At 72.5% G+C, this 42,167-nt stretch carries 33 protein-coding genes and 1 riboswitch (1 of these 34 only partly in view); of the genes, 13 read left to right on the forward strand and 20 right to left on the reverse strand.

Annotated elements, in window-relative coordinates; genetic code table 11:
• A protein-coding gene (locus tag AB0412_RS31170) for a hypothetical protein (protein WP_366405942.1) crosses the window boundary here: on the reverse strand, positions 1–139 show its 5' portion. 1,643 nt of this gene lie to the left of the window's left edge; only the first 139 of its 1,782 coding nucleotides appear in the window; it begins with the start codon at positions 137–139; its stop codon lies off the left edge, out of view.
• Between the two features lie 163 nt (positions 140–302).
• On the opposite strand from AB0412_RS31170, the gene AB0412_RS31175 reads away from it, so the two are divergent.
• Positions 303–1,235, forward strand: a complete 933-nt coding sequence (locus AB0412_RS31175; RefSeq protein ID WP_366405943.1) for a helix-turn-helix domain-containing GNAT family N-acetyltransferase — start codon at positions 303–305, stop codon at positions 1,233–1,235.
• A 60-nt stretch (positions 1,236–1,295) separates the two neighbouring features.
• Here AB0412_RS31175 and AB0412_RS31180 read toward each other — a convergent pair whose 3' ends face one another.
• The 4 genes from AB0412_RS31180 to AB0412_RS31195 all read right to left on the reverse strand — a co-directional run bounded on the left by AB0412_RS31180 (position 1,296) and on the right by AB0412_RS31195 (position 5,868).
• Positions 1,296–2,285 carry a malate dehydrogenase gene (locus AB0412_RS31180; RefSeq protein ID WP_366405944.1) on the reverse strand — a complete coding sequence of 330 codons (990 nt, stop codon included), beginning with the start codon at positions 2,283–2,285 and terminating at the stop codon, positions 1,296–1,298.
• 399 nt (positions 2,286–2,684) lie between these two features.
• Complete coding sequence (locus AB0412_RS31185; protein ID WP_366405945.1) at positions 2,685–3,827, reverse strand: DUF2690 domain-containing protein; 1,143 nt, start codon at positions 3,825–3,827, stop codon at positions 2,685–2,687.
• A 561-nt stretch (positions 3,828–4,388) separates the two neighbouring features.
• Positions 4,389–5,024, reverse strand: a complete 636-nt coding sequence (locus tag AB0412_RS31190; protein ID WP_366405946.1) for a DUF3017 domain-containing protein — start codon at positions 5,022–5,024, stop codon at positions 4,389–4,391.
• Positions 5,014–5,868 (reverse strand): bifunctional methylenetetrahydrofolate dehydrogenase/methenyltetrahydrofolate cyclohydrolase, encoded by an 855-nt coding sequence (locus AB0412_RS31195; RefSeq protein WP_366405947.1) that lies wholly within the window; start codon positions 5,866–5,868, stop codon positions 5,014–5,016. Before AB0412_RS31195 ends, AB0412_RS31190 begins: the two co-directional genes overlap by 11 nt.
• 295 nt (positions 5,869–6,163) lie before the next feature.
• Between AB0412_RS31195 and AB0412_RS31200 the strand changes: the two genes are divergently transcribed.
• Complete coding sequence (locus AB0412_RS31200) at positions 6,164–6,760, forward strand: hypothetical protein (RefSeq protein ID WP_366405948.1); 597 nt, start codon at positions 6,164–6,166, stop codon at positions 6,758–6,760.
• A 234-nt stretch (positions 6,761–6,994) separates the two neighbouring features.
• Positions 6,995–8,572, forward strand: a complete 1,578-nt coding sequence (locus tag AB0412_RS31205; RefSeq protein WP_366405949.1) for a protein kinase — start codon at positions 6,995–6,997, stop codon at positions 8,570–8,572.
• A gap of 8 nt (positions 8,573–8,580) precedes the next feature.
• On the opposite strand, the gene purH is transcribed toward AB0412_RS31205, so the two are convergent.
• Entirely contained in the window at positions 8,581–10,143 is a 1,563-nt protein-coding gene (gene purH / locus AB0412_RS31210; protein ID WP_366405950.1) for a bifunctional phosphoribosylaminoimidazolecarboxamide formyltransferase/IMP cyclohydrolase, read from the reverse strand.
• Positions 10,140–10,754, reverse strand: a complete 615-nt coding sequence (gene purN, locus AB0412_RS31215) for a phosphoribosylglycinamide formyltransferase (protein ID WP_366405951.1) — start codon at positions 10,752–10,754, stop codon at positions 10,140–10,142. Before purN ends, purH begins: the two co-directional genes overlap by 4 nt.
• 284 nt (positions 10,755–11,038) lie before the next feature.
• On the opposite strand from purN, the gene AB0412_RS31220 reads away from it, so the two are divergent.
• Positions 11,039–11,815 (forward strand): hypothetical protein, encoded by a 777-nt coding sequence (locus AB0412_RS31220; protein WP_366405952.1) that lies wholly within the window; start codon positions 11,039–11,041, stop codon positions 11,813–11,815.
• 65 nt (positions 11,816–11,880) lie between these two features.
• Here the strand turns inward: AB0412_RS31220 and AB0412_RS31225 are convergent, their stop codons facing one another.
• Positions 11,881–13,722 (reverse strand): DUF6350 family protein, encoded by a 1,842-nt coding sequence (locus AB0412_RS31225; protein WP_366405953.1) that lies wholly within the window; start codon positions 13,720–13,722, stop codon positions 11,881–11,883.
• A gap of 96 nt (positions 13,723–13,818) precedes the next feature.
• On the opposite strand from AB0412_RS31225, the gene AB0412_RS31230 reads away from it, so the two are divergent.
• Entirely contained in the window at positions 13,819–14,973 is a 1,155-nt protein-coding gene (locus AB0412_RS31230; protein WP_366405954.1) for a sigma factor-like helix-turn-helix DNA-binding protein, read from the forward strand.
• 190 nt (positions 14,974–15,163) lie between these two features.
• Here the strand turns inward: AB0412_RS31230 and sucD are convergent, their stop codons facing one another.
• From sucD to AB0412_RS31260, 6 genes are all read right to left on the reverse strand, one after another.
• Positions 15,164–16,048, reverse strand: a complete 885-nt coding sequence (sucD, locus tag AB0412_RS31235; protein ID WP_366405955.1) for a succinate--CoA ligase subunit alpha — start codon at positions 16,046–16,048, stop codon at positions 15,164–15,166.
• Positions 16,049–16,069: 21 nt separating this feature from the next.
• On the reverse strand, positions 16,070–17,251 hold the full coding sequence (gene sucC / locus AB0412_RS31240; protein ID WP_366405956.1) for an ADP-forming succinate--CoA ligase subunit beta: 1,182 nt from the start codon (positions 17,249–17,251) through the stop codon (positions 16,070–16,072).
• A gap of 764 nt (positions 17,252–18,015) precedes the next feature.
• The gene (locus tag AB0412_RS31245) at positions 18,016–19,020 is read right to left on the reverse strand and encodes a hypothetical protein (protein ID WP_366405957.1); all 1,005 of its coding nucleotides are present in this window, start codon (positions 19,018–19,020) and stop codon (positions 18,016–18,018) included.
• Positions 19,021–19,162: 142 nt separating this feature from the next.
• Positions 19,163–20,326 carry a VWA domain-containing protein gene (locus AB0412_RS31250; RefSeq protein ID WP_366405958.1) on the reverse strand — a complete coding sequence of 388 codons (1,164 nt, stop codon included), beginning with the start codon at positions 20,324–20,326 and terminating at the stop codon, positions 19,163–19,165.
• A 35-nt stretch (positions 20,327–20,361) separates the two neighbouring features.
• Positions 20,362–22,794 (reverse strand): DUF5682 family protein, encoded by a 2,433-nt coding sequence (locus AB0412_RS31255; protein WP_366405959.1) that lies wholly within the window; start codon positions 22,792–22,794, stop codon positions 20,362–20,364.
• Positions 22,795–22,860: 66 nt separating this feature from the next.
• Positions 22,861–24,012, reverse strand: coding sequence for an AAA family ATPase (locus tag AB0412_RS31260; RefSeq protein ID WP_366405960.1), 1,152 nt, complete (start codon positions 24,010–24,012; stop codon positions 22,861–22,863).
• A 132-nt stretch (positions 24,013–24,144) separates the two neighbouring features.
• On the opposite strand from AB0412_RS31260, the gene AB0412_RS31265 reads away from it, so the two are divergent.
• Together AB0412_RS31265 and AB0412_RS31270 are read left to right on the forward strand one after the other, a co-directional pair.
• Positions 24,145–25,500 (forward strand): SWIM zinc finger family protein, encoded by a 1,356-nt coding sequence (locus AB0412_RS31265; protein WP_366405961.1) that lies wholly within the window; start codon positions 24,145–24,147, stop codon positions 25,498–25,500.
• Between the two features lie 121 nt (positions 25,501–25,621).
• The gene (locus AB0412_RS31270) at positions 25,622–27,268 is read left to right on the forward strand and encodes a DUF5691 domain-containing protein (RefSeq protein WP_366405962.1); all 1,647 of its coding nucleotides are present in this window, start codon (positions 25,622–25,624) and stop codon (positions 27,266–27,268) included.
• Positions 27,269–27,768: 500 nt separating this feature from the next.
• On the opposite strand, the gene AB0412_RS31275 is transcribed toward AB0412_RS31270, so the two are convergent.
• A complete protein-coding gene (locus AB0412_RS31275; RefSeq protein WP_366405963.1) occupies positions 27,769–28,185 on the reverse strand; it encodes a cobalamin B12-binding domain-containing protein in 417 nt (138 codons plus the stop codon).
• 434 nt (positions 28,186–28,619) lie between these two features.
• Here AB0412_RS31275 and AB0412_RS31280 point away from each other — a divergent pair, with 434 nt between their 5' ends.
• Both AB0412_RS31280 and AB0412_RS31285 read left to right on the forward strand, forming a co-directional pair.
• Positions 28,620–29,486 (forward strand): alpha/beta fold hydrolase, encoded by an 867-nt coding sequence (locus tag AB0412_RS31280; RefSeq protein WP_366405964.1) that lies wholly within the window; start codon positions 28,620–28,622, stop codon positions 29,484–29,486.
• Between the two features lie 179 nt (positions 29,487–29,665).
• A complete protein-coding gene (locus AB0412_RS31285; RefSeq protein ID WP_366405965.1) occupies positions 29,666–31,288 on the forward strand; it encodes a M23 family metallopeptidase in 1,623 nt (540 codons plus the stop codon).
• A gap of 91 nt (positions 31,289–31,379) precedes the next feature.
• On the opposite strand, the gene pcrA is transcribed toward AB0412_RS31285, so the two are convergent.
• Positions 31,380–33,860 (reverse strand): DNA helicase PcrA, encoded by a 2,481-nt coding sequence (pcrA, locus tag AB0412_RS31290; RefSeq protein WP_366405966.1) that lies wholly within the window; start codon positions 33,858–33,860, stop codon positions 31,380–31,382.
• Between the two features lie 252 nt (positions 33,861–34,112).
• Positions 34,113–34,286: riboswitch (cyclic di-AMP (ydaO/yuaA leader) on the forward strand.
• Positions 34,287–34,294: 8 nt separating this feature from the next.
• Here pcrA and AB0412_RS31295 point away from each other — a divergent pair.
• Entirely contained in the window at positions 34,295–35,470 is a 1,176-nt protein-coding gene (locus AB0412_RS31295; RefSeq protein ID WP_366405967.1) for an NlpC/P60 family protein, read from the forward strand.
• A gap of 58 nt (positions 35,471–35,528) precedes the next feature.
• On the opposite strand, the gene AB0412_RS31300 is transcribed toward AB0412_RS31295, so the two are convergent.
• Positions 35,529–35,882, reverse strand: a complete 354-nt coding sequence (locus AB0412_RS31300) for a hypothetical protein (protein ID WP_366405968.1) — start codon at positions 35,880–35,882, stop codon at positions 35,529–35,531.
• 435 nt (positions 35,883–36,317) lie between these two features.
• On the opposite strand from AB0412_RS31300, the gene AB0412_RS31305 reads away from it, so the two are divergent.
• The gene (locus AB0412_RS31305) at positions 36,318–37,379 is read left to right on the forward strand and encodes an NlpC/P60 family protein (RefSeq protein ID WP_366405969.1); all 1,062 of its coding nucleotides are present in this window, start codon (positions 36,318–36,320) and stop codon (positions 37,377–37,379) included.
• A gap of 26 nt (positions 37,380–37,405) precedes the next feature.
• Here AB0412_RS31305 and AB0412_RS31310 read toward each other — a convergent pair whose 3' ends face one another.
• Positions 37,406–38,146, reverse strand: a complete 741-nt coding sequence (locus AB0412_RS31310; RefSeq protein ID WP_366405970.1) for a response regulator transcription factor — start codon at positions 38,144–38,146, stop codon at positions 37,406–37,408.
• Entirely contained in the window at positions 38,143–39,435 is a 1,293-nt protein-coding gene (locus AB0412_RS31315) for a PspC domain-containing protein (protein ID WP_366405971.1), read from the reverse strand. The genes AB0412_RS31310 and AB0412_RS31315 overlap by 4 nt, the downstream gene beginning before the upstream one ends.
• A 179-nt stretch (positions 39,436–39,614) precedes the next feature.
• On the opposite strand from AB0412_RS31315, the gene AB0412_RS31320 reads away from it, so the two are divergent.
• Both AB0412_RS31320 and AB0412_RS31325 read left to right on the forward strand, forming a co-directional pair.
• Positions 39,615–41,081, forward strand: coding sequence for a PspC domain-containing protein (locus AB0412_RS31320; protein WP_366405972.1), 1,467 nt, complete (start codon positions 39,615–39,617; stop codon positions 41,079–41,081).
• Positions 41,068–41,280: a hypothetical protein gene (locus AB0412_RS31325; protein ID WP_366405973.1), complete on the forward strand. Its 213-nt coding sequence runs from the start codon at positions 41,068–41,070 to the stop codon at positions 41,278–41,280. The genes AB0412_RS31320 and AB0412_RS31325 overlap by 14 nt, the downstream gene beginning before the upstream one ends.
• Before the next feature lie 5 nt (positions 41,281–41,285).
• On the opposite strand, the gene AB0412_RS31330 is transcribed toward AB0412_RS31325, so the two are convergent.
• Positions 41,286–41,813 (reverse strand): DoxX family membrane protein, encoded by a 528-nt coding sequence (locus tag AB0412_RS31330; RefSeq protein WP_366405974.1) that lies wholly within the window; start codon positions 41,811–41,813, stop codon positions 41,286–41,288.
• Between the last annotated feature and the right edge of the window lie 354 nt (positions 41,814–42,167).

Raw genomic sequence — 42,167 nt, forward strand, 5'->3', positions numbered from 1 at the left:
AGGCGGGGTTCAGATACGCGCCCGCGCACAGCAGCCGCGTCGCCTCACTGGCGTACGGCGGGGTGGGCGGGGGCTCGCCCGGCGCCTGGGTGGCGTCCGGCAAGTGGTGCGGTTGCTGCGGCACGTGTGCGGTGCTCACTCCGAGTCCCCCGATGCGCAAGCGTCTGCTGTGACAGGCGAATTGATGGCCCATCAGCATAAGGGAGGTGCGAGACCCGGGGAAACCGGAATGTCAAGCGCGGACCCCTGTGATCCCGGTCAACCTCTGGCCATACCTCGAGACCTTTGACTAAAGTCAAAGAATGACGAAGTCAGTGTCGACGGAGCAGGTGGCGGCCTTCCGCCGCTTCAACCGCTCCTTCACCCGCCGCATCGGGGTGCTGAACGATCACTACCTCGGCCAGGACCGCCCGCTCGGCGAGGCACGCCTCCTCTTCGAGATCGCCTCGGCGGACGCACCGGAGGGCGTCTCCCTGCGGGAGCTGCGCACCCGGCTCGGCCTGGACGCCGGGTATCTGAGCCGGATGACCAAGCGGCTCCAGGACCAGGGCATGGTGCGGCTGACCGCGCACCCGCAGGACAACCGGCTGCGCATGGTCTGCCTGACCCCGGCCGGACGCGTGGAGGTCGAGGAACAGAACCGCCGGGCCGACGCCCTCGCCGCCGGCGTCCTGCGGGGCCTGGACCCCGGCCAGCGGACCCGTCTCACCGAGGCGATGACGACGGCGGACCGCCTCCTGCGCCTGGCGGCGATCACGATCGAGCGCGTGGACGGCCACGCCCCGGATGCCCGCACCTGTCTGGACGCCTACGCCGACGAGCTCGCCGCCCGCTTCCCGGAGGGCTTCGACCGCGCGGACCTGGTCACCCCGGACGAGGTCTCGGGCGAGGCGGGCGCCTTGTTCGTCGCGTACGAGGAGGACCGCCCGGTCGGCTGCGGGGCACTGCGCCGCCTGGCGCCCGGCGTGGGCGAGATCAAGCACGTCTGGGTCCACCCCGTGGCCCGTCGCCTGGGCCTGGCCCGCCGCATCCTCGAAGCGCTGGAACACGAGGCCCTGCACCGCGACTGGCCGGTCGTCCGCCTCGACACCCACGCGAGCCTCACGGAGGCGCAGGAGATGTACCGGTCGTGCGGCTACACGGAGATCCCGGCCTACGCGGAACACGTCTACGCCAGCCACTGGTTCGAGAAACGGCTCACGCCCCGGAACGGCATCGAGCGGAAGCAGGGGTAGAAACGACGGGCCCCGCACCGGCCGGAACCGGTGCGGGGCCCATGCCCGAGCGGGGTGGGATCAGATGAGGCCGAGGCCGCGGACCGCCTCGCGCTCCTCCGCGAGCTCCTGCACGGACGCGTCGATGCGCGCACGCGAGAACTCGTTGATCTCCAGGCCCTGGACGATCTCGTACTTGCCGTCCTTGCAGGTGACCGGGAAGGACGAGATCAGGCCCTCGGGGACGCCGTAGGAGCCGTCCGACGGGATGCCCATGGAGACCCAGTCGCCCTCGGGGGTGCCGTTGACCCACGAGTAGATGTGGTCGATGGCGGCGTTCGCGGCGGACGCCGCCGAGGACGCCCCGCGGGCCTCGATGATCGCGGCGCCGCGCTTGGCGACGGTCGGGATGAAGTCCTCGGCCAGCCACTTCTCGTCGTTGACGACCTCGGCCGCGTTCTTCCCGGCGACCGTGGCGTGGAAGATGTCCGGGTACTGGGTCGCGGAGTGGTTGCCCCAGATCGTGAGCTTCTTGATCTCGGAGACCGGGACGCCGGTCTTCTTCGACAGCTGGGTCAGCGCGCGGTTGTGGTCCAGGCGGGTCATCGCGGTGAAGCGCTCCGCCGGTACGTCCGGGGCGGCGGCCTGGGCGATCAGCGCGTTGGTGTTGGCCGGGTTGCCGACGACCAGGACACGGATGTCGTCCGCGGCGTGGGCGTTGATGGCCTGGCCCTGCGGCTTGAAGATGCCGCCGTTGGCCTCGAGGAGGTCGCCGCGCTCCATGCCCTTGGTGCGCGGGCGGGCGCCCACGAGGAGGGCGACGTTGGCGCCGTCGAAGGCCACGTTGGGGTCGTCCGTGATGTCGATGCCCTGGAGCAGCGGGAACGCGCAGTCGTCCAGCTCCATGGCCGTGCCCTCGGCCGCCTTCAGCGCCGGGGTGATCTCCAGCAGGCGCAGCTTGACCGGCACGTCCGCGCCGAGCAGCTGGCCGGAGGCGATGCGGAAGAGCAGGGCGTAACCGATCTGGCCGGCCGCGCCGGTGACGGTGACGTTCACGGGAGTGCGGGTCATGGCGTTCTCCGTATGACAGCTGGCGGTGGGGCGTCCCTGCCCCGCTACGTTTGATCGATCTCTTGGTATCAAGAGATCCATCCAGCGGTCAGGCTATCGCGCATCCGGCATGTGGGACGGCCGGGCTCCCTGTGGCCCGCCCCACAGAGTGACCGGGACGTACCCGGCCGGACGCACGAAAAGGCGGCCGCCCGTCCGGGAGAGGGGGGACTGAGGCGGCCGCCGTCGGGGACCGACCGTGCCGGACTCCCGTGGGGGTACGTTTCGCGTGCCCGTCTTCCGGCCGGTCATGCCTGTCCTCACGGATCCCGCACGAATTGGTCCCGGGTACCGGTCGCGGACCGGGCCCGGGACAGGGAACGGGGGCGTGAAAGGCCGGGGACCGCGCCCCGGCCCGCCTCACTCCGTGCAGCCCTCCTCGCCGGAGGCGAGCACCGCGCAGGCCTTCGCGCCGGACTCGCTCTCGACCGCCACCATCGCGGTGTACGTCACCGTGTCACCGGTCTCGGTGATGGTGTCGCTCTCCTTCGCCTTGCCCGCGGTGATCTCGACCTTGTCCCCCTCCGCGGCCTGCGTGATACGGCCCCACGCGGCGCCGCAGGTCTCGCTGTAGCGGACCTCCACGGTGGCGGTGCCGACGGTCGCCGTCTGCGCCGTGGTCACCAGGTCGCCGCTGCAGCCCATGGCCTCGGCGTCCTTGCCGGTGCAGCTGTCGCCGCTGCACTTGACCCCGGCGGGCAGGTTGGCGTCGGTGGTGACGGTCGGCGACGGGGACCGGTCGGTGCCGGTCGTCTTCTTGTCGTCGCCCCCCGTGACGTAGAACGCGGCGGCGATCACCACCAGGACGCCCACGGCACCCGCGAGGAACGTCCCCGTCCGCCGCTTGCCCTTGCCGCCCGAGCCGCCGGAGCGGTTCTGGTTCGCCGAGCCCCGGGGCGGCACGGCGGCCGCGCGTCCGTCGGGCCTGGGCGGGGTGGCGGGGCCGGCGGCACCGGGGCGGGCCTGCGGCGAGGATCCCGCGTAGCCGCCGGAGACACCCCAGGAGTTCGCCCCGGAGGAGCCCTCCTGCCGGGTCTTGCCGGAGGCGCTGACGTCCGAGGCGCTCGGCTGCGGCGGCACGCTCGGTGCGACCCCGGCCGGCCCGGCGACCCCCGGTCTCGGCGCGGCGCCCTTGCGCGCCTTGCTCCCGGTCGACGGCCCGGCGAGCTCGCTGAGCGCGGCGCGCGCCTGCGAGATCCGGATCGCCTCCATCGTCATGTCGTGGCGCATCTCCGAGCGGCTCCAGGCGCGCTCGGCGAGCTCCCACATCGTCGTCAGGTGCACCGGGTTGGTCCCGGTGACCTCGGCCAGGGCCACGATCGCGCCCTTCGGTGCGAGCAGCCGGCCGTTGAGATACCGCTCCCAGGACGTCTTGCTGTAGCCCGTGCGGTCCGAAACGGACGCGACGCTCAGGCCACTGCGGTCCACGACCCGCCTGAGCTGGCTCGTGAACTCCCTGATCTGCGGATCGAGCTCATCCGGCAAGGCCTTCCAACGAGGCATTGCTTCCCCCCTCTTCCCCCCGGTTCGTGCTGTTTCGTTCCTCGCGCATGGTGCCCTTGGCCGAGTCCTCGTTCTGGTTACCCACAGGGATGCCGCCAGTAAGGATCTCAGTTCCCGGGGTGGGGGCGCACGGGAGCATCAGGGCCGCGGGCGTGCACCGTCGCACGCCCCCTCGCTTGCGGTCCAGTGTCCCACCGCTCTCCCCCTCCGCCGAACACAACCCGGCACATGTGCGTGGGACACCCCGGACCGTCCCGAATGTCCACGCTAGCCCCGCCGACGAACCACTTCCGGGCAAATCCGCGAACTTGTCAATACATCGACACACAGCAACCACATGTACGAACACGTAAAAAACTGCCGTCACGCTCATCCCACCGAAGGAAGATCCCGGCTCTGTCCGAGGATTCCGGGGGACGTAGCGGAACGGTCACTTCCGTGCCACAGCGGCCGGACAGGCGTTGAACAGGCACTTCACCGTGCAGGAGGGTTGTTCCCGGCGGCGGCCCGTCCTTCCACGGGGGTGAGGACGGGCCGCCGTTCGTCCACGGAGGACCCGGTCTAGCCGCTGACCGTGAAGTGGAGCGTGTCCTTCAGGAACGGAAGCTCGAGCAGCGGGTCCGGCTGCATCATCAGCGCGAGCAGCACGATCGCCGAGCCCAGGACGCCGTACGTGACGATGTCGGTGAAGCGGGAGCGCACCGCGAGCATGCCCACGTCCGGCACCAGCCAGCGCAGTGCCGCGCCGGTCAGCAGGGCCGCGCCGATCAGCAGGGTGCCCCAGCGGAACACGTCCAGCGCGGTCAGCAGCAGCCCGAGACCGACCGTGAGCAGCACGGCGAGGATCGGCCACTGGCGGGCGGGCGCGGGGGCGTCACCGGGCGCCGCCCGGCCACCGCCCTCGGGGCGCGCGGTGTCCCGGGTGAACAGCGGGAACCGACGCGTCGTACGTCGCGGCGTGCCCTCGGCATCAGGCGCACTGACGGGGTCCCGGACGGTGATGCCCTCGCCGGCTTCGTCACCACCGGCGCCCTCACCGCCGGCCCGCGTCTCGGAGACCTCGGTGGACTCGGTGGCGTCGGCCTGCGCCTCGGTGCCGGGCCGGGGGGCTTCCTCGGACCGTGTGGCCTCCTCGCCAGTCGGCTGTGCCGGGCCGGGCCGCTGCCGCGTGCGCGGGGTGTCCTGCTCAGCCGGCACTGCGCTCCGCCGCCTCGACCACGTTGACCAGCAGCTGGGCCCGGGTCATCGGGCCGACACCGCCGGGGTTCGGGGAGATCCAGCCGGCCACCTCGGCCACGTCGGGGTGGACGTCGCCCACGATCTTGCCCTCGGCGCTGCGCGAGACGCCGACGTCCAGCACGGCGGCACCCGGCTTGACGTCCTCCGCGCGGATCAGGTGAGCGCTGCCCGCCGCGGCGACGATGATGTCCGCGCGCTTGAGGTGGGCGGACAGATCACGCGTGCCGGTGTGGCACTGGGTCACGGTGGCGTTCTCGCTGCGCCGCGTCAGCAGCAGCGGCATCGGGCGGCCGATGGTCACCCCGCGGCCGACGACCACGACCTCCGCGCCCTTGATCTCGACGCCGTAGCGGCGCAGCAGGGTGAGGACGCCGTTCGGGGTGCAGGGCAGCGGGGCCGGCTCGTTCAGGACCAGGCGGCCCAGGTTCATGGGGTGGAGCCCGTCGGCGTCCTTGTCCGGGTCCATCAGTTCGAGGATCCGGTTCTCGTCGATGCCCTTCGGCAGCGGCAGCTGGACGATGTAACCGGTGCAGGCGGGGTCCTCGTTGAGTTCCCGCACCACCGCCTCGATCTCCTCCTGCGTGGCCGTGGCCGGAAGTTCGCGCTGGATGGAGGCGATGCCGACCTGGGCGCAGTCGCGGTGCTTGCCGGCGACGTACTTCTGGCTGCCGGGGTCGTCCCCGACGAGGATCGTGCCGAGGCCGGGCGTGACGCCCTTCTCCTTCAGCGCCGCCACGCGGGCGGTCAGATCGGACTTGATCGCGGCTGCGGTGGCCTTGCCATCGAGAATCTGGGCGGTCATGGCCCCCATCCTCCCGGATGACCGGGCCCTGGTTCCAATCCGCCCGGATGACGGGCGGCCGTGACGTCGCGATCGCGAGGGCGATCACGTTCCGCCCGTATCCGACCAAGATCAGAGATGTTGCACTTGCACAACACATACGGCCTGCGGCTGGACAAGCAAGAGACCGGTCAAGAACGATGAGTCGCACAGTGCCGCGGGCAGAACCGGGGGGACGGACCGCATCTGTAGAACTTCCTCCGAGCCGTGGCTCGCGTCGTCCCCGCACCTGAGCGACAACGGAGGAACAACCGCCATGAGTTTCGGCGACCCGAACAACCCCTACGGGCAGCCGCCCCAGCAGCCCGGTCAGCCCGGCTACGGCTACCCCCAGCAGCCCGGTCAGCCCGGTTACGGTTACCCCTCGGCCCCGCCGATGCAGCCCTACGGCGGCATGCCGGGCGGCCCGGCGGAGATGCCCGGCACGGTGAAGGCAGCCCGCGTGATGCTGTACGTGCTCGGCATCTGCCAGGCCATCGGCGGTGTCGCGATGATGGCCGCCAGCGCCTGGTTCGCCGACTACTTCGAGGACGCCGTCTCCTCCGACCCGAGCATCTCCACGGAAGACGCGGACACCGTCGCCAGCATCGGCGCGGGCGTCATGATCTTTTTCGGTGTGATCGTCCTGGGCTTCGCCGTCTGGGGGATCCTCAACGCCGCCAAGTTCTCCAAGGGCCGCGGCGGTGTGCGCGTCTCCTCGATCGTCTACGCCTCGATCGTCGTGCTGTTCAGCGTGATCAGCCTGCTCGGCGCCAACGTCTTCGCCCTGATCAGCCTGATCCTCGGCATCCTGATCATCGTGTTCTGCGCCAACAAGAACGGCGGCTACTGGTTCAACCGGCCGCAGTACTGAGCCGGTCGGCCACGCGCGGGTACGGGCGCGCTTCTCGTCCGGACGCCTTTCTCGCGCGTTTCTCGCCAATCACGTCACAGGGCCGTGTCTCACCCGTTCGAGGGGGACACGGCCCTGGTGCGTCGCCCTAGTCTGGGCCCGGGGAGTCGTCGGGCACGGGGAGACGTCGGGCACGGGGAGACGCACCTTGTATCGCATCATCGCCGTACCTCCGCCGACCACGGGGGACGAGGAGTGACCGAGGCCTACGCCGTGACGGTGCCCAAGGGGTACCGGATCGGCGGGTGGGAGGTGCGCGAGCCGATCGCCACCGGGGCGTTCGGCAGCGTGTACGCCGCGAGACGCGTCGGGGAGGGCGACGAGGCGCTGCCCCGGGTGGCGGCGCTCAAGTTCCTGCCGACCGGCACCGGTACGCCCCGCCGGCTGACGCATCTGCGGGAACTGGTCGAGCGCGAGGTCGCGTTGCTGCGGCGGCTGCGGCGGCCCCGGCTGATCCGGATGTACGAGACGCTCACCGTCGACGATCCGGGGCGGCCGGAACTGGACGGTGCGACCGTGCTGGTGCTGGAGAGGGCGGAGCGGTCTCTGGCGGGCCTGCTCGCCGCCTCGCCCCGGCCGCCCGGCTGCGGTCCCGCGCTGCTGGAGCAGGTGTGCGAGGGGCTGGTCCAGCTGCATCGGGCGGGGTGGGTGCACGGGGACCTGAAGCCGGCCAACGTGCTGCTGATGGCGGACGGTTCGGTGCGGCTCGCGGACTTCAACATGGCCGCCGAGCTGGAGGGCACCCACGCCTACACGCCCGCCTTCTCCACCCCCGACTACACCCCTCCCGAGCTGCTGTGGTCCGAGATCGGCGAACGGGGCCGCCGGATCCGGCCGTCCGCCGACGTGTGGGCCTTCGGCGTCCTCGCCCATCTCGTGCTCACCGGCGCCTTCCCGCTGCCCGGCGCCACTCCGGCGGTCCGCCGTGACGCGGCCGTCGCGTACGCGCGCGGGACGGACACCCTGCGGCTCTCGCCCGAACTGCCGGACGCCTGGCGGGAGATCGTGCGCGCCTGCCTGGCCAGGACCCACGCCGGCCGGATCGGTGCGGAGGCGCTGCTGCGGCGGGTGCGCACGGCGGCCGGGTCCACGGGACGCGGGCCGTTCCGGTCGCGCAAGCGGGTGCCCGGGCCCCGGCGCCCGTTTCCCGCGCGGTCCCGGCGCGTCGCCGTCGCCGCCGCGGTGGCCGCCACCACCGCCATGGCCGCCCTCGGGTACGGCATCAGCGTCTGGGCCGGGGACGCGCCGCCGGCCGGGGGCGCCGCGCGGGCCGGCTCGGCCGCCTCCTACGGCGCGGACGAGCTGCGCACCGACCGCGGCGTGCCGTCCGCGTACCGGCTGCTGATCGTGGAGACCGCGCACGACTGCGGACGCGAGGGGGTCACCCCGGCGCTGATCGCCGCGATGCTGAAGGTGGAGAGCAACTTCGACCCGAATCTCTCCGACCCGGCCAAGGACGAGTACGGCATCGCCCGCTGGACCCCGAAGGTGCTGCGCTGGTGGATGAACGAGGACGGCACTCCCGGTGAGACCGTCCCCGAACCGCCGTTCCCGCCCGCCGAGTCCATCCCGGCGATGGGCCGCTACCTGTGCTGGATCGCGCCCCGGCTGGAGTCCGGCCTGCCCGGGGACCGCCGGGTGCTGCTCGCCGCCGCCTACCGGACGTCGTACCGGAAGGTGAACGACGCCGGCGGTGTGCCCCCGAAGTACCGCGACTACGCGAACCGTGTCGCCCACTATCTGAAGGAGTACACACCGCCGGGTGAGAAGTGAGCCCGTCGTCAGTGGAAGAAGTGCCGCGTGCCGGTGAAGTACATCGTCACGCCGGCCTTCTTCGCGGCCTCGACGACCTGCTCGTCACGGACCGAACCGCCGGGCTGCACCACGGCCTTCACTCCGGCCTCGGTGAGGATCTCCAGGCCGTCGGGGAAGGGGAAGAACGCGTCGGAGGCGGCGTACGCCCCCTGCGCGCGCTCGGCGCCCGCGCGCTCCACCGCCAGCTTGGCGGAGTCGACGCGGTTGACCTGGCCCATGCCGACGCCGACGGAGGCGCCGTCCTTGGCGAGCAGGATCGCGTTGGACTTCACCGCGCGGCAGGCCTTCCAGGCGAAGGCCAGCTCGGCCAGCTCCGCCTCGGACAGGGCCTCACCGGTCGCGAGCGTCCAGTTGGCCGGGTCGTCGCCCTCGGCCTGGAGCCGGTCGGCGACCTGGAGCAGCGCACCGCCGTCGATCGGCTTGACCTCGACGGGGGCGGTGGGACCGCCGGCGACGCGCAGCACGCGGATGTTCTTCTTCTTGGTGAGGGCCTCCAGCGCGCCGTCCTCGTAGCCGGGGGCGACGATGACCTCGGTGAAGATCTCCGCGACCTGCTCGGCCATCTCCTTGGACACCGGACGGTTGACCGCGATCACACCGCCGAACGCGGACAGCGGGTCGCAGGCGTGCGCCTTGCGGTGCGCCTCGGCGACGTCCGCGCCGATCGCGATGCCGCACGGGTTGGCGTGCTTGATGATCGCGACGGCCGGCTCGGCGTGGTCGTACGCGGCACGCAGCGCGGCGTCGGTGTCCGTGTAGTTGTTGTAGGACATCTCCTTGCCGTGCAGCTGCTCAGCCTCGGCGAGGCCGCCGGTGCCGGAGACGTACAGCGCGGCGGGCTGGTGCGGGTTCTCGCCGTAGCGCAGGGTGTTCTCGCGCGTCCAGGTGGCGCCGAGGAAGTCGGGGAACTGCGAGTCGTCGACCGGGGCGTACTCGGAGGCGAACCAGCTCGCGACGGCGACGTCGTACGCGGCCGTGTGCTGGAAGGCCTCCGCGGCGAGCCGCTTGCGGGTGGTGAGGTCGAAGCCGCCCTCGCGGACCGCGGCGAGGACGTCGGCGTAGCGGGCGGGGCTGGTGACGACGGCGACGGAGGGGTGGTTCTTGGCGGCGGCGCGCACCATGGAGGGGCCGCCGATGTCGATCTGCTCCACGCACTCGTCGGGCGTCGCACCGGAGGCGACGGTCTCCCGGAACGGGTAGAGGTTGACGACGACCAGGTCGAACGGCTCGACGCCGAGGTCCTTCAGCTGCTGCTGGTGGTCGGCCAGCCGCAGGTCGGCGAGGATGCCGGCGTGGACCTTCGGGTGCAGTGTCTTGACCCGGCCGTCCAGGCACTCGGGGAACCCGGTGAGCTCCTCGACCTTGGTGACCGGGACGCCGGTGGCGGCGATCTTCGCGGCCGTGGAGCCGGTGGAGACCAGCTCGACGCCGGCCTCGTGCAGACCGCGGGCGAGGTCCTCCAGACCCGTCTTGTCGTAGACGCTGACGAGCGCCCGTCGGATGGCCCGCTTGTTGCTCTCGGCGGTCACTGGATAACTACCTTTCGTCCCTCAATGCGATAGCCGTTGCGGGCGAGCCGCCCCACGACCTCGACGAGCAGCCTTCGCTCGACTTCCTTGATGCGCTCGTGCAGAGCGCTCTCGTCGTCCTCGTCCCGGACCTCCACCACGCCCTGCGCGATGATCGGCCCGGTGTCGACGCCGTCGTCGACGAAGTGGACGGTGCAGCCGGTGACCTTGGCGCCGTACGCGAGCGCGTCGCGGACGCCGTGGGCGCCGGGAAAACTGGGGAGGAGCGCGGGGTGGGTGTTGACGAACCGGCCGCCGAAGCGGGCCAGGAACTCCTTGCCCACGATCTTCATGAACCCGGCGGAGACGACCAGGTCGGGCTCGTACGCGGCGACGGCCTCGGCGAGGGCGGCGTCCCACTCCTCGCGGGTCGGGTGGTCCTTGACCTTGCAGACGAAGGTCGGCAGCCCGGCGCGCTCGGCGCGGGCCAGCCCCTCGATGCCCTCGCGGTCGGCGCCGACGGCCACGATCTCGGCGCCGTACGCCTCGGCGCCGGTGGCGGCGATCTCGTCGAGGAGCGCCTGGAGGTTGGTGCCGGAGCCGGAGACCAGCACGACGAGGCGCTTGGCCACGGTGGAGCCCTTTCTCGGAGAGCGTCTTTGTAGAGTCGTACGAATGCTTCGGGCCCTCGGATACGGGGAAGCCTACGAAGCGGCCGACCGTCAGCAACGATACCGGCACACCAGGCATCCCCCACGGGACGGGGGCATGACCGGCAGGTAGCGTCTGGAGGGGAACGGGCCGAGGACCGGGCCGGGGAACGGACCGGGAACGCCGCTCGTGGGCCACGCGTTCACCAGTCGTACTCGCTCGTTCGTGCCGTCGATCGATTCACCAAGGGGAAGACGCTCACTTGATGCCGGACCGCAGCCTGCGACTGCTCACGCTCCCTCAGCAGTCGGTGCGAGGAGGAGAGCGCAGCCTCGTGCTGCTGCGGGAGCGCCCGTCCTCACCGCCCGACGCGCCCTCGGACCGCGGGAGCGGTGGTGAGCGGGGCGGCGGGAGCCAGGAGGACAACCCGTTCGCTCCGCCGCCGGAGGGCACGCCCGACCGGCCGTGGCAGCCGAGGCATCCGTCCGGTGCCGGGGGCTCCGGCGGTGACGGCGACGGCGGTGGCCGCTCCCCTTGGGGCCGGAACTGGAGCGACCGGCAGCCCGGCCGCTCCCCCGGCGGCTTCGGCGAACGCCCCCGCCCGGAGGGCCAGGGCGGCGGCCCGCAGAGCCCCGCCCCGCGCTGGGATCCCACGGACCCGGCCCAGCGCCGTGCGCGCTACGCCCTGCTGGCCGGCATGTGGGCCTTCTTCTTCGCCCTGTTCAGCTGGCCGTACGTCGCCCTGATGCTGGGCGCGCTCGCCCTGTACTGGGGCATCAGCGCCCTGCGCGCCAAGCCCCGCACGGCCGACCCGGACAGCCCCGCCCCGGAGCAGACCGGCCGCCCGCAGACCACGGCAGCGGTGAGCGGCCTGGTCACGGCGTCGCTGGCCCTGGCCCTGGTCGCCGCGTCCTTCACGGCCCAGCTGGTCTACAGCGACTACTACACCTGCACGAACGACGCGCTCACCCAGGAGGCGAGACAGTCCTGCAGCGACCTGCTGCCGAAGGAGCTGCGGGGGCTGCTGGGGACGAACGAGTGACGGCATCCGGCTGACGCGCACGTGTGACGGCACCCGGCTGACGGCGCGCCTGCGACGGCACGTGGCTACGGGCCGTCCGGGGTGTTCGGTGGCCGGGCCGTGTCGCCCGGGAGTCCGGGCGGGGGCTCGGACGAGGGCCCGGACGAGGGCTCGGACCGGCGCATCGGTTCCGGTGCCGGGGTGTCCGGGCGCCGGGTGACGGGCGGCTCGGGGTCCGCGGGCAGGAAGTCGTAGAGGGCGTCGGCGGTGTCGTCCCGAGTGCGGGGCGCGGGGTCGGCGGCCTGGTCGAACGGCAGGTACAGGTCGTCCATGTCGTCGTGGAGGAACAGCGGCGGGGACGGCCGCGGGCCCTCGGTCGCGGTGCCCGTGCGGTCTCCGGCCGCGGTGCTCGTGTTCCGGGAGAACCAGCGGCGCCAGGAACGGGGCCCGGGGGCCCGATCACCGGCTGGGTCCTCGGACTCGGGTGAGTCTCCTCGTGGCCCGCCGATCCGGGGTGAGTGTTCTCCCGCGCCCTCCGCCTCCTGCGTGGACCGCGCCCGCTCGGTCTCCAGCGCGCGGATCCGCCGGGCCCGCACCGTCACTGCCGTGGCCGAGGCCGTCAGACCGACCCAGGCCAGCGTCGCGGCGCCCACCTGCCACCCCACCGGGCCGAAGCCGGACAGCGCGGCCGAGCCCAGCGGGCCGCCCGCCAGCCCCGCGAGCAGGGCGAGCGCACCGGCGCACAGCGCCGCCCCCAGCACGGCCGCACCTGCGGTCCGGCCGCGCGTCCAGGCGGCCACGTCCGGTGCCAGCCGCGCCCACTCCTCGGCCGCCTCCGCCGCCGCCCGGCCCACGAGCCGCCCCGCCACGACCCCGGCCACCACGGGCACCACCGCGGCCGCCCAGGTCACCGGCGCCCCTGCCCCCGCCTCCGGGACCCCGGCCAGCAGCGGGAACGGCGGCAGCAGAGGAGCCGGGTCGGAGGACAGCGGGGTCACGGACGTGCCGCTGCCGAGGAGGAAGCCCGGACCCAGGGCGTACGCCGCCGCCCACACCAGCGCGTTCGGCACCAGCGCGACGGCGAGCAACAGCACCGCGAACCGTCCCGACCAGCCCTCCGTCAGCCGCAGGAAGGCCCCCTGGGTCTGCGCCCCGTGCCACACGAGCGACCCCGCCAGCAGCAGGGCCCCGCCCCCGAGCAGCACCGCGGTGGCGGCCGCCGCCGCCCGCGCCGACGCCCCGGGGCGCCCCTCGGCGCCGAGCACGAGATGCCGTACGTCCCGCGGCAGCACGGCCGCCACCGCGCGCTCCAGCGGCCCGCTCGGGCGGCCGTACGCCGTCCACACGCCCGCGCCGACGGCTGTCACGGCGACCAGCGACACGCACACCGCCGTCGACACCCACTGCGGCCGCAGCGCCCCGTCCGCCGCGAACAGCGCGGCCGGCGCTGCGACGGCCAGGTAGCCGAGGACGACGCCGGCACCCGCCGTACGGCCGGGGACGAGCGGGGCGTCGTCATCGGCTCCCGCGCCGCCCTCCGTGGCGTCGCGGGCCGCCCGGTGCAGCAGCCACACCGGCAGCGCGAGCAGCAGCAGCGGCGTGACGCCCATGGGCGCGGGCACGCCCGAGAGGGTGTCGGTGCGGACGAGTTCCGCGCCGTGCGCCAGCAGCCACAGCGCGGCCGCGATGTGCAGCGCGCCGTCGGGGCCGCTGTCGGGGTAGGGCGAGCTGATCCACAGCAGCATCACCGGCACGGCCAGCGCGGCGAGGCCCAGCCCCGCGGCGAGGGCGCCGCCGAGGAGACCGGCGGCCAGTCCCGGGCGGCGGTCGCGCAGCCGGGTGAGCACAGTGGGCCGGGGCCAGGTCGGCCTGGCACGCAGGGTGGCCGGCGTGGAGGGGCGGTCGGTCGCGTGGATCACGCCCGCCATGCTCCCAACGACACGCGCTTTCCCGTCGTAACGGGCGAAGCCTCGTAGTGTCGCTCAATATACGTTTATGTACTTTTTCGTACGAAGGGGCGCCCGGTGAAGCGGAGCCCTGCCACCCCGCTCCCCGCACCGAAGGAACGCCGACGGCTGCGCGAGGCCGCCTCACTGACGCAGGCTCAGCTCGCCCGACGACTGGGCGTCCGCGGCGACACCGTGCGCGCATGGGAGTCCGGCCGCTCGACGCCCCGCGGCCGGAACCGGGAGGCGTACGCGAAGCTGCTGGCGTCGCTGGAGCAGAGCGGCGCTGCCCGCAAGGGGAACGGCGACGGCGAGGACCACGGCATGGTGACGGTGTGTCTGGAGAAGCTCGCCGACGAAGCCGGGCACCGGCACCGGACCGTGGCGCCCGAGCCCGTGAGGTTCACGCAGGCACCCCCGGACGACGACCGCTCGTACCTGACGCCCACTCAGGCCTTCGACGCGCTGTACGCCTTCTGCGCGCCCGCTCTCGTCCGGCAGACGTATCTGCTGACCGGGCGCCGCGAGCTGGCCCGCGAGTCGGTCGAGCGGGCCTTCCAACTGGCCTGGGAACGCTGGCCCGAGGTGGCCCGCGACCCCGAACCGGCCGGATGGGTGCGGGCGGCGGCGTACGAGTGGGCGCTGTCGCCCTGGCACCGCTTCCGCCCCCGCTACCGGAAGCCGGAACCCCCGACCGCGGACGGCTCCGACCGCGCCCTGCTGGACGCCCTGCTGCATCTCCCGCCGCCACAGCGGCGCACATTGCTGCTGTACGACGGCGTCGGCCTCGACCTGCCCGAGACGGCCGCCGAGACGGAAGCCAGCACGCCGACGGCCGCGAGACGGCTGCTGCACGCGCGCGAGGCCCTCGCCGCCCGGCTGCCGGAGCTGTCCGAGCCCGAGCTGCTGCACGAACGGCTGGCCGAAGTGGCCTCGGCCGAGCGGCTGCGGGCCGCCAAGCCGGAGGAGGTGCGCAGGGGCAGCGAGCGGCGGGCCCGCTTCTGGACCCGGTCCGCCATCGCCTTCACGGTCGCCCTGATCGGCGCCACGGCACTAGCTCTGTTCACCGCCCCGACGCACTACGAACCGCCGGTGCCGCCCGGTGAGACCGTCCAGGGCGTGCCGCCGCGCGTGGCCCCGGGTCCTCTGTCGGAGGAGGAGCGGGAGCTGCGCTCCAAACTGCGCGAGGAGCTGCTGGACGGGCCGGAGCGGCTGGCTCCGCAGGCGGGGTGAGGCCGCGGTCCACTGGCGACCGCGACCCGCTGCCGACCGCGGCCCCCTGGGCGACCGCGGCGCACCGGCGTGCGGGAGAGGCGGTGGGCCCGCCCCCCTTGAGGGGGACGGGCCCATCCGTGCTCTGCTGGGCTGAGCTGTGCCGCGTTGTGTGGTGCCGAAGCGCGGCTCAGCGCTGCCGTGCCGTGCTTCAGCCGGCGAGGATCTCGCGGGCCAGCTTGGCGGTCTCGGTCGGCGTCTTGCCGACCTTGACGCCGGCGGCCTCGAGGGCCTCCTTCTTCGCCTGGGCGGTGCCGGAGGAGCCGGAGACGATGGCGCCGGCGTGGCCCATGGTCTTGCCCTCGGGCGCGGTGAAGCCCGCGACGTAGCCGACGACCGGCTTGGTGACGTTGTCCTTGATGAAGGCCGCGGCCCGCTCCTCGGCGTCGCCGCCGATCTCACCGATCATGACGATCAGGTCGGTGTCCGGGTCGTCCTGGAACGCCTTCAGGGCGTCGATGTGGGTGGTGCCGATGATCGGGTCACCGCCGATGCCGACGCAGGTGGAGAAGCCGATGTCACGCAGCTCGTACATCATCTGGTACGTCAGCGTGCCGGACTTCGACACCAGGCCGATGCGGCCCGGCTTGGTGATGTCGGCCGGGATGATGCCGGCGTTCGACTGACCGGGGGTGATCAGGCCGGGGCAGTTCGGACCGATGATGCGGGTCTTGTTGCCCTTCTTGCCGGCGTACGCCCAGAAGGCGGCGGTGTCGTGCACCGCGATGCCCTCGGTGATCACGACCGCGAGCGGGATCTCGGCGTCGATGGCCTCGATGACCGCGTCCTTGGTGAACTTCTCCGGGACGAAGATGACCGTGGCGTCGGCGCCGGTCTTCTCGATGGCCTCCTTGACGGAGCCGAAGACCGGGATCTCGTTGCCGTCGAAGTCGACCGTGGTGCCCGCCTTGCGCGGGTTCACGCCACCGACGATGTTGGTGCCGGACGCCAGCATGCGCTTGGTGTGCTTCTGGCCCTCGGAGCCGGTCATGCCCTGGACGATGACCTTGGATTCCTTGGTGAGGAAGATAGCCATGGTGTTGTGTGACCTCGTCCCTTACTTCGCGGCAGCAGCCAGCTCGGCGGCCTTGTCGGCCGCGCCGTCCATGGTGTCCACCTGCGATACGAGCGGGTGGTTGGCGTCCGTCAGGATCTTGCGGCCCAGCTCGGCGTTGTTGCCGTCGAGGCGCACGACCAGCGGCTTGTCGACCTCTTCACCCTTGCTCTTGAGCAGCTCCAGGGCCTGCACGATGCCGTTGGCGACGGCGTCGCAGGCGGTGATGCCACCGAAGACGTTGACGAAGACGGACTTGACGTCCGGGTCGCCGAGGATGATCTCCAGGCCGTTCGCCATGACCTCGGCGGAGGCGCCACCGCCGATGTCGAGGAAGTTGGCGGGCTTGACGCCCTTGTGCTTCTCACCGGCGTACGCGACGACGTCCAGGGTGCTCATGACGAGACCCGCGCCGTTGCCGATGATGCCGACCTCGCCGTCGAGCTTGACGTAGTTGAGGTTCTTCTCCTTGGCGGCGGCCTCGAGCGGGTTGGCCGCGGCCTTGTCCTGGAGCTCCTCGAACTCGGGGTGGCGGAACTCGGCGTTGTCGTCCAGGGACACCTTGCCGTCGAGGGCGATGACGTCACCGGAGGCGACCTTGGCCAGCGGGTTCACCTCGACGAGGAGGGCGTCCTCCTTGATGAAGACGTCCCACAGCTTGACGAGGACGTCGGCCACCTTGTCGGCGACCTCGGCCGGGAACTTGGCGGCAGCCACGATCTCCTGCGCCTTGGCCTGGTCGACACCGTCGATCGCGTCGATCGCGACCTTGGCGACGGCCTCCGGGCGGGTGGCGGCCACCTCCTCGATGTCCATGCCGCCCTCGACGGAGGCGATGGACAGGAAGGTGCGGTTGGCACGGTCGAGGAGGAAGGAGACGTAGTACTCCTCGAGGATCTCCGGGGCCGTCTCGGCGATCATCACCTTGTGGACCGTGTGGCCCTTGATGTCCATGCCGAGGATGTCCGTCGCGCGGGCGACGGCCTCGTCCGGGGTGGCGGCGAGCTTCACGCCACCGGCCTTGCCGCGGCCGCCGACCTTCACCTGGGCCTTGACGACGGACTTGCCACCCAGGCGCTCAGTGGCTGCGCGGGCCGCCTCAGGCGTGTCGATGACTTCACCGGCCAGCACCGGTACATCGTGCTTGGCGAAGAGGTCCCTCGCCTGGTACTCGAACAGGTCCACGCGCTTCCGTCCCTATCAGTGATCTCGCGGTTCGTTGGATGCGTGGGCGTGCCGCGAAGGGCAACGTGACGTCCGCTGTGTCACAAGGGAGGCGCACACGGTGTCCGAGCGCGCGGCATGTCCGTCTCGCAGGTTATCTCCGCTCGGCGGACCTCTCTAAATCGCGGGTCACACGTGAGCGGTGATACCTGTCACATGATGCCGCATTCTCTGACACGCCGTGCCGCCGGTGAGGGGCCTCACCGGGCTGGGGTTGACCCGGTGAGGCCCGCAGAACAACCCGGAGGGGGCGAGAACACCCAGCTCTCCGGGGTGCGGGGGCCCGGTCCCCACCCCAATGGGGACCGGGCACCCCGTCCACGGGTGGTGCGGCCAGACGATCCGATTGGCTTTCGGCCGTCCGAGGCCTGATGCCCCGCGGAGCTTTTTCTTACTCGCGAGTCAGATGCGGTGGGGCAGGGGGGTGCGGTCCGCATCCGCTACGAGCGGTCTTCGAGGGCGAGCCGGTGGGACAGCGTTGGGCGGCGGGCTGCGCGGCTGGGGTGCGGGCTGCGGGCCGGGGCTGCCGCCGGCCGATGCGTGGCTCCGGCGAGCGGGAGCGGGCAGTCCGCGGCGACCGGATGCCGCACGGCCCGGGCTGCTCGGTGCACCGCAGGCCGTACGGACGTGTCCGGGACGCTGATCGCCGCGGCCTGCCGCGCCTGACGCGCTCGCGCGGCCCGGCCTCCGCAGGCACCGGGCGGGGCACTGCCCTGGGCCGGCACCTAGGCAGGCGGCACGGGAACGTCCTCGAATCGGTCGCGCGGCTCCGTCGTCTCGGTGTGGGCCGGGGCGGCGCGCACGAGAAGGGGCAGTGGTCGGGGGTGGTGGCTCGTGACCGCGTGGGTGTCGCCGGGACGCGGCTGGCCGTGGTCCGTGGCCGAACGGCTGCCCAGCGAGCCGTCCGGCCGACCACCGGGTGCGCGGGGCGCCGGGGCCGGGTCGGCCTCACCGGTGCGGGACGTGACGGCGGGCTCGTCGCCCCTGACCGACGGGGAGCCGATGCCGGTACGGGGAGCGGCGGGGGTGGTGCTGGTGCGGGTCCACTCCGGGCCGTGGGGAGCGGCCGCCAGGGGGTCGGTCTGTCTGCTCGGGGTGGGCGAGTCGGCGGGGGGCGGGGTGGCAGCGTTGCCCGGCTCCGTACCCTGCTCGGCCGCCGACTCCGATCCCGGCTCAGGACTCTGCGCAGGCGCAGGCACAGGCACCGGGTCCGGCTCCGCCTCCGGTGTGAGCGGTGCGGGCAGGGTGCGCCGCGGGAGGTCCAGCCCTGCGGGCAGGTCCGGGAGCGGTACGGGGCCCGTCGTCCCGGACAGCACCGGCAACACCGGCAGGGACGGGGCCTCGGGCACCTTCGGCAGACGCAGGCGCAACGGCGCGGCCTCCGGCGACTTCGGCACGGACGCGGCAACGGCCTCGTCCACCAGCTCCGCGACCGCTGTCACACCCCGCTCGGCCACCTCCCCGATCGAGCCCGGACGCGCGCTGTCGTCGGAGTCCGCCCGCGTGTCCGGGGCGGCGACGCTCCGCGCCGCCTCGGACGCCATCCGGACGACCGAGGCACCGGTCGGCGTACGCTCCGCCGCCTCCGCGCGTTCACCGCACAGCACCCCGAGGACGAACACCGCGCCCGCCAGCACCACGACCCGCAGCACAGGTCGCAGCGCACGCCACCCCGCCGCGGTGCGCATCGCGCGCATCGCGGCCTCGGGCAACGCTGCCGACCAGGTCAAGAGAGGACCCCCACGCGTCCGATTCCCGTTCGAACGGCGCCGATCCTCGCATGTGACTCCCGAGGCCGCGCAAGCCCTCTGTTACCGATGCCTGGTCATGTGCCCTTTCGCCGCCTCTGGTTCGCACCTCGCCGCCCTTGGTTCACGCCGCGTCCGGTATCGGAAGCGGCCGCTTCTCGATCGCGGCCGCCATCACCTCCGGGAACAGGTCCGGCGTGCACGCGAACGCGGGCGCCCCCAGCGCGGCGAGTGCCGCCGCATGCTCCCGGTCGTAGGCGGGCGCGCCCTCGTCGGACAGCGCGAGCAGCGTCACGAACTGCACCCCGGACGCCTTCATCGCCGCCACCCGCTTGAGCATCTCGTCGCGTATGCCGCCCTCGTACAGGTCGCTGATCAGCACGACCACCGTCTCCGCCGGCCGGCTGATCTGCGACTGGCAGTACGCCAGCGCCCGGTTGATGTCCGTACCGCCGCCGAGCTGCGTGCCGAACAGCACGTCCACCGGATCGTCGAGCTGGTCCGTGAGGTCGACGACCGCCGTGTCGAACACGACGAGCCGCGTGCTGATCGACCGCATGGACGCGAGCACCGCCCCGAACACCGACGCGTACACGACCGACGCCGCCATCGACCCCGACTGGTCGATGCACAGCACGATGTCCTTCTTCACCGACTGCGAAGCCCGCCCGTAGCCGATGAGCCGCTCCGGTACGACCGTCCGGTGCTCCGGGACGTAGTGCTTGAGGTTGGCCGCGATGGTGCGGTTCCAGTCGATGTCGTGATGGCGGGGCCGGCTGACGCGTGCGCTGCGGTCCAGGGCACCGGTGAGCGTGGCCCGGGTGCGGCTGGCCAGTCTCTGCTCCAGGTCCTCGACGACCTTGCGCACCACCGCCCGCGCCGTCTCCTTCGTCGTCTCCGGCATCGCCTTGTTGAGCGACAGCAGGGTGCCGACGAGGTGGACGTCGGCCTCGACCGCCTCCAGCATCTCCGGTTCCAGCAGGAGCGTGGACAGCCCGAGCCGGTCGATGGCGTCACGCTGCATGACCTGGACGACGGAGGACGGGAAGTAGGTCCGGATGTCCCCGAGCCAGCGCGCCACCGACGGCGCCGACGCCCCCAGTCCCGCCGAGCGGTCCTTCCCCGCCTGCGCCTTGTCGCCCTTGCCGTACAGCGCGGCCAGCGCCCCGTCCATCGCGGCGTCCTGCCCGGACAGCGCGCATCCGGTGCCGTCCGCCGCGTCCCCGCCGAGCACCAGCCGCCAGCGCCGCAACCGCTCCTGCGCCGGGTCCGTCACCGCGCTCCCCATCCGTGCCTCCCCCTGTTCCGTCCGTCCCGTGTCCGTCATCCCGCCACCCCCACCGGGCCGGCGTCCGCCGCCTCCTCGTCCCCGGCCAGCCCCAGCAACAGCCGCACCACCGGCAGCACCGCATCCGCCCGCCCGGTGTCCAGGTCGGCGGCGAAGCCGGGTGTACCGGCACCGGCGGCCGCCGCGCTCCCGCGTGTCCCCGGACCGCGCCGGACCAGTTCGCCGAGCGTGCGCCGCACCCCTGGTTCGTACGCCGAGAACGTGCGCCGCAGCAGGGGCAGTACGTCCGTGAACGCCTCCGCCGGAACTGCCGTGAGCCACCTGTCGACCAGCCCCAGCAGCCGCTCGTCGTGGACGAGGAGCAGCCCTCCCCCGGAGCCGCCCCCGACGAAGCCCTCGATCCACGCGGCCGCGTCCGCCGGTGGTGTGCCCGGCGACAGCACGAGACCCATCAACCGCGCCGCCTCCTCCTGCGCCAGATCCCCTTCGTCCAGCAGCAGCCGTACCGAACGCCCGCGGACGACGCCGGGCACGGTGTCCCGCGCGGACAAGGTCCGCAGCACCGACTGCCAGCGGGGGCGCAGGTCTCCGCGCCCGGGTGCGGGGGCGTCGCCGAGGAGACCGACCGCTCCGTGCACGGCATCGATGTGGCGCCGCATCTCGTCGGCGGCGTCCGCGTCGAGCCCTGCGCAGGCCGGCGGCAGGCCGACGAAGACCCGCTCGGCGAGGCCGGCGGCGACCTCGGCCAGCGCCGCGGTGTCCGTGCCGCGCACATCGCCGTAGCGCAGGGAGCGGACGAGCGCCGGCAGGGCCTGGGCGAGGTGGCCGACGTCCGTGTCCAGGGCCGCACGGTCGGCGAGTATCCGCATCACCGTGGGCAGCGCGTCCGGAAGCCCGGCCAGCAGGCAGCGCTCGGCGAGCCCGGTCACATCGGCGAGGCCCGAAGCGGCCACGGCATCGGCCTCCGCCTTCGCGGTCGCCGCGGCCGGCACCGTCGTCCCCCACACGCCGGCCTCCGCGACCCGCACGGACAACTCCGGCTCCCAGCGCAGACGCCACGTCTCCCGGAACGTCCCCGTGCTTCCGCGCGAGACCGTCGGCTCGCCCCACGCGACACCGAGCAGCCTCAGCCGGTGCAGCAGTCTGCTGCGCCCCGCGTCGGTCTCCTTGCGCAGGTCGAGCTCCAGCTCCCGCTCCAGCGCCTCCGGTTTCAGCCGCAGCCTGCGCTGGGCGCGCTCGAGGTCCCGTTGCAGCGGCACCGCGGGCGCGGTCGCCGGTACCTCGCCCAGCACGTCCCCGACCACCAGCCGGTCGTGCACCAGCGCCAGCGGCACGTCCGACCCCTCGCACATCACGGCCCGCACGGCGTCGGTGGTCTCGCTCAGCCCGGGCAGCGGCCTGCCGCGCAGCGCGGCGAGCGTCTCGGCCAGCCGTACGGCCTCGATGACATGCGCGGAGGACACGAGCCGGTCCTCGGCGCGCAGCAGCCCCGCCACCTTGGTCATCCACCGCTCCACCGGCCGGTCCCGGGCAGCGAAGAGATGCCCGTACCAGCCCGGCGAGTCGATGCCGGCGCCGTAGCCGCTCACCCGGGCCAGTCTGCGATGGGTCCAGGGCACCCAGGTCATGTCCGTCCTGATCTTGGGCAGCCCCTTCACCACGGCACGGTCGGCCGTGACGGTGGACTTCCGCCGCAGCGCGGGCACGTGCCAGGCCCCGCACACGACGGCCACGCCGTCCTCGAACTCCCGCTGGGCTGAGCGGATCTGCAGCCGCATGTGCGCCTCGCGCACCAGGTCCCGGTCGTGCCCGCCGCTCCCGTAGGCGTCGCGCAACGCGGTCATGGCCTCCTCGAGCGCGGTGAACGGGGCGAGCGCGTCCCCCTTCCCCACGCCCCGGTGCTCGACGACGTCCTCCCACCACCGCTCGGCGTCGTCGTACCCGGCGGCCTCGGCCAGCACTCGCAGCGGATCGATCCGCACATCGCCGGCCGGCCCACCAGCGCCCCGATCGTCGCCGTCGCCGCCGGGGCGGGCATCCCCGTCGCCGTCCCCGCCGGCGTCGGCCTCAGCACCGGCACCGGCACCGGGGTTCTCCCCCGGTTCGTCCTGCCAGGCCAGTGTGTGCGTGGCCGGCAGGTCGATGAAGCGGGCCGGGATGTCGTGGTCCAGCGCCCAGCGGATGGCGACCCACTCCGGGGAGAACTCCGCCAGCGGCCAGAACGCCGAGCGGCCGGGCTCGTCCACGGCGTGGGCGAGCAACGCGACCGGCGGTCGCATGTCCTCGTCGGCGGCCAGCGGGATCAGAGGATCCGCTTCGGGCGGGCCCTCGATCAGCACCGCTCCCGGACGGGTCTCGTCCAGCGCCGCCCGCACCGCCCGCGCCGAGCCCGGTCCGTGGTGCCGTACGCCCAGCAGCAGCGGCTCCGCACGCAGCCGCCCGGCGCCGGACCGCTCACCATCCGTCACACCGTCCCCCTCGAAACGTCCCGGGCCGCCGCGTCGGTTCCCGGCGCGCGCCCTTCCCCTCGGCGGTCATGCGCTGACCTCCCGGCAGGCCCGGTAGAAGTCGGTCCAGCCGTCCCGTTCGCGGACGACCGTCTCCAGGTATTCCTGCCAGATGACCCGGTCCGCCGCCGGGTCGCGGACGACCGCGCCGAGGATGCCCGCCGCGACGTCGCCCGCCCGGAGCACGCCGTCGCCGAAATGGGCGGCCAGCGCCAGCCCGCCCGTGACGACGGAGATCGCCTCGGCCGTCGACAGCGTGCCGCTGGGCGACTTCAGCTTCGTCCGCCCGTCGGTGGTGATCCCGTCGCGCAGCTCACGGAAGACGGTGACGACACGGCGGATCTCGTCGATGCCGTCGGGCACGGCCGGCAGGTCGAGGGAGCGGCCGATCTGGTCCACGCGGCGCGAGACGATGTCGACCTCCGCCTCGGGCGTCTCGGGCAGCGGCAGCACGACCGTGTTGAAGCGGCGGCGCAGGGCGCTGGACAGATCGTTGACCCCGCGATCGCGGTCGTTGGCCGTCGCGATCAGGTTGAAGCCGCGGACCGCCTGCACCTCCTGGCCCAGCTCCGGTATCGGCAGCGTCTTCTCGGACAGGATCGTGATCAGCGTGTCCTGCACGTCGGCCGGGATCCGGGTGAGCTCCTCGACGCGTGCCGTCATGCCCTGCGCCATGGCCCGCATCACCGGGCTGGGGACGAGGGCGTCGCGGCTGGGGCCGTGGGCGAGCAGGTGTGCGTAGTTCCAGCCGTAGCGGATCGCCTCCTCCGGGGTGCCGGCGGTGCCCTGGACCAGCAGCGTGGAGTCGCCGCTGACCGCCGCGGCCAAGTGCTCGGACACCCAGGTCTTCGCGGTGCCGGGCACGCCGAGCAGCAGCAGGGCCCGGTCGGTGGCGAGGGTCGTGACGGCCACCTCGACTATGCGGCGGGGGCCGACGTACTTCGGTGTGATCACCGTGCCGTCGGGCAGGGTGCCGCCGAGGAGATAGGTCGCGACGGCCCACGGCGACAGCTTCCAGCGGGCGGGCCGCGGGCGGTCGTCCTGCGCGGCCAGCGCGGCGAGTTCGTCGGCGAAGGCGTCCTCGGCGTGCGGTCGCAGCGCCTCCGCTTCGCCGGCGGGTGCGGGCGCGGAGCCGTTCTGGCTCGGGTCGGCGGATGTCGGTTCTGCGGACACAGGCATGGCTGAGTCCCCCTCCAGCTCGGCCGGTTCGGATCTGCCACCAACCGTGCACCACGCCACTGACAATCGCTCTGACCTGCGCAAACGCACCACTCAAGCCGATTGTCAGTGGCGGGATCTAGTTTCGATGGCATGACTCAGCAGGGGGTGCGCTGGACTGCGGACCAGGTGCTGGCACTGGCGCCTGACACCGCGTCACGCACAGCGGGAAGCAAACTCGGCGCGGCCGGGCCGTGGTCCGAGGCAGGCAGTTCCGGCGAGGGGACGGTGTGGGGGCTGTGCAAGGGAAGTGGCAGCAAGCCGTATCAGACGGTCGTCGACGTCGCGGACGGCTCCGGGCCCGCCTGCAAGTGCAGTTGCCCGAGTCGTAAGTTCCCGTGCAAGCACGCGCTCGGTCTGCTGCTGCTGTGGGCGGGCGGGGACGGTGCGGTACCGCGGGGCGAGGCGCCTGAGTGGGCGAAGGAGTGGATCGCGGGCCGGCGCATGCGCGCGGAGGGGGCGCGGTCCGCCGGCCCGTCCGGTCCCACCACGGGATCCGCGGACCCGGAGGCGGCGCGGCGCAGGGCGGAGCGCCGGGCCGAGCGGGTCACCGCGGGCGCGGCGGAGCTGGAGCAGCGGCTGGCGGATCTGCTCCGGGGCGGCCTGGCCTCGGCGGAGCAGTCCGGTTACGGGTTGTGGGAGGAGACGGCGGCCCGCATGGTCGACGCCCAGGCGCAGGGCCTCGCGGCCCGGGTGCGGGAGCTGGGGGCGATCCCGGGCACCGGTCCGGGCTGGCCGGTGCGGCTGCTGGAGGAGTGCGCGCTGCTCCATCTGCTCGACCAGGGCTGGCTGCGCCGGGAGCGGCTGCCGGAGGATCTGGCCGCGACGGTCCGCTCCCGCGTCGGTCTGCCCACGCAGGCGGACGGCCCGCCGGTGCGTGACCGCTGGCTGGTCCTCGCCCAGTACGACACGGCGGACGCCCGTCTGACGACCCGCCGCATCTGGCTGTACGGCACGGACTCGCGGCGGACGGCGCTCGTCCTCTCCTATGGTGCCGCAGGTCGCGCGCCGGAGCTCGCGCTGCCGGTGGGCCTGGCGCTGGACGCGGAGCTGTCCGCGTATCCGGGTGCCGGACAGCCGCGGGCGGTGCTGGGCGAGCGATTCGCGGCACCCGCACCGACGGCGGTGCGGCCCCCGGGGGTGACGACGGGCGGGGCCGCCGCCCGCTACGGCGACGCGCTGCGCGACGACCCGTGGCTGGATGCCGTCCCGGTGACGCTGGACCGGGTGATACCTGCCCCGGACGGCGACTCCTGGCAGCTCGCGGACGCCGACGAGGACGCGGCGCTGCCCCTCACCCCGGCCGCGCGCTCCCGTCCCGGCCTGTGGCGTCTGGTCGCCCTGTCGGGCGGCGCCCCGGTCAGGGTGTTCGGCGAGTGCGGCCATCAGGGATTCACCCCATTGGCGGCATGGCCGGACGGGCCCGGTGAGGTGGTGCCGCTGTGCTGAGCGACCCGCGGCACTTCCCTCTCGCGGCTCCCATCGGACCCATGCATTTTTCGGGCATCACTGGACACTCGGTGCACGTGAGTCTTCGACCGCTCCGGGACGCCCGACGGAAAGGAAGCTCATGAGCAGGACGACAGCCGCCGAGCCGTCGACGGGGGATGCGGCAGCGCCCACGGCGGGCTCCTGGGAAGAGCTCGTCACGACGGCGCTGCTGGGCACGGACCGGCGCACACCGCCCGGCGTCCCGCCCGGCCCCGGGGCTCCGTCGGCCCTGCTGGACGCGGCGGCGGTGGCGACCGTGCGGCGGAGGGCAGGTCTGCGGCCGGCCCGCGCGGCACAGCGTCCGCAGCCCGCCCCCGCGGACCCGCGTCCGCCGCTGCCGCCCGCCGCGGCGCGCAGGCTCACGATGCTGCTCGCCGACCGTCCCGGCACCTCCGGCACGGGCCGCCGGGGCACCGCACCGGATCTGATGGAGCTGCTCCCCCAGTGGCTCGCCGCGGCCAACGCCCACGGTTATGCGGCGCCGCCCGCGGCACTGCCCGCGCTGCTCGACGCCGCACGGGGCCGTACGGACCTGCGTCCGGCGGCACTGCGGTTCGCCGGGCCGCGCGCCCTGTGGCTGGCCCGGCTCAATCCGGACTGGCGGTTCGCCCTGCGCGCGACTCCGGGCGGCGCCTCGTCGCTGCCGGGGCCCGACGAGACGGAGCGAGTGCGGCAGCTGTGGCAGGAGGGCCTCTTCGCCGAACGCGTCGCCCTCCTCACCGCCCTGCGCTCCCGCTCACCGGCGGCCGCCCGCGAACTCCTCGCGACGACCTGGGCGACCGAGCGGGCCGAGGACCGGCTGATGTTCCTGGACTCGCTGCGCAGCGGTCTCGGCCCGGACGACGAGCCGTTCCTGGAGCAGGCCCTGGCCGACCGCAGCCGCAATGTCCGCGCGACGGCAGCCGAGTTGCTCTCGGCGCTGCCCGGTTCGGCGCTCGCGGAACGGATGGCGGTCCGGGCCGGGGCATGCGTGGCCGTGGACCGTACGCGGGAGACACCGACGATCGTCGTCGAGGCGCCGCACGAGTGCGATGCGGGCATGGAACGGGACGGCGTGGTGGCCAAGGCCCCGGCCGGGCGGGGCGAACGGTCGTGGTGGCTGGGCCAGTTGGTGGAGGCCGCACCGCTTCGCACCTGGTCGCGGCGGCTAGGCGGGCGGACGCCGCGGGAGATCGTGGCGCTGCCGGTGACGGACGACTGGCAGGGCGAGCTGCACGCGGCGTGGTGCCGGGCGGCGGTGCGGCAGCGGGACCCCGACTGGGCCCGTGCACTGCTCGGCGAGCCGTCCGCGCCGGAGGCCGGCGGCCCCGGAGCGGTGTCCCTGGCCGAACGCGCCAAGCTGCTGGCCACGCTGGGCGCCGGGGAACGGGCCGCGTGGGTGGCCGGCTTCATCGAGAAGCACGGACTGTCCGAGGCCTTTCAGCTGCTCGGGGTGTGTGCGGTGCCGTGGGCGCCGCCACTGGGACGTGCGGTCGTGGACGCGCTCAACATCGCGCGGGACGCGGGGAGTTATCCATGGAGCTTCAGCGGAGTCATGGGCCTGGCCGAACGCTGCCTCGACCCTTCCGAGGCAGGCCGGCTCGACGCGCTCCTGGCGATACCGGACGAGCCGGAGGACGCCTCGCCGGGCGCCGGGAGCTACTGGTCGGAGGCCTTCCAACGTCTGGTCACCACACTGCGCCTGCGCGCGGCGATGCTGGAGGAGCTGACCCCGGCCGAGGACTGAGCCCTCCCGCGCGCGGGGCGCGAGCCATACCCGGGTCGCGGGGCATACCCGGGTCGCGGGGCACACGCGGGCCGCGAGCCATACACGGGCCGCGAGACGGGAACGGGGCCCGAGCCATACACGGGCCGCGAGACGTGCGCGGGTCGCGAAGCCTGGGCGAGTCCCCGGAGTTGCGCGGATCCCCAGCCTTGCGCGGATCCCGAGACGTGCCCGGAGCACCAGACTTGCGCCGGTCCCGAGACATGCGCGACAAGCAAGACGTACGCGCCCAGCGAGACCTACGCGAGCAGCGAGGCAGGCACGGGACCTGCGAGGTGCCGGAGGATCGAGGCAGCCACGGGACCTGCGAGGTACCGGAGGATCGAGGCAGGCAAGGGACCTGCGAGGTGCAGGAAGGTCGAGGCAGGCAAGGGACGCGCGAGGTGTGCGAGGAGCTCGTAATGCCCCTCACCCCTCGCGATGTCACCCGCCGACGCCTCGGAGCCCTACGTCTCCGAGCCCTACGCCCCGGCCGGCTGGCGCACGTTGGTGCGGACCCAGTCCACGATCGACGCTGTGGTCGCGCCCGGTGTGAAGATCTCCGCGACGCCCTTCTCCTTCAGCGGAGGGATGTCTGCTTCGGGGATGATGCCGCCGCCGAAGACGAGGATGTCCGCCGCGTCCCGCTCCTTGAGCAGGTCGATCACCGCCGCGAAGAGAGTGTTGTGCGCGCCGGAGAGGATGGACAGCCCGATCGCGTCGGCGTCCTCCTGGATCGCGGTGTCGACGATCTGCTCGGGTGTCTGGTGGAGCCCGGTGTAGATGACCTCCATACCGGCGTCACGCAGGGCCCGCGCGATCACCTTGGCCCCGCGATCGTGGCCGTCGAGCCCCGGCTTGGCCACCACCACGCGGATCGGACCGGCTGCCACACCCATCACTGCCTCCATGAAGCGACTACATCCATCCGTACCGACAAGTACCGCACACATCGGTCAAGCCGTACACATCGCGCACGTCCGGAGACCCCGGCCAGAGCCGGCCGGGGAAGTGAACGAACGTTATCTCCAGCATCGCGCAACCGGCAGTTTCGCGGTGCAGAGCGAGGGGGAAATCACACGGTGGGACACGTTAGCCGCGCAGCGTTCCCCATCGAGCCGCCCGAGGATCGTCCGGTCCGCGCCCCGCGTGCCCATGCGGCACAGGGGCATCGGTGGGAACATGCGCATAAGGGATCCGCGACGAGGTCGCCGTACCGCCGCGCTCGGTCCGCGCGTCGTACACGAGCACCGTCGACCGCTTTCGCCGCGATTTCCCATGAGGGCACACGGGGGACAGGGCTGTCCTTCCGCGTGCCGACAGGAGGTCGGCCATGAAGGTCACCCAGGCAGCTCTTCCCTTCCTCCCGCTCTGCCGGCGCCTGCTGCCGAGCCGTTTGGCCGGGCTCTCCCTGGCATTGCTGAAGGCCACCGCCCTGGAGCTCGCGATCCTCGCGGGTCACCTTCTCCTCTATCCCGCCGGGATCGTCCAGGAGCGGCGGGGCTCGGCTCCCGCGCTCCCCGGACCGGGCGGTGCCGCCCAGCTGCCGACGGAGGCCAAGCCGCCGGTGGTGCTGCTGCACGGCTTCATCGACAACCGCTCGGTGTTCGTCCTGCTGCGCCGCAGCCTCGCCCAGCACGGCAGGCAGCAGATCGAGTCGCTCAACTACTCCCCGCTCACCTGCGACATCCGCATCGCCGCGGAGCTGCTGGGCCGGCACATAGAGGAGGTGTGCGAGCGCACGGGCAGCCGGCAGGTCGACGTGGTGGGACACAGCCTGGGCGGTCTGATCGCGCGGTACTACGTGCAGCGCCTGGGCGGTGACACCCGCGTGCGGACGCTGGTCACGCTGGGCACTCCGCACTCCGGCACCCGTGTGGCGCCCCTGGCCAACGCGCACCCCATCGTGCGCCAGATGCGCCCCGGCTCACCGGTGCTCGAGGAGCTCGCCCTGCCCTCCCCCGGCTGCCGTACGCACTTCTACGCCTTCTGGAGCGACCTCGACCACATCATGGACCCGCTGGAGGCGGCCTGCATCGACCACCCGGACCTGACCGCGCAGAACGTGCGGGTGAGCGGCGTCGGCCACCTCGCCCTGCCGGTGCACCCGGCGGTGGCGACCGGCATACGGCAGGCCCTGGACACGGCGCAACCGGGAGAGCCGACGACCGGCCACGCGGGCGGACTGACGGTGGCCTGAGCGGCCGCGGCGACACGCCCGGCCCGTCAGCCACCTGCCGAGTGCGGTCACACCGCCCGTTCACCCGAACAACATCCGGCCGACACAGCCGACTTACAGCCGCCGAACCACCCTTCACCTCGAACAAACTTCGAACATAGAGCCAAGACAGCGCCCGCAGTCCGCCAAAACCGAACCGAATGCCCGTTTCCTGCGCGCGCGAAACCTGCGGAAGATTGTCGTGCCCGCGTACCGCCGGGTACAGTCGCCGCACTGCTCTGGCAGCCCCTGTTGTCGAGGCGAAAGAGAAGTTGGTGAACGACCGTCACCCGTCGGGGACCATGGCCCCCGATCCGGCTTCCGACGCCGCCTCGGCGCACTACGCGTCGTACGGCACCCAGGAAGCCCAGTACGGCGACTTCACCACGTACAACGGCTACGACGCGAGCGGTTTTTCCGCCACCGCCTTCGGTACCGGCACCCACGCCACCACGAGCTTCGCCACCGACCCCCTCTTCGGCGACCTTCCGGGCAGCGGGCACGACACGGGCTCGTACGACACCGGGCACTGGCCCACGGACAGCCATACCGGCGGCCACTACGACGCGTACGCGGCCCAGCACTACGCCGCCTACGACACGGGCGTCTACGACACGACCCAATGGACCACCGGAGAGCAGCAGCTGCCGTTGATCCCCGCGCAGGGCACCTCGCCCGAGGTCAGCGGCCAGTGGGACGCGGGAGCCTGGCTCCAGCCCGACCAGTCGGGTGAGCCGGGCGGCCCCGGCGAGCACACCCAGCACTGGGACTGGGGCACCCAGACCTTCGACTCCGGCGTCTACGACGCCACCCAGTGGAACGGCGACGCCGCCCCGGCGCCGGAGACGTACGAGCAGCAGTCCGAGCCCGCCGACCCGCAGGCCACCGCCACCTTCGACCAGTCCGGCCACGCCGAGGAAGCCGGCCCGGCGCAGGCGTCGCCGGGCCCGGGCGACACCGGTGAACTGCCCCCCGTGACCCTGCTCGACGAGCAGGAGGAGATCGTCTCCGTCCCCGCGCCCCGTGCGGCCACCCGCTCCGGGTCCCGTTCCCGCCGCCGGACACCCCCCAAGCGCTCCGCGCTGCTGACGGTGGCTGTGCCGTCGGCGTGTGTGATGGGTGTCGCCGGGATCGCCGCGGCGTCGGTCGGCAGTCTGACGGAAGAGGGCGGCCAGGAGACCACCACCACGGCAGCGGACGCCCAGCCGGTGAAACCGTCCGCCGCCAACGTCAAGCTCGACACCCAGCTCGAGAGCCTCGCGGCCGGCGCCGACGACTTCGCCGACCGGGCCAGCCGCACCCAGGAACGCATCGACCTCAAGGCCCAGCAGGAAGCCGAACGCAAGCGGGCGGCCGAGGAGGCGGCCCGCAAGGAGCGGCTCCGTCCGAAGTTCGCGCTCCCGGTGGCCCAGCACGGACTGAGCGCGTACTACGGCCAGTCCGGCATCAACTGGATGTCCGTGCACACCGGCATCGACTTCCCCGTCACCTACGGCACCACGGTGATGGCCGCGACCGACGGCACGGTCCGCACCCAGTACAACAGCGCCTACGGCAACATGATGATCGTGACCGCGAAGGACGGCACGGAGACGTGGTACTGCCACCTCTCCACGTACCGGGTGCCCTCCGGCACGACGGTGAAGGCCGGCGATCCGATCGCGTACTCCGGCAACTCGGGCAACTCCACCGGACCGCACCTGCACTTCGAGGTCCGGCCGGGCGGCGGTTCGGCCATCGACCCGCTCGCGTGGCTGCGCAGCCACGGCCTCGAGCCGTCATAGCCGTCATAGCCATCAAGGCAGTCGTGTAGCCGTTCCGGAAAAGCCCCCGCGGTCAGGCGGGAGCCCCTCCGTCGGCCGAGAGGCCTCTCCGCTACAGCTTCTCCACCGGCGCGTACCGCAGCAGCAGCCGCTTCGGCTTGGTGTCCCCGAAGTCGATGGTCGCCTCGGCGTTCGCACCGGTGCCCTTCACCGCGACCACGGTGCCGAGCCCGAACTGATCGTGCGTCACCCGGTCCCCGACCGCCAGCGACACCACCGGCTTCTCCGCGGTGCGGCGGGTGGCGAAGCCCGACGCGCCCGAGGCCGACGAGCGGGAGCGGGACGAGGACAGCGAGGCCGCCACCCCTGATACCGGCCCGGACGGCTTCGGCGCGCTCGACCCCGTGCGCTTCCACTCGATGTGCGCGGCCGGGATCTCCTCCAGGAACCGCGAGGGCGGGTTGTACGAAGGCTGCCCCCACGCGCTGCGCAGGGTCGACCGGGTGAGGTAGAGCCGCTCCCGGGCCCGGGTGATGCCGACGTACGCCAGGCGCCGCTCCTCCTCCAGTTCCTTGGTCTCGCCGAGGGCGCGCATGTGCGGGAAGACGCCGTCCTCCATGCCGGTGAGGAAGACGACCGGGAACTCCAGGCCCTTGGCGGTGTGCAGGGTCATCAGGGTGATGACGCCGGAGCCGTCCTCGTCCTCCTCCGGGATCTGGTCGGAGTCGGCGACCAGCGCGACCTGCTCCAGGAAGTCGGCCAGCGTCCCGGCCTCTCCCTCCGCGCGCTCCTGCTCGAACTCCAGGGCCACGGCGGCGAGTTCCTGGAGGTTCTCGATGCGGGTCTCGTCCTGCGGATCGGTGGAGGCCTGCAACTCGGCCAGATAGCCGGTGCGTTCGAGCACCGCCTCCAGCACGGTCGCCGGTCCGGCGCCGGACTCGACGATCGTACGGAGTTCCTCCATCAGCGTGTTGAACCGCTTGACGGCGTTGGCGGAGCGCGCGGCCATGCCGTACGCCTCGTCGACGCGCTTCAGCGCCTGCGGGAAGCTGATCTTCTCCCGCTGGGCGAGGGCGTCGATCATGGCCTCCGCACGGTCGCCGATGCCCCGCTTGGGGACGTTGAGGATGCGGCGCAGCGGCACCGAATCCTCGGGGTTGGCGAGCACGCGCAGGTAGGCCAGGACGTCCCGGACCTCCTTGCGCTCGTAGAAGCGGACGCCGCCGACGACCTTGTAGGGCAGGCCGACGCGGATGAAGACCTCTTCGAAGACACGGGACTGGGCGTTGGTGCGGTAGAAGACGGCGACGTCGCCCGCCTTCGCCTCGCCCGCGTCGACCAGGCGGTCTATCTCGTCGGCGACGAACTGCGCCTCGTCGTGCTCGGTGTCCGCGACGTAGCCGGTGATCAGGGAGCCCGCGCCCGCGTTGGTCCACAGGTTCTTGGGGCGGCGGGAGGCGTTGCGCTCGATGACCGCGTTGGCGGCGCTCAGGATGGTCTGGGTGGAGCGGTAGTTCTGCTCCAGCAGGATCGTGGTCGCCTCCGGGTAGTCCTCCTCGAACTGGAGGATGTTGCGGATCGTCGCACCGCGGAAGGCGTAGATCGACTGGTCGGCGTCACCCACGACGCACAGCTCGGCGGGCGGGGTCTCGGCCTCGGGCGGCACGTCGACGGGGTGCTCCGAGGTGCCGACCAGCTCCCGCACCAGGGCGTACTGGGCGTGGTTGGTGTCCTGGTACTCGTCGACGAGGACGTGACGGAAACGGCGGCGGTAGTGCTCGGCGACGTCCGGGAAGGCGCGGAGCAGGTTGACCGTCGTCATGATCAGGTCGTCGAAGTCGAGGGCGTTCGCCTCGCGCAGCCGCGACTGGTAGAGGGCGTAGGCCTGGGCGAGGGTCTTCTCGAAGCCGTCGGACGCCTGGGCGGCGAAGTCCTCCTCGTCGATCAGCTCGTTCTTCAGGTTGCTGATCTTGGCGCTGAAGGACTTCGGCGGGAAACGCTTGGGGTCCAGGTCGAGATCACGGCAGACCAGGGCCATCAGGCGCTTGGAGTCCGCGGCGTCGTAGATCGAGAACGACGACGTGAAGCCGAGCTTCTTGGACTCCCGGCGCAGGATGCGCACGCACGCGCTGTGGAAGGTCATCACCCACATCGCGTGGGCGCGCGGGCCGACGAGCTGCTCGACGCGCTCCTTCATCTCGCCGGCGGCCTTGTTGGTGAAGGTGATCGCGAGGATCTGTCCCGGGTGGACGTCCCGCTCCGCGAGCAGATAGGCGATGCGGTGGGTGAGCACCCGGGTCTTGCCGGAGCCGGCACCGGCCACGATGAGCAGCGGGGAGCCGGAGTGCACGACGGCGGCGCGCTGGTTGTCGTTCAGCCCGTCCAGGAGGGCAGCGGAGTCCGTCACCGGGCGCGGGGCGCCGTCGCGGTAGTACGCCTCCCGCTCCGGCGGCAGGTCGAACTTCCCGCCGAACAGATCGTCCGGGATCGGCTCCGGTACGTGATCGTCCTCGGGTGGTGGCGGCGGCTCGTCCGCGGGGCCCCGCTGGGCCTGGAGGTTCGCCAGGAAGCTGTCGTCAAAGAGGCTGCTCATCGCTCTCCGAGTCTAGGGCGCACCACCGACAGCCCGGGGCCGCCCTGGGAACATCCCCGGATTCGGCGACCCTCCCGCGCACGCCTCGCCTTCCGGCACGACCCGTGCAGCACACATGCACCCTGTGTGACCCGCGTCATCAGGTCACGAAAATGTATCGGGCATATCACCCACCAACCTTCACAGGGGCCACACCAGTTGGCTACGGTGCGGGCGGGCCGTACGACCCCCACCGGCGAACCTCGCCGGGCCGCACGGCCTCCGCCGAGTCCGTCACTGCCGCCCGCGGCAGCCGGAGCCGGGGACCCGACCGAGACCTGGGGTGAATCGGCTCACTCCCGCGCGGAGCGGCCGTAGGGCAACCCTTCCGAAGCACCAACCGCCCGAACCCGACAGCTAACCCGGTAGGCGGAACACGGAAGGAGTCGCCTCCCTTGGCGTCGCACCGCAAGTCACGCACCCCCGGCACGCGCGTGGCAGGCATACGCACCCCCGCCCTCGCCACGGCGGCCCTGACCTCCGTGGCCCTGCTGTCCCAGACGGCGGACGCCGCCCCCTCGGACGACAAGCCGAGCCTCGAAGAGGTCGAGAAGAAGGTCGACGACCTGTACCGGCAGGCGGAGTCGGCGACCGAGAAGTACAACGCGGCCAAGGAGAAGACCGCGAAGCAGCGCAAGCGCGTCGACACCCTCCTCGACGACGTCGCCCAGCGCACCCAGAAGCTCAACGAGGCGCGGGAGGAGCTGGGTTCCTACGCCGCCGCCCAGTACCGCACCGGCGCCGGTGTGTCGAACACCGCGACCTTCCTGCTCGCGGACTCGCCGCAGGACGTCTTCGACCAGAACCATCTGATGAGCCGGATGACCGGCCGCCAGAAGGAAGCGGTCGACGACTACGTCACGCAGCAGTCCGAGACGATGAAGAAGCGCAAGGAGGCCACCGAGAGCCTCGAGACGCTCACCGAGTCGCAGAGCGACCTGAGGACCGCCAAGGCCACGGTCCAGAAGAAGCTCGCCGACGCGCGTGAGCTGATGTCGAAGCTGACCGCCGAGGAGAAGGCGCGGCTCGCGGCGATCGAGAAGAAGAAGCAGGAGGAGGCCGCCCGCAAGGCCGCCGAGCTCGCCCGGCAGCAGGAGGAGCAGCGCGAGGCCCAGCAGGAGGCGGCCCAGCAGGAGGCGTCTCAGCAGGAGAGCGGCGGCTCGTCCGGTTCCGCCGGCACCACCACGCCGCCCGCGGCGGACTCGTCGTACTCCGTCAAGGCCGAGAAGGCCCTCGCCTTCGCCCGCGCGCAGATCGGCAAGCCGTACGTCTGGGGCGCCACCGGCCCCGGCTCCTACGACTGCTCAGGTCTGACCCAGGCCGCCTGGAAGGCCGCCGGGGTGACCATCCCGCGCACCACCTACGACCAGGTCGACGCCGGCACGACGGTCCCGGTGTCCCAGGCGCAGCCCGGTGACCTCGTCTTCTTCTACGACGACATCACCCACGTGGGCATCTACATCGGCAACGGCATGATGATCCACGCCCCGAAGCCGGGCACGTACGTGCGCGAGGAGTCGATCTACTACGACGGCGCGTCCTCGATCCACAGCGTGGTACGCCCTGCCTGACGCGGCCGGGGCGGGGCCTCTCCCGTCCGCCGCCCGGGTCCCGAGGCTGCGGACCAGGTCAGGTCCACAGCACCGCGATGAAGACGTTCGCCGTGGTCAGCAGGCCGACCAGGCCGAACAGTCCCTTGTCCACCTTCTCCTCGTCCCGCTTCACGTAGACCAGGCCCAGAATCACGATCAGCAGGGCCAGCTTCACGCCGATCTTGATGTTGTTCACGGGCTGGTCGTCGGCCTGGTTGAGACCGACCAGGATCACTCCGGTGACCAGCATCGTCAGCGCGCCGTGCAGCATGGCCGGGCCGAAGCGGGCGGTGCCCTCGCCCATCGCCTTCATCTGGGTGAGGAAACCGCCGAGGAGCGAGGCGATGCCGATGATGTGCAGGCCGACGAAGAGGTGGATGAGTACGTCCATGAGGCCGGAGCCTAGCCAGACGCCGCACCCCGACCGACACCGGCCCGAGTCGGCAAGCGGGCGCATATATGCACCCCATAGCACCACGGCCCCCGTGCTCCGCCCTCCTTCCTCACTTCGGTCAGCACGCTCAGTGAAGGCGTCGACGCAGCGCGGGGATCACGGTCACATACGGTCACCCACCGGTCCGCTCGCGCCACTTCCGCGCAAACCGTCACCCCTCCCGTGCGGCCGGGTCTAACGTCCTGCACCAGGTGACCGGCTCCCCACCGCCGCCCGGACCAGGGGCGGCCCCGGACACCACCGCCGAGAAGGTCCGGCGGCGGACCGCTCCCCCTGTGCGCACCGCCGCCGGACCCCCGGTCGCCCACCACGCAGGGTGCCCGGCGCCCGGACCAGGCGGTCGTCGGTCGTCGGAAGGGACGTGGATTCCGGATGGCAGCGCACCGCAAGCCCAGACAGCGCTCGGCCGGCGGCACCACAGCGCGTACGGCCGCCACCCTCGCCCTCGCCGGCGCGGCCACCGCGACCGGCCTCGACGGTGCGGGGCACGCCGAGCCGCAGCTCACACCCGAGCAGGCCAAGGCGCGGGTGGATCAGCTGTACCGGGAGGCGGAGGTCGCCACCGAGAAGTACAACGGCGCCAAGGAGAAGGCGGATGCGGCCCGGCAGCGGCTGCGCGACCTGCAGGACGAGGCCGCCCGCAAACAGGACCGGCTCAACTCGGCGCGAGCCGCCCTGGGTTCGGTCGCGACGGCCCAGTACCGCAGCGGCGGCCTCGACCCGGCCCTGCAACTCGTCCTCTCCGACGACCCCGACGGCTACCTGGAGGGCGCCGCGTTCGCCGAACGGGCGGGCAGCCGGCAGAACGCCGCCGTGGGGCGCGTCCGCGCACAGCTGAGGGAGATCGAGCAACTGCGCGGTGCCGCCCGCATCGAGCTGAAGTCCCTCACCTCCCGCCAGGCCGAACTCAAGCGGCACAAGAAGACGATCACCGGCAAGCTCGACGCGGCCCGCCGCCTGCTGTCCCGGCTGACGCCCGAGCAGCGCGCGGGGCTCAGCGACGGCACGGACCGCGCCTCACGCTCCTCGACGGCCGCCCGGGACGGCCTCACCGCACCCGGCTCCGCCACCTCCCAGGCCCCCAGCTCCCGCGCCGCACAGGCCGTCGCCTACGCCTACCGGAAGCTCGGCAGCCCCTATGTGTGGGGTGCGACCGGCCCCGACGCCTTCGACTGCTCCGGTCTGATCCAGGCCGCATACCGCTCCGCCGGCGTCTCCCTGCCCCGCACGACCTACGCGCAGATCAACGCGGGCCGCCGCGTCGCCCGCTCCGAACTCCTCCCCGGCGACCTCGTCTTCTTCTACTCCGGCATCAGTCACGTCGGCATCTACGTCGGCGACGGCCGCATGATCCACGCCCCGAACCCGTCGGCCCCGGTCCGCCTCGCCCCGATCGACGAGATGCCCTTCACAGGCGCGACCCGGGTGAGCTGAACCGGCCGGTCTCCCGCCGCCGCGCCTCAGACCAGCCGGCGCGCCGTGGCCCACCGCGTCAGCTCGTGCCGGTTGGACAGCTGGAGCTTGCGCAGCACCGCCGAGACATGCGACTCGACCGTCTTCACCGAGATGAACAGCTGCTTGGCGATCTCCTTGTACGCGTACCCTCGCGCGATCAGCCGGAGGACCTCGCGCTCGCGCTGGGTGAGCCGGTCGAGGTCCTCGTCGACCGGAGGGGCGTCGGTGGAGGCGAAGGCGTCCAGCACGAACCCGGCCAGGCGCGGCGAGAAGACCGCGTCTCCCTCCTGGACCCGGAAGATCGAGTCCACCAGATCGGTGCCGGTGATCGTCTTGGTCACGTATCCGCGGGCGCCGCCCCGGATCACGCCGATCACGTCCTCCGCCGCGTCCGACACGGACAGCGCGAGGAAGCGGACCGGCTGGTCGGTGTCGCCCATCAACGCGGCGCAGCGGCGCAGCACTTCGACGCCGCCGCCCCCGGGCAGGTGCACATCGAGCAGGACCACCTCGGGCCGGGTCGCGGTGATGACCGTGACCGCCTGGTCGACGTCCGCGGCCTCACCGACCACCTCCACACCCGTCTGCTCCGTCTGGCCGATCTCGGCCTGGACGCCGGTGCGGAACATGCGGTGGTCGTCGACGAGGACGACACGCACATGACGCCGTCCGGCGCCGGCCGGTGCCGCGGCCTCGGCCGCCTCCTCCGGTCCGGCCGTTCCGTTCGCCTCGGTCGGCTCGCTCATGACGTGTTCTCCGCCCTCTCCATCTCCAGCTCGACCTCCGTGCCGCCGTCCGGCACCGCGCGCAGCCGCGCCGTACCGCCGTTGCGCTCCATGCGGCCGATGATCGATTCTCTGACGCCCATGCGGTCGGCGGGTATCGAGTCGAGGTCGAAGCCGGGTCCGCGGTCCCGGACGGACACGAACACCGTTCTCCCCTCGACCTCGGCGTAGACCTGAACCGCACCGCCCTCGCCACCGTACTTGGCGGCGTTCACCATTGCCTCGCGCGCGGCCTGCATCTGCGCGGCCACCTTCTCGTCGAGCGGGCAGTCGCCGACCACCACGACCTCGATCGGGACGCCGTGCTTGTCCTCCACCTCGGCGGCATTGCGCCGCACCGCGTCGGCCAGGGTGGTGGGCTCGTCGGCCTCGTCCTTGCCGGTGCCCTCCGGCTTGTAGAGCCAGGTGCGCAGATCACGCTCCTGGGCCCGGGCGAGGCGGCGCACCTCGCCGGGGTTCTCCGCGTTGCGCTGGATCAGGGTGAGGGTGTGCAGCACCGAGTCGTGGACGTGGGCGGCGACCTCGGCCCGCTCCTGCGCGCGGATGCGCATCAGACGCTCCTGGGAGAGATCCTGCGTCATCCGCACGAGATAGGGGCCGGCGAGCAGCGTTATGCCGACGAGAACGGCGAGGGCCGCCTGGAGTACCGAGCCGAGATGGGCACCGGAGCCCTGCAGGACGAATATCCCGGAGACCCCCGCGGTCACCAGCAGCACTCCGGCGACGGCCCGCAGCAGCGTGACCGTGCGCCGGCGCCGGCCGACCTCGACCCAGCGGGCCCGGCGGGCGTTGTCCGCCTGCCGCCACACGAGCGCGACACCCGCGCCGACCAGCACCGTCGGCCACAGATAGGCCCGGGCTCCGTTCCCGAGGTTCACATTGCCCACGAACACCATGGCCACGACGACCATGAGGAGCAGGGCGACGATCTGGCCCTTGTCCGGTCTGCGGGTGACGAGCCGGCGCCGGCCGTCCGGCGATATCTCCGTCGTGACCAGCGAGGGCGGCTTCTGCGCGTCCACGCCGCCGACGCCCAGCGGGACGAAGAACCAGAACGCGGCGTACAGCAGCGCGCCGAGGCCGTCGGCCATGAACAGGCCGACGAACACGAGCCGTACCCAGATCACGGGCAGCCCGAGGTGTCCGGCGAGCCCCCGCGCCACACCACCCAGCCAGCGTCCGTCACTGCTGCGGTAGAGCTTGCGCGGCGGCCGCGGCTCGGCGATGGGCGCTGCTGCGGCTTCCGACATGCCATTGATGGTCACACGCCCGCCCGGCCGGAGCATCAGGGTCGGCCCCGGAGACTCCCCTGATCTCCGCGGCCCGCGCCCGTCGAACACTCCCCCGGCCTCCGCTCAGGGCCGATATCAGGGTCGGCCCAGGGTTGTTCCGACTGCCGCCGGGCCGTCTCGCCCGTCACCATGGACGCATGACAGATCACCAGCCCGCCGCGACGGGTCCGGGACCCGGCTCCGGCCCGCGCCCCGACCAGGGCACCGGGCCGCAGGATGCCGCGCCCGCCGCGGCCCACGCGCGCGCACACGAGCACGCGGGCGCGCGCGAGAAGGAAGGAGCGACAGCGGGAGCGACCGCCCCGCCACCGGCCGAGCCGGGCGAGACCGCACCCCAGCCGCCCCAGCCCTTCCGGCGCGACCGCCGGCACAAGATGCTCGGCGGGGTCTGCGCCGGGCTCGGCCGGCAGTGCGACATGGACCCGGTGATCTTCCGGATCACCCTCGCGGTGCTCGCGGCCACCGGCGGCCTCGGCCTGATCTTCTACGGCTTCGTCTGGCTCTTCGTGCCCTACGACGACGAGGAGGAGCACGAGTTCCGCAGGCTGCTCACCGGCCGGGTCGAGGGCCACACACTGACGGCTGTGCTGTTCGCGCTGGTCGGCTGCGGCGTCTTCCTGACCATGCTGAACAACGGCGGCGTGCTGAGCTTCGCCGTCATACTGTCCATCCTGCTCGCCGGTGCCGGCTACTGGTCACGGCACCGCGGCGCCCCCAGCCCCGACCCCCTGGCCGCCCAGGCCACGGCCGACGCCCCGCCGGAGCCGCAGGCCCCGCCGATCCCCACCGCGTTCCCTTCCTGGTGGCGCGACCCCATCGTCAAGGACGGCACCCACATCGGCGGCACCGGATATCTCTGGGGTCCGCAGGACTCCCGCGACCGGGACGTCGCCGCAGCGATCAACATCAGCCTGGGCACCCACACCGGCACCGACCCGTACGCCCCCCGCCCCCACACTCCGAAGCCGCGCGGCCCCCGGTGGATCGGCGGCTGGGTCTTCCTCCTGGCCCTGGCGGCGGCCTTCCTCGGCACCGGCCTCACGTGGGACGAACACCCCCTGGGCACCAGCCTGCAGACCGGGCTGGCCTGCGCCCTCGCCGTCTTCGGCCTCGGGATCGCCCTCAGCGCGTTCCTGGGCCGCACCGGCGCCGGATCCATCATCCTCGCGATCATCACCGCGGGCCTGCTCGCCGCGTCGGCCGCCCTGCCGAAGGACGTCGGCACCGACTGGAGACGCACGAGCTGGGAGCCCACATCGGTCGCACAGATACGCCCGACCTACGAACTGGGCACCGGCACCGGCACGCTGGACCTGTCCGGCATACGGGTGCCGTCGGGCAGGACGGTGGCGACGACGGCGGACGTGGGCCTGGGCCGGATCCATGTGATCGTCCCGCAGGACGTGACCGTGAAGCTGAGCATCGACGTGGGACTCGGCGACATCCAGTTGCCGGGCGACGACACGAAGGACGTGGACGTGGCACCGGGCAAGCAGAGGCAGCTGACCCTCGAACCGCCCCCGGGCGTCGACAAGGCCGGCACGCTCGACCTGAAGCTCCAGGTCGGCGCGGGACAGGCGGAGGTGAGCCGTGCTACGTCATGAGTTCCAGCCCGGCCGGCTGGTCGCCGGCACCTTCCTCACCCTCGCCGGAGTCATGTACGCCGGCGACGCGGGCGGCGCCTGGGAGACCCCGTGGTTCGTGATCGTCCCCGTCGTCACCGGCGGCCTGTGCCTGGCAGGGGCAGTGGCCCTCGTCACCGGCCTCATACGCAGACGCAGAGAACCGGACACCCCGCGCTGACGGGGCTAGTAGCTCCCCACCCGCTGCCGTCGCCGCGCCCGCAGTGCGGAGTCCACGGACAGCAGGGGAGCACCGGCCAGCACCAGCGGAATCCAGGCCATGAGGTAGGGGAGGTCGTTCCCGTAGTAGTACGGGTCGGAGGCCCAGCTCACGGTGAGCCACAGGCTGAGCGAGATCAGCGCGCCCCCGAGGGCGGCCAGCCGCGTGAGCAGCCCGAGCAGCGTGCCGATCCCCACGGCCAGCTCGCCGAAGGCGATGGCGTAACCGAACGCGACAGGGTTCTCCAGGGCCAGGTCGACCATCGCCGGAATGGCGGAGGAGTCCCGGACTCCCCGCATCATCTCGCCGATGGATCCCGCACCCGCATCCTTCATGAACGCACTGTCGGTCAGCTTGTCGAGGCCCGCGTAGATGAAGGTCACCCCCAGGAAGATCCTGAGGGGAACCAGCGCAAAGCGAGTGGCGGTGTCCCGCCAGTCCCTGTCGCCATCGACGTGGGGGCTGTACGTGTCCGACCGCATACCGTGAGTCATCGCTACCTGCCGCCTCTCGCTGCGCTGCCGAGACCCCCTCAAGAGACCATACGTACGACAATCAGCCCCGGCTCAATCCTGAGAACCGCGTTTTTCTCCCCCGCCCCTGAGAAACGCCGACTACGAGGTGGCCCAACGTCGGGGCCCGACTGCCCGCAGCTAGGACGGGAACGCCAGCCCGCAGCTACGCGCGTATGACGCCCCGCAGCCGCCCTCGGCACTCAGGCACAGCGCACCGTGGGCGTGCCGCAGGCGCACGCGGCGGGGAGGGGACGGGGCGGTGGTGTCCGCCCGCAGCGGCTGGCGCGTCAACACCCCCGCTTCCTGAGTGACCGATTCCGCGCCAGACCGAGG

It is taken from the genome of Streptomyces sp. NPDC052012 (assembly GCF_040689265.1).
Lineage (GTDB): Bacteria > Actinomycetota > Actinomycetes > Streptomycetales > Streptomycetaceae > Streptomyces.

Bases quoted from the DNA above. Each gene is read 5' to 3' on its own strand.
- AB0412_RS31175 (WP_366405943.1), top strand. From the start codon at position 303: ATGACGAAGTCAGTGTCGACGGAGCAGGTGGCGGCCTTCCGCCGCTTC.
- AB0412_RS31180 (WP_366405944.1), bottom strand. From the start codon at position 2,285: ATGACCCGCACTCCCGTGAACGTCACCGTCACCGGCGCGGCCGGCCAG.
- AB0412_RS31185 (WP_366405945.1), bottom strand. From the start codon at position 3,827: ATGCCTCGTTGGAAGGCCTTGCCGGATGAGCTCGATCCGCAGATCAGG.
- AB0412_RS31195 (WP_366405947.1), bottom strand. From the start codon at position 5,868: ATGACCGCCCAGATTCTCGATGGCAAGGCCACCGCAGCCGCGATCAAG.
- AB0412_RS31200 (WP_366405948.1), top strand. From the start codon at position 6,164: ATGAGTTTCGGCGACCCGAACAACCCCTACGGGCAGCCGCCCCAGCAG.
- AB0412_RS31220 (WP_366405952.1), top strand. From the start codon at position 11,039: ATGCCGGACCGCAGCCTGCGACTGCTCACGCTCCCTCAGCAGTCGGTG.
- AB0412_RS31225 (WP_366405953.1), bottom strand. From the start codon at position 13,722: ATGGCGGGCGTGATCCACGCGACCGACCGCCCCTCCACGCCGGCCACC.
- sucD (WP_366405955.1), bottom strand. From the start codon at position 16,048: ATGGCTATCTTCCTCACCAAGGAATCCAAGGTCATCGTCCAGGGCATG.
- AB0412_RS31250 (WP_366405958.1), bottom strand. From the start codon at position 20,326: ATGGGGAGCGCGGTGACGGACCCGGCGCAGGAGCGGTTGCGGCGCTGG.
- AB0412_RS31260 (WP_366405960.1), bottom strand. From the start codon at position 24,012: ATGCCTGTGTCCGCAGAACCGACATCCGCCGACCCGAGCCAGAACGGC.
- AB0412_RS31265 (WP_366405961.1), top strand. From the start codon at position 24,145: ATGACTCAGCAGGGGGTGCGCTGGACTGCGGACCAGGTGCTGGCACTG.
- AB0412_RS31270 (WP_366405962.1), top strand. From the start codon at position 25,622: ATGAGCAGGACGACAGCCGCCGAGCCGTCGACGGGGGATGCGGCAGCG.
- AB0412_RS31275 (WP_366405963.1), bottom strand. From the start codon at position 28,185: ATGGGTGTGGCAGCCGGTCCGATCCGCGTGGTGGTGGCCAAGCCGGGG.
- AB0412_RS31280 (WP_366405964.1), top strand. From the start codon at position 28,620: ATGAAGGTCACCCAGGCAGCTCTTCCCTTCCTCCCGCTCTGCCGGCGC.
- AB0412_RS31285 (WP_366405965.1), top strand. From the start codon at position 29,666: ATGCCCGTTTCCTGCGCGCGCGAAACCTGCGGAAGATTGTCGTGCCCG.
- pcrA (WP_366405966.1), bottom strand. From the start codon at position 33,860: ATGAGCAGCCTCTTTGACGACAGCTTCCTGGCGAACCTCCAGGCCCAG.
- AB0412_RS31300 (WP_366405968.1), bottom strand. From the start codon at position 35,882: ATGGACGTACTCATCCACCTCTTCGTCGGCCTGCACATCATCGGCATC.
- AB0412_RS31305 (WP_366405969.1), top strand. From the start codon at position 36,318: ATGGCAGCGCACCGCAAGCCCAGACAGCGCTCGGCCGGCGGCACCACA.
- AB0412_RS31310 (WP_366405970.1), bottom strand. From the start codon at position 38,146: ATGAGCGAGCCGACCGAGGCGAACGGAACGGCCGGACCGGAGGAGGCG.
- AB0412_RS31315 (WP_366405971.1), bottom strand. From the start codon at position 39,435: ATGTCGGAAGCCGCAGCAGCGCCCATCGCCGAGCCGCGGCCGCCGCGC.
- AB0412_RS31320 (WP_366405972.1), top strand. From the start codon at position 39,615: ATGACAGATCACCAGCCCGCCGCGACGGGTCCGGGACCCGGCTCCGGC.
- AB0412_RS31330 (WP_366405974.1), bottom strand. From the start codon at position 41,813: ATGACTCACGGTATGCGGTCGGACACGTACAGCCCCCACGTCGATGGC.